Origin of the sequence: Rothia sp. HMSC066H02 (assembly GCF_001814995.1) — a bacterium.
Lineage (GTDB): Bacteria > Actinomycetota > Actinomycetes > Actinomycetales > Micrococcaceae > Rothia > Rothia mucilaginosa.
This window is the reverse complement of sequence record NZ_KV818672.1, coordinates 57672-114925: the sequence shown is the minus strand read 5'-3', so window position 1 is coordinate 114925 and position 57254 is coordinate 57672. Positions and strand designations below refer to the sequence as shown.

Annotated in this window: 50 protein-coding genes, 3 tRNA genes and 2 riboswitches (2 of these 55 cut by a window edge); of the genes, 34 read left to right on the top strand and 19 right to left on the bottom strand. The window is 58.9% G+C overall.

Features of this window, described 5'->3' with window-relative positions; all coding sequences use genetic code 11:
- The 7 genes from HMPREF2999_RS02575 to HMPREF2999_RS02545 all read left to right on the top strand — a co-directional run.
- Positions 1–579: the 3' portion of a hypothetical protein gene (locus tag HMPREF2999_RS02575; RefSeq protein ID WP_070675282.1), read on the top strand. The gene continues 48 nt to the left of window position 1, outside the view; the window shows 579 of its 627 coding nt (coding positions 49–627); its start codon lies beyond the left edge, outside the window; its stop codon occupies positions 577–579.
- The gene (locus tag HMPREF2999_RS02570) at positions 576–1415 is read left to right on the top strand and encodes a type VI secretion protein (RefSeq protein ID WP_070675285.1); all 840 of its coding nucleotides are present in this window, start codon (positions 576–578) and stop codon (positions 1413–1415) included. Before HMPREF2999_RS02575 ends, HMPREF2999_RS02570 begins: the two co-directional genes overlap by 4 nt.
- A gap of 116 nt (positions 1416–1531) precedes the next feature.
- Positions 1532–2503, top strand: coding sequence for a hypothetical protein (locus HMPREF2999_RS02565; protein ID WP_070675288.1), 972 nt, complete (start codon positions 1532–1534; stop codon positions 2501–2503).
- Between the two features lie 183 nt (positions 2504–2686).
- Positions 2687–3790 (top strand): pyruvate ferredoxin oxidoreductase, encoded by a 1104-nt coding sequence (locus HMPREF2999_RS02560; protein ID WP_070675291.1) that lies wholly within the window; start codon positions 2687–2689, stop codon positions 3788–3790.
- 282 nt (positions 3791–4072) lie between these two features.
- The gene (locus HMPREF2999_RS02555; RefSeq protein WP_070675294.1) at positions 4073–4543 is read left to right on the top strand and encodes a DUF4870 domain-containing protein; all 471 of its coding nucleotides are present in this window, start codon (positions 4073–4075) and stop codon (positions 4541–4543) included.
- Positions 4544–4778: 235 nt separating this feature from the next.
- Positions 4779–6071: an adenylosuccinate synthase gene (locus HMPREF2999_RS02550; RefSeq protein WP_049338292.1), complete on the top strand. Its 1293-nt coding sequence runs from the start codon at positions 4779–4781 to the stop codon at positions 6069–6071.
- A 374-nt stretch (positions 6072–6445) separates the two neighbouring features.
- Entirely contained in the window at positions 6446–8047 is a 1602-nt protein-coding gene (locus HMPREF2999_RS02545) for a pectate lyase family protein (protein WP_070675297.1), read from the top strand.
- A gap of 56 nt (positions 8048–8103) precedes the next feature.
- On the opposite strand, the gene HMPREF2999_RS02540 is transcribed toward HMPREF2999_RS02545, so the two are convergent.
- Positions 8104–8808, bottom strand: coding sequence for an S-layer homology domain-containing protein (locus HMPREF2999_RS02540; protein ID WP_070675301.1), 705 nt, complete (start codon positions 8806–8808; stop codon positions 8104–8106).
- Between the two features lie 261 nt (positions 8809–9069).
- Here HMPREF2999_RS02540 and HMPREF2999_RS02535 point away from each other — a divergent pair, with 261 nt between their 5' ends.
- Positions 9070–10107 carry a magnesium and cobalt transport protein CorA gene (locus HMPREF2999_RS02535; protein WP_070675304.1) on the top strand — a complete coding sequence of 346 codons (1038 nt, stop codon included), beginning with the start codon at positions 9070–9072 and terminating at the stop codon, positions 10105–10107.
- A 37-nt stretch (positions 10108–10144) separates the two neighbouring features.
- Here HMPREF2999_RS02535 and HMPREF2999_RS02530 read toward each other — a convergent pair whose 3' ends face one another.
- From HMPREF2999_RS02530 to HMPREF2999_RS02520, 3 genes are all read right to left on the bottom strand, one after another.
- Positions 10145–10828 carry an integrase gene (locus HMPREF2999_RS02530; protein WP_070675306.1) on the bottom strand — a complete coding sequence of 228 codons (684 nt, stop codon included), beginning with the start codon at positions 10826–10828 and terminating at the stop codon, positions 10145–10147.
- Positions 10829–11133: 305 nt separating this feature from the next.
- Positions 11134–12186, bottom strand: a complete 1053-nt coding sequence (locus HMPREF2999_RS02525) for a FecCD family ABC transporter permease (protein WP_070675309.1) — start codon at positions 12184–12186, stop codon at positions 11134–11136.
- A 25-nt stretch (positions 12187–12211) separates the two neighbouring features.
- Positions 12212–13501: a FecCD family ABC transporter permease gene (locus HMPREF2999_RS02520; protein ID WP_070675312.1), complete on the bottom strand. Its 1290-nt coding sequence runs from the start codon at positions 13499–13501 to the stop codon at positions 12212–12214.
- 123 nt (positions 13502–13624) lie between these two features.
- Here HMPREF2999_RS02520 and HMPREF2999_RS02515 point away from each other — a divergent pair, with 123 nt between their 5' ends.
- The 3 genes from HMPREF2999_RS02515 (at position 13625) to HMPREF2999_RS02505 (ending at position 16803) form a co-directional block, all read left to right on the top strand.
- Positions 13625–14644 (top strand): ABC transporter substrate-binding protein, encoded by a 1020-nt coding sequence (locus HMPREF2999_RS02515; protein ID WP_070675315.1) that lies wholly within the window; start codon positions 13625–13627, stop codon positions 14642–14644.
- 289 nt (positions 14645–14933) lie between these two features.
- Positions 14934–15833 carry a YwqG family protein gene (locus HMPREF2999_RS02510; RefSeq protein ID WP_070675318.1) on the top strand — a complete coding sequence of 300 codons (900 nt, stop codon included), beginning with the start codon at positions 14934–14936 and terminating at the stop codon, positions 15831–15833.
- Positions 15834–15882: 49 nt separating this feature from the next.
- Positions 15883–16803 (top strand): YwqG family protein, encoded by a 921-nt coding sequence (locus tag HMPREF2999_RS02505; protein WP_070675321.1) that lies wholly within the window; start codon positions 15883–15885, stop codon positions 16801–16803.
- A 93-nt stretch (positions 16804–16896) separates the two neighbouring features.
- On the opposite strand, the gene HMPREF2999_RS02500 is transcribed toward HMPREF2999_RS02505, so the two are convergent.
- Positions 16897–18498 carry an ATP-binding protein gene (locus HMPREF2999_RS02500; RefSeq protein ID WP_070675325.1) on the bottom strand — a complete coding sequence of 534 codons (1602 nt, stop codon included), beginning with the start codon at positions 18496–18498 and terminating at the stop codon, positions 16897–16899.
- Between the two features lie 376 nt (positions 18499–18874).
- On the opposite strand from HMPREF2999_RS02500, the gene HMPREF2999_RS02495 reads away from it, so the two are divergent.
- The 9 genes from HMPREF2999_RS02495 to HMPREF2999_RS02455 all read left to right on the top strand — a co-directional run bounded on the left by HMPREF2999_RS02495 (position 18875) and on the right by HMPREF2999_RS02455 (position 28727).
- The gene (locus HMPREF2999_RS02495) at positions 18875–20335 is read left to right on the top strand and encodes an O-acetylhomoserine aminocarboxypropyltransferase/cysteine synthase family protein (protein WP_070675328.1); all 1461 of its coding nucleotides are present in this window, start codon (positions 18875–18877) and stop codon (positions 20333–20335) included.
- Positions 20335–20841: a CoA-binding protein gene (locus tag HMPREF2999_RS02490; RefSeq protein ID WP_005509183.1), complete on the top strand. Its 507-nt coding sequence runs from the start codon at positions 20335–20337 to the stop codon at positions 20839–20841. Before HMPREF2999_RS02495 ends, HMPREF2999_RS02490 begins: the two co-directional genes overlap by 1 nt.
- Before the next feature lie 308 nt (positions 20842–21149).
- On the top strand, positions 21150–22148 hold the full coding sequence (locus HMPREF2999_RS02485) for an Abi family protein (protein ID WP_070675331.1): 999 nt from the start codon (positions 21150–21152) through the stop codon (positions 22146–22148).
- A gap of 464 nt (positions 22149–22612) precedes the next feature.
- Positions 22613–23764 carry a trans-sulfuration enzyme family protein gene (locus tag HMPREF2999_RS02480; protein WP_070675334.1) on the top strand — a complete coding sequence of 384 codons (1152 nt, stop codon included), beginning with the start codon at positions 22613–22615 and terminating at the stop codon, positions 23762–23764.
- A 311-nt stretch (positions 23765–24075) separates the two neighbouring features.
- A complete protein-coding gene (locus tag HMPREF2999_RS02475; protein WP_070675337.1) occupies positions 24076–25236 on the top strand; it encodes a trans-sulfuration enzyme family protein in 1161 nt (386 codons plus the stop codon).
- A gap of 116 nt (positions 25237–25352) precedes the next feature.
- A complete protein-coding gene (locus HMPREF2999_RS02470) occupies positions 25353–26198 on the top strand; it encodes a transporter substrate-binding domain-containing protein (RefSeq protein WP_070675340.1) in 846 nt (281 codons plus the stop codon).
- Positions 26199–26466: 268 nt separating this feature from the next.
- Complete coding sequence (locus HMPREF2999_RS02465) at positions 26467–27288, top strand: transporter substrate-binding domain-containing protein (RefSeq protein WP_070697698.1); 822 nt, start codon at positions 26467–26469, stop codon at positions 27286–27288.
- Positions 27289–27310: 22 nt separating this feature from the next.
- On the top strand, positions 27311–27985 hold the full coding sequence (locus HMPREF2999_RS02460; RefSeq protein WP_049338279.1) for an amino acid ABC transporter permease: 675 nt from the start codon (positions 27311–27313) through the stop codon (positions 27983–27985).
- On the top strand, positions 27978–28727 hold the full coding sequence (locus tag HMPREF2999_RS02455) for an amino acid ABC transporter ATP-binding protein (protein WP_070634271.1): 750 nt from the start codon (positions 27978–27980) through the stop codon (positions 28725–28727). Before HMPREF2999_RS02460 ends, HMPREF2999_RS02455 begins: the two co-directional genes overlap by 8 nt.
- 99 nt (positions 28728–28826) lie before the next feature.
- On the opposite strand, the gene HMPREF2999_RS02450 is transcribed toward HMPREF2999_RS02455, so the two are convergent.
- Complete coding sequence (locus HMPREF2999_RS02450) at positions 28827–29618, bottom strand: trimeric intracellular cation channel family protein (RefSeq protein WP_070675346.1); 792 nt, start codon at positions 29616–29618, stop codon at positions 28827–28829.
- A gap of 263 nt (positions 29619–29881) precedes the next feature.
- Here HMPREF2999_RS02450 and HMPREF2999_RS09470 point away from each other — a divergent pair, with 263 nt between their 5' ends.
- Both HMPREF2999_RS09470 and HMPREF2999_RS02445 read left to right on the top strand, forming a co-directional pair.
- A complete protein-coding gene (locus HMPREF2999_RS09470) occupies positions 29882–30055 on the top strand; it encodes a hypothetical protein (protein WP_168165991.1) in 174 nt (57 codons plus the stop codon).
- Positions 30056–30152: 97 nt separating this feature from the next.
- Positions 30153–30797 carry an L-alanine-DL-glutamate epimerase gene (locus tag HMPREF2999_RS02445; protein WP_070675349.1) on the top strand — a complete coding sequence of 215 codons (645 nt, stop codon included), beginning with the start codon at positions 30153–30155 and terminating at the stop codon, positions 30795–30797.
- A gap of 150 nt (positions 30798–30947) precedes the next feature.
- Here HMPREF2999_RS02445 and HMPREF2999_RS02440 read toward each other — a convergent pair whose 3' ends face one another.
- The 3 genes from HMPREF2999_RS02440 to HMPREF2999_RS02430 all read right to left on the bottom strand — a co-directional run bounded on the left by HMPREF2999_RS02440 (position 30948) and on the right by HMPREF2999_RS02430 (position 32650).
- Positions 30948–31271: a GNAT family N-acetyltransferase gene (locus HMPREF2999_RS02440; protein ID WP_246823060.1), complete on the bottom strand. Its 324-nt coding sequence runs from the start codon at positions 31269–31271 to the stop codon at positions 30948–30950.
- A 263-nt stretch (positions 31272–31534) separates the two neighbouring features.
- Positions 31535–32065, bottom strand: a complete 531-nt coding sequence (locus HMPREF2999_RS02435) for an alkylhydroperoxidase, AhpD family (RefSeq protein ID WP_070675355.1) — start codon at positions 32063–32065, stop codon at positions 31535–31537.
- 3 nt (positions 32066–32068) lie between these two features.
- The gene (locus HMPREF2999_RS02430) at positions 32069–32650 is read right to left on the bottom strand and encodes a peroxiredoxin (RefSeq protein WP_005507262.1); all 582 of its coding nucleotides are present in this window, start codon (positions 32648–32650) and stop codon (positions 32069–32071) included.
- A gap of 223 nt (positions 32651–32873) precedes the next feature.
- Here HMPREF2999_RS02430 and HMPREF2999_RS02425 point away from each other — a divergent pair, with 223 nt between their 5' ends.
- Positions 32874–33506 carry a GNAT family N-acetyltransferase gene (locus tag HMPREF2999_RS02425; RefSeq protein ID WP_070675358.1) on the top strand — a complete coding sequence of 211 codons (633 nt, stop codon included), beginning with the start codon at positions 32874–32876 and terminating at the stop codon, positions 33504–33506.
- 150 nt (positions 33507–33656) lie between these two features.
- Here the strand turns inward: HMPREF2999_RS02425 and HMPREF2999_RS02420 are convergent, their stop codons facing one another.
- Positions 33657–33974: an acylphosphatase gene (locus tag HMPREF2999_RS02420; RefSeq protein WP_070675361.1), complete on the bottom strand. Its 318-nt coding sequence runs from the start codon at positions 33972–33974 to the stop codon at positions 33657–33659.
- A 265-nt stretch (positions 33975–34239) separates the two neighbouring features.
- Here HMPREF2999_RS02420 and HMPREF2999_RS02415 point away from each other — a divergent pair, with 265 nt between their 5' ends.
- Together HMPREF2999_RS02415 and HMPREF2999_RS02410 are read left to right on the top strand one after the other, a co-directional pair.
- Entirely contained in the window at positions 34240–35823 is a 1584-nt protein-coding gene (locus tag HMPREF2999_RS02415; RefSeq protein ID WP_070675365.1) for a DHA2 family efflux MFS transporter permease subunit, read from the top strand.
- Between the two features lie 349 nt (positions 35824–36172).
- Positions 36173–37297, top strand: a complete 1125-nt coding sequence (locus tag HMPREF2999_RS02410; protein ID WP_070675368.1) for a zinc-dependent metalloprotease family protein — start codon at positions 36173–36175, stop codon at positions 37295–37297.
- A 102-nt stretch (positions 37298–37399) separates the two neighbouring features.
- On the opposite strand, the gene HMPREF2999_RS02405 is transcribed toward HMPREF2999_RS02410, so the two are convergent.
- Entirely contained in the window at positions 37400–38251 is an 852-nt protein-coding gene (locus HMPREF2999_RS02405) for a transcriptional initiation protein Tat (protein WP_070675371.1), read from the bottom strand.
- Between the two features lie 233 nt (positions 38252–38484).
- On the opposite strand from HMPREF2999_RS02405, the gene HMPREF2999_RS02400 reads away from it, so the two are divergent.
- Positions 38485–39570: a hypothetical protein gene (locus HMPREF2999_RS02400; RefSeq protein WP_005507254.1), complete on the top strand. Its 1086-nt coding sequence runs from the start codon at positions 38485–38487 to the stop codon at positions 39568–39570.
- A 153-nt stretch (positions 39571–39723) separates the two neighbouring features.
- Here HMPREF2999_RS02400 and HMPREF2999_RS02395 read toward each other — a convergent pair whose 3' ends face one another.
- The 4 genes from HMPREF2999_RS02395 to HMPREF2999_RS02380 all read right to left on the bottom strand — a co-directional run bounded on the left by HMPREF2999_RS02395 (position 39724) and on the right by HMPREF2999_RS02380 (position 45097).
- Positions 39724–41847: an AMP-binding protein gene (locus HMPREF2999_RS02395; RefSeq protein WP_070675395.1), complete on the bottom strand. Its 2124-nt coding sequence runs from the start codon at positions 41845–41847 to the stop codon at positions 39724–39726.
- Between the two features lie 442 nt (positions 41848–42289).
- Positions 42290–43132 (bottom strand): ABC transporter permease, encoded by an 843-nt coding sequence (locus HMPREF2999_RS02390; protein ID WP_049340216.1) that lies wholly within the window; start codon positions 43130–43132, stop codon positions 42290–42292.
- Positions 43132–44196, bottom strand: a complete 1065-nt coding sequence (locus tag HMPREF2999_RS02385) for an aliphatic sulfonate ABC transporter substrate-binding protein (protein ID WP_070675398.1) — start codon at positions 44194–44196, stop codon at positions 43132–43134. Before HMPREF2999_RS02385 ends, HMPREF2999_RS02390 begins: the two co-directional genes overlap by 1 nt.
- Positions 44197–44260: 64 nt before the next feature.
- Positions 44261–45097, bottom strand: a complete 837-nt coding sequence (locus HMPREF2999_RS02380; RefSeq protein WP_070675401.1) for an ABC transporter ATP-binding protein — start codon at positions 45095–45097, stop codon at positions 44261–44263.
- Between the two features lie 4 nt (positions 45098–45101).
- Positions 45102–45198, bottom strand: a riboswitch (SAM riboswitch).
- Positions 45199–45373: 175 nt separating this feature from the next.
- Positions 45374–45482: riboswitch (SAM riboswitch) on the top strand.
- 114 nt (positions 45483–45596) lie between these two features.
- Here HMPREF2999_RS02380 and HMPREF2999_RS02375 point away from each other — a divergent pair.
- Together HMPREF2999_RS02375 and HMPREF2999_RS02370 are read left to right on the top strand one after the other, a co-directional pair.
- Positions 45597–47024 (top strand): LLM class flavin-dependent oxidoreductase, encoded by a 1428-nt coding sequence (locus HMPREF2999_RS02375; RefSeq protein ID WP_070675403.1) that lies wholly within the window; start codon positions 45597–45599, stop codon positions 47022–47024.
- Positions 47025–47193: 169 nt separating this feature from the next.
- A complete protein-coding gene (locus tag HMPREF2999_RS02370) occupies positions 47194–47622 on the top strand; it encodes a YchJ family protein (RefSeq protein ID WP_070675405.1) in 429 nt (142 codons plus the stop codon).
- 216 nt (positions 47623–47838) lie between these two features.
- On the opposite strand, the gene HMPREF2999_RS02365 is transcribed toward HMPREF2999_RS02370, so the two are convergent.
- The 3 genes from HMPREF2999_RS02365 to HMPREF2999_RS02355 form a co-directional block, all read right to left on the bottom strand.
- Positions 47839–48522, bottom strand: coding sequence for a hypothetical protein (locus tag HMPREF2999_RS02365; RefSeq protein WP_070675408.1), 684 nt, complete (start codon positions 48520–48522; stop codon positions 47839–47841).
- 140 nt (positions 48523–48662) lie between these two features.
- Positions 48663–50111: an NCS2 family permease gene (locus HMPREF2999_RS02360; RefSeq protein ID WP_070675410.1), complete on the bottom strand. Its 1449-nt coding sequence runs from the start codon at positions 50109–50111 to the stop codon at positions 48663–48665.
- Positions 50112–50456: 345 nt separating this feature from the next.
- On the bottom strand, positions 50457–51923 hold the full coding sequence (locus HMPREF2999_RS02355) for an NCS2 family permease (protein ID WP_049327386.1): 1467 nt from the start codon (positions 51921–51923) through the stop codon (positions 50457–50459).
- Between the two features lie 348 nt (positions 51924–52271).
- Between HMPREF2999_RS02355 and HMPREF2999_RS02350 the strand changes: the two genes are divergently transcribed.
- Both HMPREF2999_RS02350 and HMPREF2999_RS02345 read left to right on the top strand, forming a co-directional pair.
- Entirely contained in the window at positions 52272–52646 is a 375-nt protein-coding gene (locus HMPREF2999_RS02350; protein ID WP_070675413.1) for a DUF2218 domain-containing protein, read from the top strand.
- A gap of 313 nt (positions 52647–52959) precedes the next feature.
- Entirely contained in the window at positions 52960–54363 is a 1404-nt protein-coding gene (locus HMPREF2999_RS02345; RefSeq protein WP_044150832.1) for an FAD-dependent oxidoreductase, read from the top strand.
- Positions 54364–54714: 351 nt separating this feature from the next.
- Here the strand turns inward: HMPREF2999_RS02345 and HMPREF2999_RS02340 are convergent, their stop codons facing one another.
- Positions 54715–55296 (bottom strand): hypothetical protein, encoded by a 582-nt coding sequence (locus HMPREF2999_RS02340; protein WP_005507238.1) that lies wholly within the window; start codon positions 55294–55296, stop codon positions 54715–54717.
- Between the two features lie 1041 nt (positions 55297–56337).
- Between HMPREF2999_RS02340 and HMPREF2999_RS02335 the strand changes: the two genes are divergently transcribed.
- The 4 genes from HMPREF2999_RS02335 to HMPREF2999_RS02320 all read left to right on the top strand — a co-directional run.
- A tRNA-Glu gene (locus tag HMPREF2999_RS02335) sits at positions 56338–56410 on the top strand.
- Positions 56411–56478: 68 nt separating this feature from the next.
- Positions 56479–56552 (top strand) — tRNA-Asp (locus HMPREF2999_RS02330).
- 73 nt (positions 56553–56625) lie between these two features.
- Positions 56626–56698, top strand: a tRNA-Phe gene (locus HMPREF2999_RS02325).
- Between the two features lie 189 nt (positions 56699–56887).
- Positions 56888–57254, top strand: the beginning of a protein-coding gene (locus tag HMPREF2999_RS02320; protein ID WP_070675415.1) for an ABC transporter ATP-binding protein. It continues 581 nt past the right edge of the window; the window shows 367 of its 948 coding nt (coding positions 1–367); it begins with the start codon at positions 56888–56890; the stop codon falls past the right edge of the window.

Below are 57254 nucleotides of genomic sequence, written 5' to 3'. Positions count from 1 at the left end.
CCCCAGGTTATTTACGGCCGCCCCGGCCCACGGATAGAACGCATCCATAGGGGAGAGGTGCAGGGCATCCTCACCGAGTACAGCTCATCGGTCTGGCAGATTGGCGAGGTGGTAGGCTACGCCCCCATGGAGAAACCACCCGAAACCCTGGATATGAAGAGCCTCTTCACCGACTGGAGCGGCTTCACCTGGTATGTCCTGGGGCCGCTGCTTCGGATGGTGTTCTGGTCATCTTTCTTTATCGTGCTGATGAGCCCGATACTTTTCAGCCTGGGTTTCAGGGGAGTGGGCGAGGAAATGGCGATGATACTTGTCATTTTTTTGATTCCGCTCTTTTATTTCCCTCCGCTGATTTTGCTTGTGGGCTTTGTCGGCCTCGTCGCAGAAATCTGGTTGCTGCTCCTCTGCGTAGGAAAGTTTCTGAATGCTGTTGGGGATGCTGTCGAATCGACGCGCCTGCTCGTTAGACAGCACAAGATTCAGCAGGATTTTCAGTTCCGGCTGGTGTACGAGTGCACCCCGACCACTGTTAGTTCACCCGCGGTATCACCGCATCACACTGCTGAGGAGGAATCATGACCACCGATAACAACCAGCCCATCGACGACCAACCTGTTTCCCCTCATCAGCGTGTTTTGAAGGTGGCGCCGCAGGTGCATTACGGTCGCCCCAACCCGCAGCTGATGCGCATCCACGCGGATGATGTTCAGGGAACTCTCCCCCAAGGAGAATTGCCGGAGGAACACGGCGGCGAGCTGGTCGGATACAGCCCCGTGCCGGTTCCTTACCGTAAGCCTGGCACTGGTAGACGTGTGGTGGAGGCGTTGGCATATCTGGCGTTGGCTATTGTGGCGGACCCTTTCGCCTATCTCCTGGGTGGTTCTATCCTGGGCGAAGAAACCCTGACAAATCTTTTTGTGGCATCCCTAGGATTTTCGTTGCTGAGTGTCGGTATTCTTCCGTTGGTGCTGTTCCTCTTCTCCCTGGGCGCTGTCATCAATTTTCTTGCTGTGATGGTGAGCTCCATCTGGAGGCGTGGAGCTGAGGAGAGGTTCACGTTCCGGTTGGTGTATGACTGCACCCCGTCCGAGAGCCTGGATTCTGAGGCGCATCAGGGGCGTGACGAATCACCTCATCAGCTCATTGACCAGCCGGTGCTTGACGCTGGTACCCCGCCCACTTCGTTCCAGAAGAAGGAGGCGCGGTTTCTGTTCTTTGCCGTTTCCGTGCTGAACCCCTATATTGCGGCGGGGATTCTCTCCATTACGGGCCTGTTCGGGGCGGGGCCACTCGTCGCAGCTCTCTTTGTGACGGTGAATCAGGTGAGCGTAGGGCTCATGGGGATTCCCTGCATTATCTGGTGCATGGCGTGGATTCTGAGCCTTATGCGGCTTGCCGAAGCGGACGAGGCTTAAGCAGATTAGCCACTTGCTCAAAGAACAGCTGCGGGATTGAGCCCCCGCGCATCGAACACACATTGTAGACAACACAACAGACACATAACAGCAGACAAGCATTGGAGGAGGTTGCCGTGGCGGAGCATAGCGAAGCACCGAAAAACCCGCAGAACCCGACCGAGAAGAGCGATGGTAAGTATCAGCCCCTGTGGGATACGGATCAGCCCGCCCCCGATTACTCGGCTTTGCTGCTTCATGGAACGCCGGTTGCCGCGCCGACCGGGGAGATTCCCGAGCCGGTGAAGGAGGTCCTGGCGATACAGAAGGTTCGTTCTGCATCCGCGCCTGCCGATACGGTTACACCCGCCCTGACAGCGCCCAGTCCCGCTGTGCCCGATTCTGCAGCGCCCGCTCTGTCGGTTTCTGCTCCCGCACCCTCTGCGCAGGCTGCAAACTTTTTCCCGTCGGCGACAGGGCACCCGGTGCTGAACCGACCGCTGTACGGTCGCCCGGGCCCTACGATGCGCCGCATGTCCCCCATGGGCACGGATGCTGGCGCATCTGCACACCGGCAGGTGCCGACCGCTTTTCCTGCCTGGATGGATGAGAAAGTAGTCGGTACTCCGCGACCTATCGGGTATATCTCAGCAACCCCACTTGCGGGCAAGGTGCGCGGATCAGACCTGTGGAAGAAGGACTGGACTGAGCTCATTGCCCTCTTCTTCGTGGGTGTGGTGTTTAATCCCCTGACTTATCTTCTGTTGGCTACCGTTACAGGGGACCCTCAGATCGGTGGGTATGTCTTCTACTACTTCTTGATGCTTTCTCTGCTGACGATGGGTCTTCCCATGTTCTTGTGGGGTGGGGCACTGTTTTTTGCGCTAGTCCGAGTTAGCCGAAAGTACCGGGCACTGAAGTGGGAGGCTATGCCGCTTGGGTCGTTCTGGTTCTATCTGGTGTATGACCGCTTGCCCATGAACGCCGAGGAGATGCAGTGGATCCTGGGTGCGGCGTCTTCGATGTCTTCGGTGGCGCCAGCCCCTCAGCCGCCGAGTGCCCCGAGCCCTACCTCAAGCCCTGTTCCAAACTCAGCGGATGCATCGTAGTCGACTTCCCGTGGGTCCCTGGGCTCCAGTGGTGCTGAACCCCCGGCAGTGTTAACACGTGCGTGTTGGCGCTTGTCGGGGGCTCTTTCTCAGCTTTTATCAGGCAGGTTTCAAGGGACTGCCCAGCGCACGCTGGTACGGTGGTGCCACTAGGAGTATGTCTGGTGAGCGAAGGAGACGACCATGGCAGACCGACCCACTGAAAAGAAAGAAGCTGCAAAGAAGGACGAGGCGTACCAGCCCCTCTGGGACACCGACCAGTCCGTCCCGGAATACATGGCGCTACTCATGGACCAGCAGACCTCAGAACAAGAAGGCGCTGAGTTGCACGAAGCCTCCGACAGCGAAGACTCCGACGGTAGCAACGAACCGGAAGACACCTCAGAAGATACTCACGAAAACGAAGTAGAAAACCACCCGGTAGCGCTCGCCTCCGCCCAGCCCACTCAGTCCGCTGGGTCCGCTGGGTCCGCCCAGCCTGTGCTCTCTGCCCGTGAGCGGGCGCAAGCAATGCAGACTCAGGCAACGCAGACTCAAACGATGCACGCCTACGGTGAATATGTTCGGCTGGAATCCCTCGGTTTGAGCCCGGGCGCTATCCTGCCGGTCATCCCCGACCCGCTCTTCGGCACCCCCGACTCAAAACTCATCGAAATGCGCCTGCTCGACCGCTCCCAGGATGAGTCCGCACCCATGCAGGCGTGCGCCGCCCACCTGAACCCGGTCAAGAATGAGGAGAACCCCACCTCGCGGGCGGCAATGATCCAGCCGGTAGGCTACGTTCCCATCAATAATCCGTTGGCTGGCTCCAACATTGAAGAGATCGAGAGTCAGCGCACATTCTGGAAGACCGTGCTTATTGTCCTACTGATACTGAACCCGTTTGTGCTGGTTCCTTTGGTGAGCATGTTCGATAGTAGTGCCGGCATGTCGATGCTGTTCTTCTTCATCATTATCGGTCTGGGCTCATTTTTAGTGGTGCCGATCCTGTGGATTGTGGGTATTGTTCAGGCGGTGAAGCATAAGAACCGGCTGAGGGAACTCATCCAGAAAACAAAGACGACACATGCCGAGTTCTGGTACTACCTGGTGTACAACCGCCTGCCGGACGACTACACGGGCATCAACGGATACACGAAGAAAGAAGAGGACTCTTTCTCGGTGTACGAGTTTTTGAAAAATCAGGAACGCGCAAAGCTACACGAGGCTGTAGTACCGCGCGAGGCCTCCGCACTACAGAAGCGCGCCGCGCATCCTGCGCTCGCCGATGAAGAGAAACAGGGCTAGCGACCAAACCACACAGCCCCGAACTGTATAACGCCCTGCCCCTCCACGTACGTAACACCGCGTGGAGGGGCAGAGCGTCCTTTCTTGTCATATTCGGGTTTCTTCGTCTATTGTCCGGCGAGGGTTAATATTCCATTTACTTTGCCTTGATAGGGTGAAACCATCACGAGCGTTGCGACCGAGCAGAGCGAGGCGGGCACCCTCCGAGAACGGCGAGTTAGCCCGCCGCCGCACCTCAATGATTAGCTGTATCCACTTATCAATAGATTAAGGAAAAGAAAGATGTCCCAGAACCCGAACCCTGAACAGTACAACCAGTACTCCCAGCAGGCACCCTCCTACTCGCAGGCGCCGGGTCAGCAGCCCAACGGTTACGTAGTCTCTTCCAAGGACGACCAGAACATGGCGATGCTCGCGCACCTGGCTTCTGCAATTCTGTCTCTGCTGTCCTTCGCATCCGCAAGTATTCTCGCGCCGCTGGTCATGTGGTTCATCTACAAGGACAAGCCCGGCTACGGTTTCACTAAGGAATCGGCACGCCGCGCGTTCAACTTCAACTTCTCCCTGTGGCTCGTCAGCATGGCTTCCTGGCTGCTGATTATTCTGACCTTCGGCATCCTGGGCATCATCCTGTGGGTTGTCCCGATGGTTGTGGCTATCCTGATGGTTATCTTCCACAGCCTGGCTGCTATGGCTGCAAATCGCGGTGAGCAGTACACCTACCCGATGACTTTCATCGAGATCATCAAGTAGTCTTCATCAGCTCATACCGGTAGCGCCCCCGTCCGAATATCGGATGGGGGCGTTGCCGCGCCCGGTGAGGCTCACCGGCACCGGATCCGGCACGCCTACCGACTTGTCACACGGGACTTAAAGGGGCGGGCACGGTATCATTAGAAGAGGTGTGCCTACCCGGTTCATGAGGCAGTAGGTCGCCGCCGCGCCGTGAAATCCGGTGCGTATCTTCAAGGCTTTCAAGGAGCACAAAATGTCAGCTGTCGTGATTGTGGGCGCCCAGTGGGGCGATGAGGGTAAGGGTAAGGCAACCGACCTGCTCGGCCCCCGCGTAGACTACGTGGTCAAGCCCAACGGCGGTAACAACGCCGGTCACACTGTGGTGGTGAACGGCCAGAAGTTTGAGCTGAAGCTGCTGCCCGCGGGTATTCTGAGTGATAACGCCGTCCCCGTGATTGGTAACGGCGTGGTTGTTAACCCCGAGGCTCTTTTCGCTGAGATTGACGGCCTTGAAGCCCGCGGTGCTGACACCTCCCGCCTGAAGATTTCCGCTAACGCACACCTGGTCGCACCCTACCACCAGACCATGGACAAGGTGACCGAGCGTTTCCTCGGTAAGCGCGCTATCGGCACCACCGGCCGCGGTATCGGCCCCGCCTACATGGATAAGGTTGGCCGCCTCGGCGTGCGTGTTCAGGACATCCTGGACGAGTCGATCCTGCGTCAGAAGGTTGAAGGCGCACTGCGTCAGAAGAACGAACTGCTGGTGAAGGTCTACAACCGCCGCCACGTTGAGGTTGACGAGATCGTCGAGTACTTCATGTCTTACGCTGAGCGTCTGAAGCCGATGATTGTGGACACCACCCAGCTGCTGAACAAGGCACTGGACGAGGGTAAGACCCTGCTGATGGAGGGCGGCCAGGCAACCTTCCTGGACGTTGACCACGGCACCTACCCGTTCGTGACCTCCTCCAACCCGACCTCCGGCGGCGCGTGCGTCGGTTCGGGTGTGGGCCCGACCCGCATCTCCCGCGTGATCGGTATTCAGAAGGCGTACACCACCCGCGTGGGTGCTGGCCCCTTCCCGACCGAGCTGTTCGATGAGATGGGCGAGTTCCTGCGCACCACCGGTGGCGAGTTCGGCGTGAACACTGGCCGCCCGCGTCGTTGCGGCTGGTACGACGCCGTGCTGGCGCGTCAGGCTGTGCGCATCAACGGTTTCACCGACCTGTTCATCACCAAGCTGGACGTGCTGACCGGCCTGGATAAGATCCCGGTCTGCGTGGCTTACGACGTTGACGGTGTGCGCCACGACGAGATGCCGATGACTCAGACCGAGTTCCACCACGCTAAGCCGATTTTCGAGTACTACGACGGCTGGACCGAGAACATTTCGGATGCGAAGAGCCTGGATGAGCTGCCCGAGAACGCCCGCAAGTACGTGCTGAAGCTGGAAGAGATTTCCGGCTGCCGTATCTCCGCGATTGGTGTGGGCCCGGACCGCGACCAGACCATTGTGGTTCGCGACCTCATCAACGAAGACTAAAAACTGACGAGAAGGACCCCTGGCGAGGCTTTGAATGCCTCATCGGGGGCCCTTTTAGCTACGATAATTTGTAACATACTGTCTTATTTAGGGCACTATTTTGAATTAGTGTCATTCTGACGTTGATAAATGCTTATAGTAATGAGTAGACTTTTCTGGAGTCAGGGTTAAATAATTATCTAATATGAGGTTTATCTTTAAATGAATAAATCCAAAAACCATAAATATGGATAAAATTTATTTCGCGTGAGTGATAAGATTAAATCATCCAAGATATACCGCATCGGTATACAGGATTTAAGTGCTAATGCGTCATAAAATACTTATGTGCTGGATGCATTTAATATTCTCACTCAACACGATTGGAGACAGCGATGTCTGCATTATCGCGCCGCTCAATGATTGCTGGCGCCGCATTGTCAGTTCCGTTTGCCTCAGCAATGGTATATGCTGATGCGCATGCTGATGAAGTTCAAGGTGGAATTACTCCGCAAAATCACACGAAAAACTACATTAATCTCCTGAGTAATCCGCAGGTGAAAGCTGATGGGTCTCAAGATTGTACTCAGGCCATTAATGATGCAGTAAGGACTTTGGCTTCAGCTGGAGGTGGAGCTCTAGAAATTCCTGCTGGAAAGTACAGGGTCAGTGCTCCTTTTATTCAGCTACTTGACCGGGTTGAAATCTTTGGGCATGGTAAGGCCACACAGATTATTGCTCATCCTGGCGGTGGCCTAGTGCAGAAGGACGAAGACGAAGCGGAGTGTGTTGGTGTTTTCCACGTTGGATCTTACCTTGTTGCTGGACCGGAAAAGCCAAAGCCAGGTGATAAGGGGGCCAATCAGTGGTTCTCTGAGGCCCCTATGCGTTTTGGGGTTCGTGATTTAGTTATTCGTACGAATGCTGATAATGTCCGTCTAAATCGGGATGACCCTTATAGTCGGGCTCGGCACACTCCCATTATGAAGGGTGTGGCGGGAGTTATTTTGCATACGTACTATGCAAATAAAAACTATCGGCCTGAGCCTGAAGCAGTTGCAACACTAGAGAACCTTGAAATCTGGGATACAGATATGGGAGTTGCTATTTTGGGTCTCCATGACCGTGCGATGAAGGTCCATGACATTCGCGTGCGTATGACATGGAGGCAGGGATTCCTTGTGGGTAAACCTATTGGTCATAAGGCAATTAATGTGGATGGTATCGGTGCAGCTGATAATAAGTTCAGTATGTTGGATGTATCCGATGCCAACAAGTGTGGCAGGAATTATGCCGGCATTGAGGTCTACGCTTCGCAGTGTAAGTTTTCACAGTCAACGAGTTGGTATAACCACCGGTATTCGTCTGGAGAATCGCTGTATCAGTCGCGCCAGGAGGGGAAGCCACATTACGCATATGCAGGTAAGGCTGGTGCAGGCTGGTATGTTGCGGCAAGCCGTAATATGTTTATCGGATGCACTGCTCAAGAAAATGGGGGTCATGGCTGGGTAAGTGATTTTGAGCGTAATATCTTTGATGGTTGCATTGGCGAATCGTCCAGCTACTTCGATACAGTTCATGGTCAAGCTCAAAATAATCAAGCAGCCAATTGGTACATTAGCAATTGGTCGCATGAATGTAAGTTCATCGCTCCACGTTCCGATAATCCTCATAAGGTAGGTGATGGTGCTGTAAAAGCGGAGAAAGATGTACGTGCTGCACGGTGGGGCTTCTACTTTGAGCAAAATTGTAGGGATATTGTGGTAGCTGGTGGTGATGTCTATGATGAGCATCGTAAGAAGCATCCAGATAATTACCCATGGAAATTTCACTTTGGCCCGTGGCGTGCAGGGTATATGGATGTCACAATTAATAACTTTGTCATGCGGTATGGAATGCATGACATTGAAGAAGAATCCAAGAAAAACCGGAAATATTTTGACAAAAATTCTAATTACAGTCGCGGTATTTATGAATCTAATTCTGTGGAATTTTAAATAAACATTTGGGGCTCTATATCAATATCATTATTGATATAGAGCCCCAAAATATTCTATAAGATTCCCATCAAATCCAATCTGTAGAGGGTATATAGAATATCTGAAAAAGTAACTTCATCATTATCGATATACCCACAGCTCATGTTTGGTGAACCATACCAGCTACGTGCCTTGTGCATGTCGCTATTTTCTTTAACGCAATGTGCGTATTCTTCGGGGATGGGGGTAAGGTTGACCGTCGGCTTACCGTGCATTCGATAAAGGAAAATGAGCGCAGTATCAATGTACGCGGTGGCGTCGTAATGGAACTTTCCGTCTCCCCATCCGCTGCTGATGCCTTCACGAGTAGCCCAGATAGCAATAGGGTAGTGCGGGTCATTGACCGAGATATCACTGTACGGCGACGTAGCAGGAAGATCCTTAACCACGGGCCTGCCCTTCACATGGTACAGAAACTCAAGAAGCTGCCCACGAGTCATCGCAGGCTGGGGAGCATTCTTATTCTTCTGAAGATAAAGACGGCGACCGTGAGTAATAAGCCCAGTGCACTCCGCCCAAGCAATCACCTTATCCTGATAATCACCCGGGGTATTGTACTCAGACTCATTAATGCAGGTGACTTCCAGTTCATCACCTGGAAAAGGAGAAAAAGTCTTAGGGTGTAATTGCGCCGCAGAAGCAGGCGCCACCGCAGACAACAAGAGAGAGGCAGCGGCAAAAGTACACGCCGCCCCCTTCACAAACGGTTTCAACAGCATCGTTGACTCCTCAAAAGAAAATAGTGGTTGGTTCTAAGACAATCACAGTCTTATTAACTAGAAGTTTAGACTTTATTAGTTCTCAAGGGAAGGTTGAAACTCTACAACCCCCAGATATCTTAAAAAGAAAACCCAAGACTCACCCCAACACCCCAGCCCCAACACCACAGAGCCTGCGCATGTGACCGGGCGGGGCGTGTGCCGTATGCTGGAAAGAGCGCCCCGCACACGTGGCGCCACAGCGTACAGAGGAGGACAACGATGACCTACATTACCGGAGCCATCTACCCCAGCGGCGACCGCATCCGCATAGGCGCACCCGAAGAAGAAACCCTCAACGCCTACCAGCAGCCCAACACCGCCGTAGCCCTCGGATACGCCAACCCCGATATCCACGAACTACACGCCCTGCAAGAAACCTTCAACCTGCACGAACTCGCCATCGAAGACGCCGGACGAGGCCACCAGCGCGCCAAACTAGAACGATACGGCGACTCCCTCTTCACCGTCATCCGCCCCGCCATCTACCTCGACAAAGAAGAAGAAGTGCGCCTGAGCGAACTGCACCTCTTCACCGGCCCCCGCTACACCCTCGCACTCGTCCGCGACGAACAACGCAGCAACCAGCGCATCAACGACCAGTTCAACCTGCTCTACGCCACCCCCGATGCATCCCCCGCCCGACTGCTGCACCGCATCCTCGACAGCACCGTCGACGGGTACGCACCCGTGCTCGATGGCCTCGAAAACGACAGCGACGAAATCGAAGACATCCTCTTCTCCCACAGCGAGCGACGAGACGCCAACTCCCTCGCACAGCGCATCTACGAACTGCTCAACCAGGTCATCGACTTCCAGCGTGCCTGCCGACCCCTCGAATCCATGATCGGCCGCATCATCGAAGGGATGCGCACCGGCGCGCTCGACCCCTCACCCTACCCGGGCGTATCCGACGAAGAAAAGAACGAAGAAGCGGTCGAGCTTGCCCGGCAATTCCGCAACGTGCTCGACCACGTAACCCAAACAAAAGAACGCCTCGAAGACCTTCGCAGCTCCCTCGAAAACGCCCTGCGCGTACACGACACCCTGCTCGGTCAGCAGCAGAACGACGACACCAAGAAAATCTCCGCCTACGCGGCGCTGCTCATGGTGCCCACCATCGTTGGCTCCGTGTACGGCATGAACTTTGAGGTCATGCCCGAGCTCAAGTGGGAGTTCGGCTACCCCGCCGCGCTGCTACTCATGGTGGGTTCATGCCTGCTTCTCTACTGGTTCTTCAAGAAGAACAAATGGCTCTGATATGCGCGTATGCCGCATAAGGCATACACGATATACCTTATGCGGCACGGTCGTACTGGGCACGCATTGCGCGGCGGCAATCACGACGCTCACGCTTGAACTTCTTACACACAGCCTCCGAATCGGCAAACATGTAGAAGTCCTCCGGCTCAGCCGACAGACCCAAAGTCGACAGCTCAACCAGCGACAGCATCGCGTAGAACATCTCGCGGCGCAGCTCAAAATTGCAGGCACCCGGAGCGGACTCCACCGCAAACACGCCGCCGGTGCACTCCAGCGCGCGCATCGCCCAGTGCTGAGTCCACAGGTCACCATTGACCGGGCTCACGCCCAGGCGAGTTAGCGCCAGGCCGGTACCCTGCACACGCTCAAAGCGCAGGCACATCTCCAGGTCCTTTTCCAGGGGGAACACGAACAGCAGAGCGTTCTGTGCCGCTGCACGCAGCTCAGCCAGGTTCACCTCGTAACCGGAAGCACCCTGAGTCAGGTGACGCATCACGCGGCCCATGGTCGAAGAGGCCGGCGCGGTGCGGAAGCACGAACCGTCAGCCACCAGCTGCTCCAGAACGCCGCGGAGCTCCTCCACGTTGAAACGCTCCATACGGACGATGGTGCCCGCCTGCATCAGCAGGTTGAACTCTGCATCACGGCACAGCTGCTCATCGGCGGTGCAGGAAATCTCTGCGTTTGCGTACTGGCTCTCGTGAATGGTGTTTTCCATGACCGTTCCTTCCATAGATGCTGAATCAACCTAGCGGCAACACCGCAGGAGACGGCGTGCCCGGTCGGAAGGATCGTCCCTTCCAACACCTACACTCTATGAGCGACCCCTGACACGATAAGCAGTTTTTAATCTACCCCGGGGTAAAACTGGGAAAATTCTGAAAAATTCTGAAACCACCCGTGAAACCCGGTGAAACCGCCCGTGAAACCTAGCGAACCCCAGTGAACTCCGTGAAACACAGAAAACCGGGTGCCCCCACAGCTGGGAACACCCGGTCACTCATACGGAGTAAGACGGCGCAACTAGCGCTGACGGTACAGCAACCACAGCATATACACGCCACCCAACGCACCCGTCACCAGACCCACCGGAATCTGGAACGGCGCCAACGCACGAGCCGACACAAAATCAGCCAGCACCAAAATCACCGAACCCAGCAGCGCCGAATGCCTCATCGCCATACCCGGAGTGTTCCACAGGCGGCGCGCAATCTGCGGGGCAACCAGCGCCAAAAAACCGATCGGGCCCGCAACAGAAATCGCTACAGCCACCAGAAGTACGGCGGCCGCCACCAGCAGGTTCACGGTCCTCTTCACCGGCAGACCCAAACCCGCCGCCAAATCGTCGCCGAGCTCCAAGACGCGCAGGCGGCGCGTCAACAACAGAACCAGAGGAATAGCCACCAGCAGCAGCACTGCCTGCACCGACATCTGGTTCCACGACAGCGCATTCAGCGAACCGTGTTGCCAGGTCTTCGCCGCCTCCGCCTTCTCCAAATCACCGCGCGTAATCAGGTAATCGTTTACGGAACTGAGCATCGCACTCACCGCAATACCAATCAGCACCATCTTCTGACCCATTGTCGCGCCACCGCGCGCACCCGCCAGAAGCATCACCACAGCCGCCGTCGCAAAACCACCAATAATAGCGCCCATGCCCATACCCACGCCGGTAGAACTCAACGACCCAATCAGCACCACAGACAGGGCACCGGTCGCCGAACCCACCGTGAAACCGATAATGTCCGGCGAACCCAGAGCATTACGGGAAACCGACTGAAAAATAGCGCCCGACAAGCCCAAAGCTGCACCCACCACCACGGCGGCAAGCATACGCGGCAGGCGCTGATTCAACACCAGCTGCCGCTCAATCTCCGTGCCCTCACCCTGAAAAATCAGGCGAAACACCTGATCAGGGCTCATCTGATAACTACCAAACACCAGGGAGGCGACCGCCGCCACCACAAGCACCGCCACCACCAGCAGGGTACGCGGAATAGGGGTGCGGTAACGCCCTGGGATACGCACAGAATCGGCCACAACAGACCCGGCTACAGAACGAGACACAACGCTCACAATAAAACCTCTCAGAAACCGGGGCCTACAAACCAGATACGCCAGTCGAACCAGACGAACCACGCGCAACAGGGCGCTGAGCACGATGCGGACCGTGCTCCGACACATGAGCCGGACCCGACTCATCGCGCGCCTGCGCCTTCTCACCCATGCGGCCCTTCTTCGCACCGCGCGCACCCGTACTCAACCGCAGCACCAGAACCATCAGCACCGGGGCACCAATAAAGGCGGTCACAATACCCACCTCAAGCTCACTCGGCATCACCAGAACGCGGCCCAGAATATCGGAGGCAAGTACCAACACCGGGCCGTACACCAGCGACAGCGGCAGAACGCGCGCAATATCGGAACCCACCAGCAGACGCACCACATGCGGCACGACCAGACCCACAAAACCAATCGGGCCCGCAACCGCAGTCGCCGCACCACACAGCGCCATAATCGCAATAATCGTCGCGCCACGGACCAATGTCACCGGCACACCCAGGCCAGCTGCCGCATCCTCACCGAGTGCCAGGGCACGCAGAGGACCAATCAGCATGAAAGAGAGCACCAAACCCAATGCCACAAAGGGCAGCGCAGACAGCACCTGCTCAAAGGTGCGGTTCTCCAGCGAACCCACCACCCAGAAACGGTGCGAATCAAAAGCCTTCGAATTAAACATCGTGATAATGCCGGTAATCGTGCCCAGGCAAGCGTTCACCGCCACACCAGTCAGCACCAGACGCGCCGTCGAATCCAGGTTCGGTTTAGAATCCACCAGGCCCATGACGAACACCAGCGCCGCTGCCAGACCCGAACCCAGTAGAGCCAGCCACAGCTGAACGAACGGGGAGGACACCCCAAAAACGCCCACACCCACCACCACGGAGGCGGCAGCACCCGAGTTCACACCCAGCAGACCCGGCTCAGCCAGCGGGTTACGGCTCAACGCCTGCATGAGCACACCCGACACCGCCAACGCGGCACCCACCAGCAACGCCGCGGCGGTACGCGGGGCACGCTTCGCCCAAATCAGCTTCGACTCGATGGTGTTCGCCTCCGGGTGGAGGAAACCGTCAATGGAGCGGTCCAGGGCGAACATGCGCGAACCCACCGCAAACGACAGGGCGCAAAGCAACACCAGCAGAACGCCGCCAATAATGAGCGCAACCGCCAGACGCGAGATAGACTTGCCGCCCTGACCGCCCGAGGAGGCGCCAGATACGGCATCCGAAGAAGCGGAGAGGGCACGAATTTTCGCCAGGGAAGCAGTACTGACAGTGGGGCCTTCGCTGACGGCGGGTCCGGAAGAGGGGGAGGTCTGTGGTGTCATAGGCTTTGGATGTGGTGGGGGAGCGGTGCGCTCCCGTGCGGACGGAGGATGCTTAACGTATCAATAGATGAGTATTAAGTATCGCATATGCATATATGAGGTTATCCTAATAAAATGGCAAATATGACGAACAAGATCACCCGCCGCTCCTTCGGCGCACTCGCACTCGGTTCCTTCGGTGCCCTCGCCCTGGTGGCATGCGGCTCCTCCAATACTTCCGGCTCTTCCTCCGTGTCTGCTTCTGCGACCGGTAAGAAGGTGGCACCCTCCGCCCTGCCCTCCGGGATGGGTACCACCACCGTTGACGGCGAATTCCCCCGCACCGTCAAGCACTTCCGCGGTGAAACCACCATCAAATCCGCACCCTCCAAGGTCGTGATTCTCTCCACCGGTCAGCTCGACGGCGTGCTTTCCCTGGGCATCGTACCCGTCGGCGCGGCAACCGCCGGTGACGCCGACCTGGTCCCCACCTACCTGAAGACCAAGTTCTCCAATAAGTCCGCAGAGCTCGACAAGATTGCCAAGGTCGGCAAGCGCACCGACCCGGACGTTGAGGCCATCGCAAACCTCAAGCCCGACCTGATCCTCATTAACAACACCAACAAGAAGGACGAGCTGTACGAGTCCCTCGCTAAGATCGCACCGACCGTGGTCACCGAGGGCACCGGCGTCAACTGGAAGCAGGACTTCCTGCTGATTGCTGCCGCGCTGGGCACCACCGAGAAGGCTGAGAAGCTCATGGAGGAGTACAACACCAAGGCGAAGTCTGTCGGTCAGAAGGCTGGCAGCGAGAAGACCTTCTCCTTCCTGTACACTTCCGCTGACCGCACCCGCATCTTCGCGAAGTCCTCGTTCGTGGGCTCCATCTGCGCGGATGCATCCCTGGCACGTCCCGCAGCTGCGCAGGTTGAGAAGACCTCCATCGACTTGAGCTCCGAGCAGCTCGACCAGGCTGACGGCGACTACCTGTTCTACGGTGTGCAGGGCGGCGACGAGTCCAAGCTGACCGGTGAGGCACTGTGGAGCACCCTCAAGGCTGTCACCGAGAAGCACGCGCACAGCGTGGATGCCGATATGTTCTTCCTGAACGCTGGCCCGGCTGCCGCGCTTGGTGTTCTGGAGACCATCGAGAAGGCTCTCTAAAGGTTCTAGCCTCTCGTAGAGATTCGTAGAGAATCACTGAGAATTACTCGGAAGCCCCGCATTCTTACCTCTCATGCCCGCGCATGAGGGTGAGGAGGCGGGGCTTTCTGCACGCTTGGCACCTGCTTTCGCACCTGATTGTCGCCGCCGGATGCACTCGTGACCGGAATTGGTGCGCGCCTGCCTGAAATAGGGTCTAATGGGGGTAGAAGGCGCAGCGGTACCGTAGCCCGCGCCTGACACACCGAATCTTCTACACCGATTAATTCACCGACGAAACGAGCACACAATGCCGAAGAACAAGCCCTCCGAAGAGACCCTGGCGCAGGCACGCCGCGTCATCGACGCACTCAACGAGCGTGGCGCCCGCAAGCAGGCAATCCGCCTGAAGGTAACCCTCCCCGACGCCCCGCTGCCGCAGACTGCATCCAAGTTTGGTGGCCGACCGTACCTGCCCGCAGGTGAGTCTGCGCCGACCAATGAGAAGGGTGAGCCGCTGGGCATGATTGCGCAGATTAACTGCGCCGACCTGCCCGAAAACGACATTTACCCGGCGACCGGTATGCTGCAGTTCTGGATTAACCCCAACGACGAAGAGTGCATGTGGGGTTACGACTACGAGAACCCGCTCTCGCAGAAGAATCACCGCGTTGTCTACTACGAAACGCTGGGTGAGCCGAACCCGGATGCCCCGTTCCCGACCGTGAACTGGGACGACTACGGCTGGCCCTTTGGCCGTGACGGCAAGGGTACTGCCGAGGAGGTCGTCGAGTACGCGCTCACCTTCGAGCCCTGGGAGCAGGGCTTCCTGGATGGTGGCTACGAAATCTACGACCGGTTCGCTGACGCCTGGGACGAGATGTACCCGGACCAGAAGCTGCCCGAGGAACCGAACGCACGCGATGACGCCTCCTACAACCTGCTGGAGCCCTTCGAATCGGAGGAGAGGGATTACTCGCATATTGGCGGCTACCCCTCGTTCGTGCAGGAGGACCCGCGCGATGAGTTCGAGGAGCTGCGCGGCCACACGGTGAACCTGCTGACTATCGAATCGGAGTGGGGTGAGGACGCCGAGGAGGGCGTGTATGTGATGTGGGGTGATGCCGGTGCGGCGAACTGGCTGATTACTCCGGAGGCGCTTGCCGCCCGCGACTTCTCGCAGGTCGTCTTTGAGTGGGCTTGCGGCTAGACACCGTACTACTTTCACACCGCCACATCATCAATGAGGAGACCCTAAAATGTTTGACAACAAGCCGTTCGATGACATCGAAAAGCAGGCGAAGCACGTTATTGACCTGCTCAACCAGGAGGGCGCCCGTAAGAAGGCTATCGCCTTGAAGCCCTTCGTTCCCGCCGAGCCCTTGCCGCAGACCGCGTCCAAGTTTGGTGGCCGTCCGTACCTGCCTGCCGGGGAGTCTGCGCCGACCAATGAGAAGGGTGAGCCGCTGGGCATGATTGCGCAGATTAACTGCGCCGACCTGCCCGAGAATGACATTTACCCGGCAACCGGTATGTTGCAGTTCTGGATTAACCCGAACGACGAAGAGTGCTTGTGGGGTTACGACTATGAGAACCCTCTTTCGCAGAAGAATCACCGCGTCGTCTACTACGAGAAGCTGGGTGAGCCGAACCCTGATGCCCCGTTCCCGACCGTGGACTGGGACGAGGGCGGTTGGCCCATCGGCGGTTTCGACTGTGAGAGCGGCCCGCTCGAAATTGAGTACGGCATGACCTTTGAGGTGCGTGAGCAGGGTGTGACCGCCTCCGGCTACGACTACTACGACGTTTTTGGTGCGAAGTGGGATGAAACCTACCCGGATGAGTTGCTGCCCGAAGCGCACGAGAACCCGTATAAGAACCAGCCTCGCCGCGAAGCTCTCTACGAGCTGACGGAGCCTTTCGAATCGGAGGAAGAGTACTCCCACATGGGCGGATACCCGTTCTTCGTGCAGAATGACCCGCGTGACGAGTTCAAGGAGCTGCGCGGCCACACGGTGAACCTGCTGACTATCGTCTCTGAGTCGGAGAACGAGGAGAACGAAGACGAGGAGATTGAGATCATGTGGGGTGACGCCGGTGCGGCGAACTGGCTGATTACTCCGGAGGCGCTTGCCGCCCGCGACTTCTCGCAGGTCGTCTTTGAGTGGGCTTGCGGCTAAACGTGGTTTTGGCTGAATAGTCGAATGGGGAGGGAAATAGAGAATAACCGCTCTATTTCCCTCCCCTTTTTGTGTACCTTTTATCGGGCACGTCTAAGCAGCGCGATACTTACGGTTCTTACTACGCGGTGGAGCCGTAGGAACAATCAGCTTCGCCTCCACAAGATGGCGCAAATCATTCGTAATGGAGGTACGTGAAGCGCCCCGACCCCAATGCTCTTGGATATATGTCGTGGAAACAGCCTCGCCCTGTGCACGCAGGCCACGCACAATACCAGCCTGGCGTTCGCTGAGGCCGTCAAGCGACGCATCGGCGCCCGCCGGTTCGACGGCGTCGGCTGAATGTTTGCCCGTGGAATGGGTTGCTTGCTGAGTCTTATCCTCAGGCGCGGTCTTCTGTTCCGTAGAAGACGCACCCTGCGGGGGCTGCATCAGAGTGACCTGCACATAGAGTAGACGGTCAGCAAACTGGGGAGCGGGCAGACCCGCCTCCTTCAGCGCGCGCAGAACCGTGGGAATACCGGAAGCCCTATTCTCTGCAATCAAACGCCCCGTACCCGGATCGGGCAGATCAGTCAGAATGCTTGCCAAGTAGCTGTTGCGGGTTGAAGAAACACCGGGCTGACCGAAATCTCGGATAGTCACAGCACCGTAGATACCACCCGGGCTACGCACCACCAGGCGGTTGGTGTAGAGCTCAACCTGCACCTGCGAGCCGCACGCACCCGGCGAGTAGTCGCGGTGCATGAGGGCGTTAACCAAGAGCTCGCGGATAGCCTCCAGCGGATACTCGTAGCGCTCAACCCGCCCGATACCGCTACTGTTGAGGCCCTCCATCGTGGACGTTTTGCGCATATTGCGAACCAAAACGCCCATAGCTTCATCCAACATGGAGGGGATAGGCCCGGTACAGCTGTGATTGTCCAGAAAACGTCGACCGTCCTCAGTGACCTCACCAAGCTCTTCACCGGGAAGAACAACAACGCTCATCATCAGCTGCGGGAAGAACGCCTGCGGGTAGGATCCCATGGCGAGAAGCGCCCCAAGAGTGGGCACTTCTCGGCCCTCAGAATCGATGCGTAGAATGCGTGCCTGCAGAAGAACCTCACGGTCAGAAAGCGCCGCAAAAACGCGCGGCTGCTCCTCGCGGAGGCGAGCGACATAGGCACTCACAAGGGTGGGAGAGAGGTCCTTGAAGCTTGCCTCGCTGACCAGCTCCTCGTCGTAGCGGGGCTGACTGCGGTTCTCTAGGAAGCGGTCAATCTCGTACTTGGTGAGGCGAATATCGGCCTCGCCGACGCGTTGGTAGGAGCCGTTATACATGCCGTTTGCTTCGATGTAGTAGGGCTTCTGCGTCGGGTCGCCGGGGAGCACATCGATGCGCACGATACGGTGCTGCTCGTCTGCCGCCTCAATCTGAATATCTACCGGGGGTCGAGGTGTGATCTTGGAACGGATTGCCTCAACGGATGCGTCGTGGACTGCCTGTGCGTTGAAACCTTCAACTGGCTGTAGACCTTCTGCCGGGTCGGTCAGGCCAAGAAGAATGGTGCCACCGTCTCCATTGGCGAAGGCACTAACGGTTTCAAGAACGGACTTGGGGAACCCGCCAGCTGCAGCTTTGACTTCTACTCGCCCGTTTTCAGCCTGGCTACGGCGTAGGTTTTCGATGAGTTCGGTGGTGTTTGTTTCCATGCATGCTCCCGATGGCTACTTCTTGGTGAACGTCATAGCAACGTCATAACAGCATCATAACAATTTCTGCGATGATATTGTTATGATCCTGTGATGATGTTGATATGATGCGCTGTTTTCCTTGCGCCTAGAATCTTGAAAACCCCGGAATTGCAGGCAAAAACCGGGTATTCCTGTCGGTTTCATTGACCGCGCATCATAACAACCGTCATAACAACTTCTGTTATGACGGCTGATATGATGCCCCGTCATAATCCGCAATAAACGACATATAGGTACCCGCACTTGGTGGACCCCGCCGCCGGTGGCACAGTATAAAGTCGAGCCACTATCGACTCCCCGCACACAGGCGGGCAGATACACCAGGAGCAAACCAATGGCTGAACACACTTTCGGCTTCCGCACCCGCGCACTACACGCGGGCGGCACCCCCGACGCTGAACACGGTGCCCGCGCGGTCCCTATCTACCAGACTTCCTCCTTCGTCTTCAAAGACGCTGACGATGCCGCGAACCTCTTCTCCCTGCAGAAGTACGGCAACATCTACTCGCGCCTGTCCAACCCGACCGTCGCCGCGCTGGAGGAGCGCATCGCCTCCCTCGAAGGCGGCATCGGTGCGGTAGCGACCGCCTCCGGCATGGCTGCCGAGTTCATCACCTTCGCGGCTCTGTGCCAGCAGGGCGACCACATTGTTGCTTCTTCGCAGCTGTACGGCGGCACCGTCACCCAGCTGGACGTGTCCCTGCGCCGCTTCGGCATTGAGACCACCTTCGTGCCCGGCACCGACCCCGCCGACTACAAGGCGGCACTGACCGAGAACACCAAAGCAATCTACACCGAGATCGTGGCGAACCCCTCCGGTGAGGTTGCCGACCTGGAAGGCCTCGCAGAGGTCGCACACGAGGCGGGTATTCCCCTGGTTGTGGACGCAACCCTGTCCACCCCGTACCTGATTCGCCCCCTCGAGCACGGTGCCGACATTGTCATTCACTCGGTCACCAAGTTCCTGGGCGGCCACGGCACCACCCTCGGCGGTATTGTCGTCGAGTCCGGCCGCTTCAACTGGGGTAACGGCAACTTCCCGTCCATGACCGAGCCGGTTCCCTCCTACAACGGCGTGTCCTGGTGGGGTAACTTCGGCGAGTACGGCTTCCTGACCAAGCTGCGTTCCGAGCAGCTGCGTGATTTCGGCCCGTCGCTGAGCCCGCAGGCCGCGTTCAACCTGCTGCAGGGTGTTGAGACCCTGCCGCAGCGCATGGACGCGCACCTCGCCAACGCTAAGCAGGTCGTGAACTGGCTGGTTGAGGATGAGCGTATCGCCTACGTGAACTACGCCGGCCTGGAAGACCACCCGCACCACGAGCGCGCGAAGAAGTTGCTGCCGCTGGGTGTCGGTTCCGTGTTCTCCTTTGGTGTGAAGGCGACTGAGAAGGCTTCCGGCCGTCTGGTCGGTGGCGAGTTCATTGGTGCCCTGCAGCTGGCAAGCCACCTGGCGAACATTGGTGACGCCCGCACCCTGGTTCTGCACCCGGGTTCGACCACGCACCAGCAGCTGACCGCTGAGCAGCTGAAGGCTGGCGGTGTCGGTGAGGACCTGATCCGTATTTCGGTGGGTCTGGAAGACGTTGAAGACATCATCTGGGACCTGGACCAGGCGCTGACCTACGCGACCGGCCTGAACCACGCCGGTGAGCGTGTGGGCGAGTCCAGCGCAGACAAGATTGTGGAGGCTGAGGAGGCGGTTGCCGCCGCTAAGGCCGCCGAGGACGCCGCCGCCGCTGAGGCTGCTGCTGGCGCATCCTGCTCCCTGCCTACTACCACTCAGGAGGAGAAGTAATGACTGAGAAGCGAACCTGGGTGGGTCCTTCCGCCCCTGAGCGTCTGAACATTCTGCGTAATACCCGCACGATTGCGATTGTGGGTATGAGCGATAAGATTTCGCGTGCCTCCTACTTCGTGGCGACGTACCTGCAGTCGGCGTCGCCGTACAAGCTGTACTTCGTGAACCCGATTCTGGCGGCGAAGGGCAAGCTTGTGCTGGGTCAGCCGGTGTACCCGTCGCTGCAGGACCTGCCGGAGGTCCCGGATCTGGTGGAGATTTTCCGTCGTAATGAGGACCTGCCGGGCGTGGTGCAGGAGGCTGTTGACCTGGGCGCTAAGACCGTCTGGATGCAGCTGGGCTCCTGGAGCGAGGAGGCTGCCGCGATTGGTGAGGCTGCCGGCCTGAACGTGGTGATGGATAAGTGCGTGAAGATTGAGCATGCGCGTTTCCACGGTGGTCTGCACTTGGCTGGTTTCAATACGGGGGTGATTTCTTCGAAGCGTCAGGTGCTGTCGAAGTAGCCTGTGCTGTGTAAGCCGCGGCTATGGCTTGTAATTACAAAAATTAGGCGCTTGTCAGCGTCTGAATGGAGGGGGCGTACCCGGGGTGATTCCCGGGCACGCCCCTCCTTCATTGAGGACGATGCAGTGATATAAGCAACCAGAAGATAACCATGGAAAACGTCCAGATTCCTTGAGAGCGTGTAGCTCCAATGCTATTGTTGTACTAACAGTCCCCCCTCCGCCTCTGGGTTTACCTAAGCGCATCTCGAGGGGGTCCTTTTGTATGTTCGGTTCTACGGCGAACCGAAGTAAGGAGAGCAACGGCATTGCCCAAGGAATCGTGCGTATTTCTACCTTCAATAGAGGATCAGAAGGAATACCTTGTTGCTAAGAGGTATTTTCCTCAGGGAATAACCCTGAGCGACGATGACCGAGACATGCTTGCATGCTCTAATTTCCACTACCTTCTGGGATATTTTCGTAATTACAACAAATACAAGAACGAGGGGCTTCTGCCTGAGAATCCAGACATCTCGGACGTTTTAGATATTGTGCGTATGGATGTTGCGGTCTCTTCCCTCTTGTACGGGTACATGAGGCAGAGCGAACAGGCGATTCGAGCTGCATGGGTGGACGTATTTTGCACTTACCGTAGTCCCCATGAGTACCTCAACCCGGATGCGTATATCTGCATGAATCAGGACAGGCCAGTAGATGCGCTCATCAAAGATATGATGCGGCACATCCTGCGATACCGTGAACCGTATGTTCGCGAGCGAATCGAGGCTTGGTGGAAATCCTGCGGAAAAGGTTCCTCTAAAACCCCCTCTGAAAACTTGGACGATTGGGAGGACATTGAGGAGCTTCGAAAGATGATGCAAAAGGAACTTCCTCTGTGGTCTGTTGTTGATTCGTTTTCCTTGGGGCTTCTCTCCCATGCGGTGGTCCAAAGTTATGCTTCAGAAACCTCCACCGAGTCTGGAGATGCTGAAAAGCTGCTGCTTTACAAAAAGACCGCAGAGTATATGGGCGTAAACCATAAGCACTTTGAAGGTCGTCTTAAGTCTCTGACCACTTTACGAAACCGTGTAGCTCACGGTTCTCGTCTCTGGATGATGCCGACTACTGACACTTCGGCAAAGCCAAAAATTTTTGCTAAGGACCTTCGCGAAGCGGACCCGAAAGGTATGTTGGTCAGCTTCGCTAACGTCGCCCTTTTGCAAGGAAACACCCGTCGTCAGCGAGAGGCATGGAAAGCGATAAAAGCTCTAGTGGAGCAGAACGAGAGCTACTGCGTTGGCGTAGGTTCGCAGAAAATCTTCTAAAAAACGGCGTCGGCCCTGCAGTTACCTCGCATTATGACGCTGACATACTCATGAGAGTAAGCGGAGGGGCGTACCCGGGGTGATTCCCGGGCACGCCCCTCCTGCTATGCCCAGCAGAGCATCCGGCACGTTCTGAGTGAGAATGAGGGCGTAGCATCGCCCCTTGTGGAGGGCGGTTCAGCTTTAAGGTAAACCTACCCTTACGCTTTCGCACCGTAAGCCGGTATCCTAGTGTGGAGCCCGGCGGCCGGTACTCAGCACACACGTGTACCGACCGCCGGGTCTTTTCACGCCCGAAATATGACGAAATATATGTCTAAAATGTCGAAATATAACGCTATTTTTCAGTCATAAAAAGTCACTCGGTCACAGAAAAGAAAAAACTAGTCAGCCACTAAAAAGAGCCATAAGCTAGCAATATATTTATCCCCCGCATTTTATGCCCAACCTTAGCCGAGGACAGCATGACCGGATTTACCACGAAGGCAATTCACACTACGGACCGCGACAACCCGTACGGCTCCATCCTGCCTCCGATCTACACGACCACCACCTACGCCCAGCCCTGTGACGGCACCGAAGGCCCCTACGACTACCAGCGCGGCGGCAACCCCACCCGCGCGGCCCTCGAAACCACGCTCGCAACCCTCGAAGGCGCCAAGCACGCCTTCGCCTACCCCTCCGGAATGGGCGCCACCGCTGCCGCCCTCGGCATCCTCAAGGAAGGCGAAACCCTGCTGCTGGGTATGCCCTCCTACGGCGGCACCTACCGCTTCGCAACCATCGAACTGCCCGCCCGCGGCGTCAAGACCCGCTTCATCGGCGATTTCACGGCCCTCACCGACGAGGACTTCGCCGACAACGTGACCATGGTATTCCTGGAGAGCCCCTCCAACCCGCTACTGCGCGTGAGCGATATTGCCGCCATCGCCGAAATTGCCCACCGTAACGGCGCAATCGTGGTCGTCGACAACACCTTCATGACCCCGCTGTTGCAGAAGCCCCTCGACCTGGGCGCGGACATCAGCGTGCAGTCCGCCACCAAGTACCTGGGCGGCCACGCGGACCTGCTCGGAGGCGTCGCCGCAACCAACGATGACGCGCTCGCTGAGCGCCTCTGGCACCTGCAGATGATTACCGGCGCAATGCTTTCGCCCACCGACTCCTACCGCCTGCTGCAGGAGGTCAAGACCCTCAAGCTGCGCCTGACTCAGCAGCAGAAGAACACCATCGAGGTCATCAACTACCTGGAGGCGCGCCCCGCCGTGAAGCGCGTGCTCTACGCGGGTTCGCACAGCGAGTACGAGGCGCAGGTGCACGCCCGCCAGGCGAACGGCCTGGGTGCGCTCATCTCCATGGAACTGGTGGACGGCGCCGATCTGCCCGCCTTCCTTGAAGCTCTGAAGATTTTCACCCACGCGGTGAGCCTGGGCGGTATCGAGTCCCTGGTGGTTCGCCCCGCGCTCATGGTGCAGGCCGCCTACACGCAGGCGCACCGCGACGAGTACGGCGTGAGTGACAACCTCATCCGCCTGGCGATTGGTATCGAGGAGATTGAGGACATCATCGAGGACCTGGAGCGCGGCCTGACCGCAGCCCTGGCGCATCAGGCATAGTCCCTGAACATGAGGCACCGCACGACCGTATCGCGTGATTCGAGGTGCCCTAAATACGCGGTGTAATGTCACCCATAATAATTACTCAAAATACCCGGATTATTGTATTTCTTTCAATGTAAAAGAATGTTTTTAATGCGGGTATTTTGTGTACCCTCACCGCATTTTTATATGACGTTGCGTGAACATATTAACCCCCGTGACTCGGGGCTAGAACGGCATAAAAAATGCGGGTAGGGTAAATCCCGGATACACGACGACACACACAGCTACACCCGCGTTCGGGGTAGCCCGGACGAAAGAGAACTACCATGAGTCAGCAGAATCAGCTCGAACCGACCGGTTTCACGACCCGCACCATCCACGCCGTGCACGATGCCCGCTACGATGCGTCCGTGCCGCCGGTCTACCTGGCTAGCACCTTCGGTACCGCAGGTGAGGACACCACCTACATGTACCAGCGCGGCGCGAACCCCACCCGCGATAACCTGCAGGCGACCCTCGCCGCCCTCGAGGGTGCGGAGCACGCTTACGCGTACCCCTCCGGCATGGCGGCCACCGCGGCGGCCCTCGGCGTTCTGGAGGCGGGCGACACCCTGCTGCTGGGCATGCCGACCTACGGCGGCACCTACCGCTTCGCGACCACCGAGCTGACTAAACGCGCTGTGAAGACCCGCTTCATCAGCGACTTCACGACCCTGAGCGATGAGGACTTTACCCCGGACGTGAAGGTCGTCTTCCTTGAGACCCCCACGAACCCCACCCTGCAGGTCACCGACATTGCCGCGGTTGCGGAGCTGGCGCACCGCCACGGAGCCCTGCTGATTGTGGACAACACCTTCATGACCCCGTACCTGCAGCGTCCCCTGGAGCTTGGCGCGGACATCACCGTGCAGTCCGCCACCAAGTTCCTTGCAGGTCACGCCGACCTGCTCGCCGGTGTTGCGGCGACGAACGACCCCGACCTGGCGGTTCTGCTGCACCGCGGTCAGCTCGTCAGCGGCGCGCTGCTGCCCCCGATTGACTCCTACCGCCTGCTGCAGGACGTGAAGACTCTGGCCCTGCGCCTGGATCGTCAGCAGCAGAACGCCCGCGAGCTCATCGAGTTCCTCTCCGAGCGCCCCGAGGTGGAGAAGATTTTCTACGCCGGTAGCTCCTCCGAGGAACAGGCGGAGGTGCAGTCCCGCCAGGCACGCGGTATCGGCTCCGTCTTCTCGCTGCTACTCAAGGACGGCGGCGATGCGCAGGCCTTCGCCCGCGCCCTGCCAATCTTCGTGAATGCTGTGAGCCTGGGCGGTATCGAATCGCTCGTGAGCCTGCCCGCGCACACCACGCACGGCGCCTACGCCCAGGAGCACCGCGATGAGTTCGGCGTGGACGACCGCCTCGTGCGCCTGGCGATCGGCATCGAGGATGTTCAGGACCTCATCGCTGCCCTGGAGATTGGTCTGAAGGCCGCCTTCGCCGGCTAGGTTCGTGCCGCCGGTTCATACCGCTGGCGAACGTCGCTGGCTAGACATGTGTCGCCGGTCCATACCGCAGATTTCAACTTTCACACCACGCATCAACGTAGATTAAGGAACCAAGAATGACCGTTCTCAACACTTCCACCGTGCTGAACCGACGCTCCCTGCTACTGGGCGCGGCCCTTGCTGGAACCACCGGCCTGCTCGCCGCCTGCTCCGGCGGTAACGGCTCCAGCGCAGGCTCCGCACAGAGCTCCTCCAACCTGCTGGAGTCCATCAAGTCCGCGGGCAAAATCCGCATCGGCGTGGAGGGTACCTACCGCCCCTACACCTACCACGACGCCTCCGGTAAGCTCGCCGGCTTCGAGTACGACATCGCCGAGACCCTCGCCAAGGACCTGGGCGTGACCGCCGAGTACATCGAAACCCCCTGGGACTCGCTTATCGCCGGCGTGGACGCGGGCCGCTACGACATCGTGCTCAATAACGTGGCACCCACCGAGGAACGTAAGAAGAAGTACGATTTCTCCGTGCCCTACGCGCACTCCCGTGCCCGCGTGGGCGTGAAGAAGGACTCGAGCCTGAAGAACGCTTCTGAGATTTCCGGCCACAGCGCCGCCCAGAGTGCCACCAGCAACTACCGCAAACTCGTGGAGGAACGCGGTGCCACCATCATCGAGGTCACCGGCTTCGATGAAGCAATCGAGCAGGTGCTCACCGGCCGCGCTGAGCTGACCGCCAACGACTCCGTGTCCTTCGCCGAGTACTTCAAGGAGCACCCGGACGCCAACCTGCGCCTGCTGGATGGTGAGGTCGGCCCCGGCACCAACGTCGCCGTTCTGCTGCCTAAGAACCAGACCGCGCTGAAGGATGCGATTGACGCCTCCATCAAGAAGCACCTGGGCAACGGTGACTTCAAAGCAATTTTCGAGAAGCATGTGAGCGAGGACTTGAGCCCCGCCTCCTAAGCTTTCGTGAAAGGCTCGGAAGGGGCCCGGAAAGGGCTCACCCGCCAGGACTTCCGACACCGCGTCGTGGTTGATGTCTCAGCCGCTTTTCCCGTATTGACGAGAGAATATGACGGAATGTTACGTTGAATTCTTTCCCACCGGGAATAGCTGTAGGATAGCCAGCGTTGCACCCGCAGAGAGGGGCACACCGCATGATGCCCCCGGGTTACCTCAGGGTGACAGCCCGCAACTACAAGAGCATCAACTACGACGCAAAGGAAGAACCATGTCCGCAATGATTAACCGCCGCACCGTCCTCGCAGGCACCGCCTTCACCGGCCTGGCTGCACTGCTCGCAGCGTGCGGCTCGTCCAGCAGCAGCACCTCCGCATCCAGCGCCAACAAGCTGGAGGCCATCAAGTCCGCCGGCAAGATTCGCGTGGGTTTGGAGGGCACCTACCGTCCCTTCTCCTTCCACGAGTCCAACGGCACCCTGGTCGGCTTCGAGAAGGAAATCGCCGACCTGATCGCCAAGGACCTGGGCGTGACCGCCGAATTCGTCGAGACCCCCTGGGATTCGCTGATTGCCGGTGTGGACGCCGACCGCTACGACATCGTCATCAACAATGTCTCCGCAACCGACGAGCGCAAGCAGAAGTACGACTTCTCCGTACCCTACCTGTACTCGGAGCCGAAGGTTGCCGTGAAGAAGGACTCCTCCCTGCAGAACGTGAGCGAGATTTCCGGCCACTCCTCGGCACAGTCCGAAACCTCGAACTTCCGCAAGATGGTGGAGGCGAAGGGCGCCTCGATTGTGGTCGTATCCGGCTTCGATGAGGCCATCGAGCAGGTCCTGTCGGGCCGCGCCGAGATGACCGCGAACGACTCCGTGTCCTTCGCCGAGTACTTCAAGGAGCACCCGGACGCTAACCTGCGCCTGCTCTCCGGTGACCTGGGCACCGGCAGCAACTCCTCCATCCTGCTGCCTAAGGGCCAGGACGCCCTGCGTAACGCTATCGACGAGTCGCTGAAGAAGCACCTACAGAACGGTGACATCAAGGCGATTTACGAGAAGTACGTGGGCGAAGACCTCTCCCCGAAGAACTAATTAAAGGAGCTGAGTTCCGTTCATGGAACGCTACCTGAATCTTTGGGCTGAGTCCCTGCCTCAGCTGCTGGGCTCGACCCTGGCAGTGACTATTCCGCTGTCGCTGATTTCTTTCGCGGTGGCACTGCTGGTGGGCATCATCTCCGCCGGCGCGCGCACGAGCCGCTTCGCCCCGGTGAACTGGCTGGCCTGGCTGTATATCTGGGTCTTCCGCGGCACCCCGCTGCTGGTGCAGCTGTTCATCGTCTTCTACGGCCTGCCGAAGGTCGGTATTGCCCTGGACGTGTGGAGTGCCGCGATCATCACGATGAGCCTGCACACCGGCGCGTACGTGGCGGAAACCTTCCGCTCGGCGGTGGCGGCTATTCCGCGCGGCCAGTTTGAGGCGGCGGCAACCCTGAACTTCACCCGCATGCAGACCCTGCGCCACGTGGTCATTCCGCAGGCGGTGCGTATTGCTCTGCCGAACCTGGGCAACAACTTCATCGACCTGATTAAGGGCACCTCGCTGGTGTCGGTTATTTCGATGGTTGACCTGTTCCAGACCGGTAAGCAGATCGCGTCGCGTACTTTCGAGCCGCTGGCAATGTACTCCGAGGTCGCCATCATTTACCTGGTGATTTTCACTCTGCTGACCGCCGCACAGTCGGCCCTGGAGAAGTACAGCAACCGTTACGTGAGGAGCAACAATGCTTAGCGTTGATTCCCTGTCGAAGAGCTTTGGCGATACGCAGGTGCTCAAGAACATCAGCCTGGACATCCCCGACGGTGAGACCACGGTGATTCTGGGCCCGTCCGGTAGCGGTAAGTCCACTCTGCTACGCTGCCTGAACCTGCTGGAAACCCCGCAGTCCGGCACGCTCACCATTGACGACGCGCAGGTGGACTACAGCCAGAAGCTCACCGACGCGCAGGTGCGTGATATTCGCTCCCGTTCGGCGATGGTGTTCCAGCAGTTCAACCTGTTCCCGAACTACACGGCGCTGAAGAACGTGGCGCTCGCCCCGACCCTCAACGGCACCCTGAGCGCTCAGCAGGCGCAGGAGCGTGCCCGCGAGCTGCTGGCGAAGGTGGGTCTTGCCGACAAGGTAGATTCCTACCCGGACGCTCTCTCTGGTGGTCAGCAGCAGCGTGTGGCGATTGCCCGCGCCTTGGCGTTGGAACCCTCCTACCTGCTCTTTGATGAGCCGACGAGTGCGCTGGATCCCGAGCTGGAGGCGGAGGTGATCCGCGTGCTCATGCAGCTGGCGAAGGAGGGCCGCTCCCTGGTCATCGTGACGCACAATATGGCGTTTGCGAAGAAGGTTGCGGATCGTATCGTGTTCCTGGAGAACGGTACCCTGCGCTATAACGGTGAGCCGGCCGGTTTCTTTGCTTCGGATGATGAGCGTATCCGTAAGTTCTTGACCGTGTACGACAGCACCGAGTACACGATTTAGCCGTACTGTACATAGCGAATATGGGCTGGTTTCTGCCGGTCAGATAATCATCTGACGTGCGGAAACCAGCCCATATTCTATATTCAACATATATAGCTTTTACTCCGAAAGCCCCTTAGAGCGGCGGTACTCCTCCAGCTGCTCAGCATTAATCACCTCAAGCTGCTCAGTGAGCGGAGCACCAGGGGCCCAGCCCTCATTAGCAACGGCACGGTCCTCCTGCTTACCAAAAGTGAAGAGACGCGGGCGAGGCACACGCAGCTCAGCCGGGGTAGTCGGCAGCTGCCAATTCTTCATATGGGAGAGCACACCAAACACCAGACACAAGAAAATAGACAGTGCCATCGCCAGGTTAGGGCGGTGGAACAAGCCGGTTACCAGAGCGGTTTCAGAAGCACCCACAAACGCGACCGTTGCGTACAGGGAGTTACCGCCAAAGATCGCCGGGATGCGATTGACCATAATGTCACGGATAACGCCGCCACCGACCGCGGTGGTCACACCCAGTGCAATAGCGGGCAGCCAGTGCAGGCCCAAGTTCAGGGACTTAATGGTGCCGGTTGCCGCCCACGCACCCATACCGATGAAGTCAATGATGAGCATGGTTCGGGTCGCCCAGCGGGCACTCAAGTCGATGCTGTACGCCAGAATCGAGGAGCCGATAGCACCCACCCAGTAGCCGCCGTCAGTGAGTGCCACGGGCAGTCCGGAGTTCAGTAGGATGTCACGGATCATACCGCCGCCCATGCCGCAGGCGACCGCGAGCAGCAGGAAGCCCACAATGTCGAATCGGAAGGCGCGCGCCACAGCACCGCCGAGCAGGCCGTTAGCGACAACGGCGGCAATGTCGACGATGCGGAATACCTGATCCGGGTCAAAGAGCTCGTGCATGGGCGTTCTCCTGCGTACGTGATGCGTGTGCCGGTAGGGGAAGTGCGCGCAACGGGGGGGTCGGGTGACGACGTTATCACCGCATCCGGCTCTGTTTGCCTGTGCGCGTACCTGAATTGGCACCGATTTATTGTAGACCCGCTGCTGCCTCTGCTCCTAGTTGAAAGGTGCTCATGACGAGCTCTGAGACGTAACGGAGAAGCTTGTGGGCGCGCTAAAAGGTGGGCGTAGAATGAGTGAATCTCCACCCCCAATGCTCTGTCATGATTGTTTCTGCGCTGGGTTCTTTCCAGTACGGTAGCGGCATCATTTCTTCGCTACTGTTAGCATTGAGCCCCCTGAATGCGGTGGAGTCTATGGCAATCATGATGTTTGCCGGTGCGGCGCTGTCGGCGCTCATGGTGTGGCTACCCTCCCGTAAGCGGAGCGCTCGCTAAGCTGGGTCTAGACGAATACTAGAGGCATGTGGCCCGGTCGTTTGATAGACCGGGCCACATTGCAAATCGTTATCTGCGTAAGGTGAAAGGAGCCGCCGTGACGGTATCGCGTGACGAAGTTTTCGAAATCCTGCGGGGCGTGGTGCCCCGCCTGGAGGAGGCGCTTCCCGGCTGGTCGGTGCGCCCCAACATCACGGGTACCGGCGCGGTGGGGCTCTACCTGGACGGCCCCGCAATCTACCGGGACGGCGAGCCCCTGGCCGGCGTGAACGCCGAGGGTGAGCCGGTCGTTCGGCACCTGTGCGGTACGATTCAGACCGCCGACCGCGGCCTGCCGCAGGAGCTCGGGCAGGTGCGCTACCAGTACATCCTAGGCGTGAGCGTGGCGGAGCACGAGAGCGAGTATCCCGAACTGGCCGACCTGGCGAGCGTGGGGGAACCGAGCTGGGTTCCTGCGCTGAGGGCACTGGAGGCGCTAGTGGAGTCCGAGGGCCGCGAGGCGCTGTTCATCAGCCGCGGCGGGTACGTGCCGGGTCGCCGCGCCTTAGGTAAGCGCCGTGTGGCGCTGCGGCGCGAGTTCTTCCCCGGTAAGCCCTGGCTGGGTTTGGGAACGATTGACTGGTGTGCGGGCGTGCGCTCGACCCCGGTGTACGCCGAGGATCTGGTGGCTCTGGTGGCCGCGGCGACGCGCCTGGCGAGCGGCTGGGATGCCGCCCTGCGAGCGGACTCGACGACCAGCTGAAACAAATGTAGCTAAAACAAAGCGGCGCATCCGACCCGTAAAGGGGTGGACGCGCCGCTTCTGTGTAATCTCTAACGTTTAGTGGGTTTAGCCCAGTGCCTCAGCCAGCTTGAACGAGTTAAGCCGTATCAAGCCGCATGCGATATTGCCTTATCGATAGCATGCAAGGGTGATGCATCCTGCCGCCTCTACGGGGGCGTAGCCGTAGCGTTTGTAGAGCGCAACGGCGTGTTCAGTACCGACGTCGGTAGTAATGAGTCGCTGTCGAATGTCTTCTCGGTCAAAGTCCTCAATGACACGCTTTAGAAGCGCAGAACCAATGCCCTGTCGTTGGGCGTGCGGATGCACTAGGAGGTCCTGAATGTAGGCGATAGAGTGTCCATCCCCGACGGCGCGGACTAGCCCGACGAGCCGTCCCGTTCCGTCCGTGGTTGCCTCTCGTGCGGTGTAGAGATACCGCGACCCCTCCACCATCGGGACGAGACGTTCGGGTGTTTTGGTATAGGCACTCCAGCCCACAGAATCGTAAAGCTCAGTAAGTTCTTCCACGCTGGGAAGGGGGCTGGTGGAGTCCAAAATACAGTACCGCATACAGGCATTGTATAGCGCCAAATCGGGGGAATTTAGAAACTGCTGCCCAACACGTTGCTGGGCTTGAGGACATAAAGGAAGCGGCGCATCCGACCCGTAAAGGGGTGGATGCGCCGCTTCTGTGTAAGCTCTAACGCTTAGTGGGTTTAGCCCAGTGCCTCAGCCAGCTGAATGCCCTGTGCCACGCCACCGAGGGTTGCAGCAATACGGATCAGGTCGTTGACCTGCTCCTTGGTTGCGCCCTCTTCACGCAGGGTGTGCTCGTGAGCCTCAACGCAGTGGGAGCAGCCGTTGACTGCGGACACTGCCAGAGCGAACATCTCGAAGTCCAGCTTCTCAATGCCACCGTTCTTGCCGATGATCTGCATACGCAGGTTTGCGCGCTGGTCATCGTATGCACCGTTCAGGAAGCCACGGGTGCGGTAGAAGATGTTGTTCATGCCCATGATGGATGCAGCACCCAGAGCAGCCTCGTAAGCGGTGTCGCTCAGGTGATCCTTAGCCTCTGCAGCAATCTCAACAACGACAGAGTCAACCTTGGTTGCTGCTGCGGTTGCGAGGATTGCGCCCCAGAGCTGCTGCTCGGACAGGGAGGTGATGCGGGGCAGGGAGGACAGGTTGAGGTTCATGTCCTTCGCGTAGGAAGGCAGAGCCGAACGCAGGTTATCGATGCTCATGGATTACTTCATCTCCTTGAATGCGTCGATGGTTGCTGCACCCTTCTTCCAGTTGCATGCGCACAGCTCGTCGGACTGCAGTGCGTCCAGCTGGCGGAGCACCTCGTCGGTGTTACGGCCGACGGAGTCAGCGGTAATGGAGACCGACTGGATGGTGTTGTGGGGGTCGATGATGAAGGTTGCGCGGTCTGCAACGCCGTCCTTGTTCAGGATGCCCAGTGCGCTAACCAGCTCACGCTTGAGGTCGGATGCCATGACGATGGGCAGGTCCACGAGCTCTTCGTGGGAGCGGCGCCATGCGTAGTGGGTGTACTCGTTGTCAACGGAAACACCGATCACCTGGGTGTCGCGTGCCTCGAACTCGTCAGCGAGCTTGCCGAATGCTGCAATCTCGGTGGGGCAAACGAAGGTGAAGTCCTTCGGCCAGAAGAAGACGACGCGCCAGGTGTCTTCGTCCAGACCCTCGGAGGAGACGGTGGTGAAGTAGTCTTCGGGCTTGGTTGCTTCGATGTCAGCCAGCTTACCGGGGACAACGCCGGTGAGCTCGTATGCGGGGAACTGGTCGCCGATGGTCAGAACTGCCATAGTGTTCTTCTTTCTGCTTCGTGCCGCGCGGATTCGTTGCGCGGCGCTTATTCTTACTGCCCAGTGGGCGGGCTCGATAACTATTTTATTATGAATAATTCATAATAATCAAGTGATGACGCATTAAAACAGAAGTGTTTAACTATGATTTGCATCACCGAGCATTCTAGGATGCTCACAAAAGCTTTTCCGGCGCACAAACCTGAGGGTTTAAGCTCGAATCATGACCCCCGAACACAGTAACTTCTCAGAACACAGCGAACATGCAGAGCCCAGCCAGCCCGAACTCATTACCGAACGCCTCACCCTGCGCCACCTGCGCGAGGCGGATATCCCCGACATCGTAGAAGCCTGCCGCGACCCGCAAATGATTCGCTACACCCGCGTACCGCTGAACTACATGCGCGCCGATGCCGAGGACTCCCTACTCACCACCGCCCGCCAGATTGCCGCCGGGCAAATCCAGCGCTGGGCGATTGACGTCTCCGGCGTGTTCGCGGGGAGTATCGAGCTGCGCCTACCTGACGGCACCCCCGAAAACCCCGGAACCCGCGCCGAACTGGGCTATTACACCGCCCCGAAGGCGCGCGGAAAAGGCTATATGACCGAAGCGCTGCGAGCCGTCCTCGGCTACGCTTTCGACCCGCTCGGGCTGGGCCTTGATACCGTCCGCTGGACCGCCCTGGCGGGTAACGAGGCATCCGAACGAGTGGCGGTTAAAGCGGGTTTCACCGGCATCTACGACGATATTGACCCGAACTCCGGCCGCCCCGACGAGAACGGTCACCCGGTGCAGCATCGGGTGCGCCGCGCCGATATGACCCGCGCGCAATTCGCGGCGCTCTGGGCTCACTAGGCTCTGGGGTTAACTAAGGCTTTAGGGCAAACTGGCGCAGTGTTCTGTGGAGAACCGAGAAACTAACCCGCGCATAGCAAAGGGCGCGTCGGGCGTCTCCTCACAGCAAGGATGACACCCGGCGCGCCCTACATAAAGAACGGGGGACTACTACCGAATGCCGAAGCCGCGGAACGAGCCGCTCGGCTCCTCCCACTCGACGAGCACCTCATCCACGCGCCCGGCGGTGTCGCCGCCGCGCAGAATATCCACCAGGCGAGCGCAGGAGGCGGCGGTACCCTCCGCAACGACCTTCACGCGCCCGTCGTCGAGGTTCTCGGCGTAGCCGGTCAGGCCCATGGGCTTGGCGGTTCCGGCGCACCACCAGCGGAAGCCCACACCCTGCACCTTGCCGCGCACGAAAGCGACGAGGCGGATTTCGGCGGGTTCTGCCGGGGTGCGGTCGGTGAAGAAATCAAAGAAACCCATGGGTCCTCCCGGGGTCGTCTCATTGAGGGTGGTCTGATGGGGGTGAGCGCCAGTGGTGGCGCCCGGATTAGCTTCTATAGCTTCAGTCTAGAGGGTGCGGGGTGCCTGTTGCCTGGTTGCCGCGCGTACGCGCCGTGAAGAGTTGAATAAGGGTAAAGCAACCGAAGCCGCCCCCTGAAAAGGAGTAACATTAGGGGCATTCACTCAGCGGCAATGCTGAACACACGGACATCTACCCGCATACAACCCATCCCCTGGAGGATCATTGAGTTCACGCCCTAAAAAAGCGCCTCTCGTCGGTAACCCGGCGAAGACACCCTACAAGCCCTGGCCTGCTCTCTGGTCCCTGGTTGTTGGTTTCTTCATGATCCTGGTGGATGGCAATATTGTCACCATCGCCCTGCCGCATATGCTGCAGGATTTGGAGGCGTCCCTGTCTGAGGGCATGTGGGTGACGAGCGCCTACCTGCTGGCGTATGCGGTGCCGCTGCTCATTACCGGTCGTATGGGTGACCGCTTCGGTCAGAAGAACCTGTACATGATCGGTATGGGTATTTTTACGCTTGCCTCCCTGTGGTGTGGTCTGGCGCCGAATGTTGAGTCGTTGATTACTGCCCGCGTGGTGCAGGGCCTAGGCGCGTCGCTGATGACCCCGCAGACCATGTCTCTGATTACGCTCATGTTCCCGCCGAATGCGCGCGGTGTCGCCATGAGCATTTGGGGTGCGACTGCGGGTGTCGCCTCGCTGGTCGGCCCGATTCTGGGCGGCGTGCTGGTGGATACCCTCGGCTGGGGCTGGATCTTCTTCATCAACATTCCGGTTGGCCTGGTCGGCCTGTTCTTGGCGTGGCGTAATGTGCCGGTGTTCGAGCAGAAGAAGCACAGCTTCGACTGGTTGGGCGTGGTGCTTTCGGCGGTCGGTCTGTTCCTGCTGGTTTTCGGTATTCAGGAAGGCGCTACCTACGACTGGGGCACCATCACTGACTCGTTCATGGGCACCGGTGTTCCGGTGAGCGTGTGGGGCCTGATTATTGCCGGCATTCTGGTGCTGGGCCTGTTCATCGGGTGGCAGGCGATTAACCCGCGTGAGCCGCTGGTTCCGCTGAGCCTTTTCAGTGACCGTAACTTCTCCGTGTCGAATGTGGCTATCTCCGCTATGGGTGTGGTCGCTATCAGCATGGCGTTCCCGCTGACCCTGTATCTGCAGCAGGTGGAGGGTCTGGATCCGACCCAGGCTGCGCTGATGACTGCCCCGATGGCGTTGTTCTCGGGTGCGTTGGCGCCGGTGGTGGGTGCGCGTCTGAACCGTAACGACCCGAAGTGGATTGCCGTGATTGGTTTTACGCTGCTGGTTGTGGGCTTTGCCCTGCTCCGCCCGACGATGGTTGCGGACGGCAACCTGTGGCTGATGGTTGGCCCGATGATTATTCTGGGTGCGGCGAACGCCTGCATTTGGGGTCCGCTGTCGGTGTCTGCGACCCGCAACCTGCCGCCGCAGCGTGCCGGTGCTGGTTCGGGCGTGTACAACGAGACCCGCCAGATGGCGTCGGTGCTCGGGTCGGCTGCGATTACCACGATTATGGCTTCTGCAATTACCTCGCAGCTGTCCGCGTTGGGTCCTGCCGCTACGGCGGGCGGTAGCTCTCACAGCGGTGCTGGAGGCGGCGTACTTCCGCAGATTCTACGTGAACCCTACGCTGCGGCAATGGCTGATTCCATGATGCTACCCCTGGTCGCCGCGGCGGTGGGTGCCGTCGTGTGTCTGTTCTACGCTTCCAAGAAGACCTCCGAGGCGAAGGGTGCCGCACAGAACGCTGAGGCAGAGCCTGAGTCAGAAAACACTAAATAGAAGGCTTATCAAAACGTTTTACGTCATAAACGGTGCATAACCTGAGATACGGTGCGAATACTGGGACAAACTAGATGCACTCTGTGTATGATGAGGCGGGTCACCGTCGAACAGAAGAGAACCAAGAACGGCTCTTTTGCCTCCATCGGAGGGTTCGGCAGTGACCCGCTGTCTTTTAAATGCCGCGCTCACTCGCGGCACGCCGACTGCATATCGGCGGCAGCGACACACATGACCACCGCACCGCGTGGCTTGGCTACCATTTGATACTTCTACTCACCAGAGATGCACTGTACGCAACGTCAGATGGAGCAATCTAACGCGCGGTCAAGACACGAAGAGAGATCCCATGTCTTTTCTGACCTCAACTCGCGTAGTGCGTACCGCGCTCGCTTCGGCGGCACTGCTTGTGCTCAGCTCGGTTGCTGCCCCCGCAGCGCAGGCGTACAACCCCGATATTGACGGCGACGGCATCCCCAACACCTGGGAAATGAAGGGCTACGACGCCGACGGCGACGGCAAAATCGACGTGGACTACCCCGGCATGGGTGCCAACCCGCTGAAAAAGGACATCTTCGTGGAGATGGACTACATGCCCGGCCTGCTCGCTTCCGAAGAAGAGCTCGACCGCATCACCGAATCCTTCGCGCAGCTTCCCGTGCGCAACCCGAACGGCACCACCGGCATCAACATTCACCTGGACGCAGGTAGCGCCCGTAGCGCCAAGTACAACCTCGGCGGCGGCAACGAAGTGGCGCACGAACAGCTCGACAACACCATGACCAAGTGGGCCGAAATCCGCTCCAAGAACATGGACCCCAACCGTGAAAGCGTCTTCCACTACATGATCTGGGGTGACGCCTACGACGAGTACGGTTCCTCCGGTCTGGGCTACGTGGGCGGCCGCGGCTTCGTGGTGACCGTCGGCCCGCGCTTCTGGGGCAAGTCCGCAACCTCCGACGTGCGCGTGGGCACCTTCATCCACGAGCTGGGCCACAACCTCGGTCTGGGTCACGGCGGCACCGATGACGTGAACGACAAGCCGAACTACCTGAGCGTCATGAACTACATGTACCAGATTTATGGTGTGCGCCGCGCCAGCGGTGAGCTGAAGTTCAGCTACTCGACCCGCGCCTACAAGACCCTGGACGAGAACAAGCTGGACGAACGTGCCGGCTTTGGCCGTAACGCCTACGGCTGGCTGTACTTCCGTAAGCCTGCCTGGGAGGGTATCGACTTCAACGGCAACGGCAAGATTGATGACGAGCCGGTGTCGGTTGACCTGAACGGTGACGGTCAGCTGACCGAACTGACCGCCCCGAACGATATGGCGACCTTGAAGCTGCAGGCTGAGGGTACCGAGGCGCAGGGCGGCGTGTACCGTTCCGAGAAGCACCTTTCGGCTGAGATTGACCACAATGAAATGACCGCTGACCTGGCTCGCTCCAAGGGCATGGTCCCCGCGAAGGACTAGCCTCTAGCGGCTGTCGGCGGTAACCGATACGCTGAGCCTTAAACAGGGCGAGGGGCCCGGCATCCATAACGGATTCCGGGCCCCTCGCTGATGTTCGGTACTTTAGCGGCTGATGGTTGCCGAAGCGCGCAAACCAGCCAGGTCCTGGAAGGTGTACTCGCCACCCTCGGTCAGCTGCATTGCGACGTTACCGCTGGTGATCTGAGCGGTGGTGGTCAGAGTGTAGCTGGAGGTCACCTCGGTGAAGTACACCGGAACCAGCGAAGCCAGAACCTGCGCGTAGCTCACGCCGTCCTTCGCGGTGGCTTCCAGGTAGTCGGAGGTGCGGATGTCCAGTACGCCGGTCCAGACGTTGTCTTCGATGACCGGCTCGTAGAACTTCGCAATGTATGCGATGCCGTTGAACGCCGCCACGGCGGGGTTGTTGGTCTTTGCGCCGCCCGCACTCTTGGCGAGTGCCGGGATCTCAACGTCGTTCTCGGTGTCCCACAGCAGCGGGTCGGTGACGTCCTCGGCGGTGGGGAAGGTGAATTCGAAGGTCACCTGCAGGTGCGCCTGAGGGTACAGCCAGGAGCTACCCTGGAACTCGCCCTTGGAGTTAACGGGTGCAGAAATCCACAGACCCGCGCCACCGTACAGGCCAGCACCCACGCTACCGCCGGGGGTGAAAGTGCCGCCGCCGCGGCTCTGCGGGGTGGTGGAGGTTGCGGTGATGTTCGGTACCTGCACGGTGTAGGAATCCAGGCCGTAGCGGGTATCAAAGTCGTTGGCGGGGTTCGAGTTGAACGCCTGAGTGAAGACACCGAACCTCATGGTCGGGGTCTCCTGCGCATCGGTGGACGCCGCGTAGGCGGGTACCGCCGCTGCGGTTGCGATGACGGGGGTGCTCCATGCGGCACCCTTGATGAGTGCGCGGCGGTTCAGGCCATTAGTGGTGTTCGAGGAAGAAGTCATGGGATCTCTCTTGTCATTAAGAATGTGGTGATGCATGTGATTTGAATTACTGATACTCTAATGTAATTCAGCTCATCTTCAAAATTATCTCAACTTTTACCTCAATGTATGAACATTACGGCACCCAGCTCACCTAGCGCGTGAAACGGGAGCATCATGGAAACCGTGGAGAACGCCCTCCCGGAAAACTCCACAGAAACACCACCGGTCACCACACACTTAAGGAACACAACATGGCATTTATGAAGAGTGCACGCGTCACGCTTGCCTCCCTTGCAGTGCTCTGCCTGGGCACTATCGCAGCCCCCGCGGCAAACGCCTACAGCCCCGACATCGACGGCGACGGCATCCCCAACACCTGGGAGATGAAGGGCTACGACGCCGACGGCGACGGCAAAATCGACGTCGACTTCCCCGCAATGGGTGCAAACCCCAAGCACAAGGACATCTTCGTAGAGATGGACTACATGGCAGGCCTGCTGCCCAGCGAAGACGAACTGGACCGCATCACCAAGATTTACGCCGACCTGCCCATGCGCAACCCCGACGGCACCACCGGTGTGAACATCCACCTGGACGCCGGTAGCGCCCGCAGCGCCAAGTACAACCTCGGCGGCGGCAACGAAATCAGCTACCAGGCACTCGACAGCGAATTCAAGGCGCTCCACCGAATCAAGGCGACCGAAGGTAAGTTCAACCCCGCCCGCGAAGGCACCTTCCACTACATGATCTGGGGCGACTACTACGACAACAGCTACTCCTCCGGTATCGCTAACTTCGGCGGTCGTAACTTTATGGTCACCGTCGGCCCGCACTTCTGGGGCAAGGCAAGCAGCAACATCCGCGTGGCAGTGTTCGTGCACGAGCTCGGCCACAACCTCGCACTGAGCCACGGCGGCTGGGACGAAATCAACTACAAGCCCAACTACTACAGCGTCATGAACTACCAGTACACCCTCACCGGCGTGCCCATGGCTGACGGTAGCCGCTACTTCGGCTACTCCACCGCCGAGTACCGCATGCTCAACGAGGCGAAGCTGTACGAGGCGCGCGGCTTCGGCCCCCGCGCGGCTGGCTTCCTGTACAAGGGCAAGCCCGCCAACCAGCCGATTGACTTCAACGGCAACGGCAAGATCGACACCGAGCCGGTGTCCGTGGACCTGAACGGTGACGGCATGATCACGAACCTGGGTGCGGCAAGCGATGTGAAGATGATCCGCTTCCAGGCGACCGAGCACCCCGAGAAGGACAAGGGCCCCGAGCACATTGAGCCGAGCGGCATTACCGCTGAACACGCTCGTTCGCTGGGTCTGATTTAAGCGGCGCAACGCCGATAAAGAGCCTTGTTGGCTCTATAAAACAGTAAAGGTGCGGATACCGAATCATCATTCGGTATCCGCACCTTTACTCTATGTAGCTTTTAGCTCAGCGCAGCTTTCAGCTCAGCCTAGCGTTCAGGCCAGCAACAGCGCTTAGACAGCCTCGCTCACGCGGCCAGTATCCACCAGCACCTGCGCAATGTGGCCCAGCGCCTCCTCATTCTGCAGCGAAGAAACATCGCCCAAAGAACGGCCCTGGTACAGCTCACCGAGCAGACGGCGAGTAATCTTACCCGAACGGGTCTTCGGGATATCGGCAACCGCCACAACGTCCTTCGGCTTAGCAATCGGGCCAATGTGCTCACGCACGTGCGCGGTCAGCGCCGCCTTCAGCTCATCCTCAGTCAGGTCCCTACCCTCATCGGTGAGCGTCACGTAGGCGACCGCCTGGTGACCGGTCAGCTCATCCTCCACGGGGCAGACACCAGCCTCAACCACAGCCGGGTGAGTCACCAGAGCCGACTCAATCTCAATCGTGGACAGACGGTGACCCGAAATGTTAATCACGTCATCAATACGGCCGAGGATGTACACGTTACCCTCTTCGTCTTCCTTCGCGCCGTCGCCAGCGAGGAACCAGCCGCGCTCGCCGTAGTGACGCCAGTAGGAATCCAGGTAACGCTGCGGGTTCTGCCACACGGTACGAGCCATCGAGGGACCAATCTTATCGACCACGATGAAGCCCTGCTTGCCGGGTTCGACCGGGTCGCCGTGCTCATCCACCACGCGGGTGGATACGCCGGGAACGGCGCGGGTAGCGCAACCGGGCAGGGGAGTGCAGTGCGGGGTACCCTCCGGGTAGGTGCCCTCGGGTGCGAACGCCGGGTCGTGCGGGCGCGGGGAGCACACGGTCGAACCGGTCTCCGACTGCCACCAGGTGTCGATGAACGCCGCGGTGCCGCCGCCCACGTGCTGACGCAGCCAACGCCACGCCTCCGGGTTAATGGATTCACCCACAGAACCGAGCAGACGCACGGTCGAGAAGTCGTACTTGCCGGGCTCCGGACCGTTCGGGAACGCACCCATGAGCGAACGAATCAGGGTCGGCGCGGTGTAGTAGTTGGTCACGCCGTAGCGTTCGATAACCTCAAAGTGGCGACCGAAGTGCGGGGTGTTCGGGGTACCCTCGTAAATCACCTCGGAAACACCGTTAACCAGCGGGCCGTAAATTTCGTAGGTGTGCGCGGTCACCCAGGCGAGGTCGGCGGTGCACCAGTGAACGGTGGACTCAACCTTCTCCGGGTCGTTGACCGCGGACAGCTCGTCCGGGCGCAGCACACCGTTCTCGTCCACGTAATCCGGCAGCAGATCGTACAGCAGCGCGTGAGTGTACGCGGTCTGCACCAGGTATCCAGCCATGGTGTGCACCAGACCCTTGGGCTTACCGGTCGTGCCGGAGGTGTAAATAATGAACAGCGGATCCTCGGCGTCGTGCAGTTCGTAGGCGTGGGTGTCCGGCTGGTCGTCCACCAGGTCGTGGTACCAGACGTCGCGGCCCTCAGTCCACGGCACAGCGGCGTGCGCTACCGGGTCGGAGGCGCTGGTGCGGTCCACCACGATGACGTGTTCGATGTTGTTCTTACCGGAGCATGCTTCGTCGGCGTTCACCTTCACGGGAACGACCTTGCCGCGGCGGTTCTGGCCGTCGGTGGTGATGAGGACCTTCGCGCCGGTGTCTTCCACACGGAACTTCAGCGCCTCAGCGGAGAAACCACCGAACACGAGGGAGTGGATCGCGCCAATACGCGCGCAGGCGAGGGTGAAAATAATGGTTTCGGGGATGACGGGCAGGTAGATGACCACACGGTCACCCTTGCGCACGCCCAGGGACAGCAGGCCGTTTGCTGCTTTCGCGATGCGGCGCTGCAGTTCTGCGTAGGTGATGGCTTCGCGGTCGCCGGGTTCACCTTCAAAGTAGAGGGCTACCTTGTCGCCGCGGCCCGCCTCCACGTGGCGGTCTACGCAGTTGTAGGCGACGTTCAGCTTGCCGCCCTCGAACCACTTAATTTCGGGGATGCTGAACTGTTCGATGCCGTCCTCGTCGAAGCCGAGGGACTTCGGCTTCTCGAAGCGGTGCGCGGTGTGCCAGGGCTCAGCCCAGGTGAGGCGCTGCGCCTGCTTCTCCCAGAACGCGACGCGTGCCTCGTCAGATTCGAGGGCGGGGTTCGGGGTGGGGTTCAGCGGGTCGGTGAACGAGTAGGGGGTGGGCAGTCCCATTATTCTCCCATCGGTTGCTGGCATTAGCACCCTTGCTCGCCGTGCCGCTGTCTGTGTGACCGTGGGGTCTGTGTGTGCGTTGGCGAGGGGGTTGCTGCGACGTCACGGAGCCAGGTCTCTCGGTCGCTCTGGATGGTTTGCCTTCTTAGTAAAGCGCGCTCCGGGCCAGGAAGCAAAGGAGCCCGTCATATTCGGCATGCTGTGTGTCGGTTCGTAATATTCCGAAATATTTAAAGACCCCGCCCCGCGCTCACTGCTGTGGGGCGCGGGGCGGGGCACATCATCATCATTCAGTAGGCGACAGGTTTCCCCGCCGACTTCTTTCTCCGGCGCGTAGCGATGATTTGCTCACTGTCGGGAGCAACCACGCGGCGGACATCTCTCCTAAAACTCAGCGCGTGCTGAGTGTTGCGTTTAGCTGTGGTGCTAATTGCTGGTGGCGTTAGTTGCTGGGGTACTTCGCCTTCACCCAGCGCTCGAAAACACCCACCAGGGCGTCGGTAATCTTACCGAGCACCGCCAGCGCCACAATAGCCAGCAGCAGGCGGTCGGTGCGGCCGTTGTTCTGCGAGTCGGTCAGCAGGTAACCCAGGCCCATGGACGCACCCAGCAGCTCGGCGGCGACCAGGAACAGCCACGCCTGAGCCAGCGCCAGACGCAGACCCGAAACGACCGACGGCAGAACCGCGGGAAGCTGAACCGTGGTGAACAGGCGCAGACCCTTCAGACCGAAGGCGCGTGCCGCCTCCACAAGCTTGGGGTCAACGTGCGCCAGAGCCGCAGAAACCGTGGTGTATACCGGGAAGAACGCACCAATAGCAACCAGGGTCACCTTGGAATTCTCGCCGATACCGATCCACAGCAGAAGCAGCGGAACCCACGCCAGGGATGGCACGGCACGCAGCGCACCAATGGTCGGTGCGGCAATCAGACGCACCGGCGCAGACAGGCCAATCAGCGCACCCAGCACCAGGCCGAGCACGGCACCAATACCGAAACCAATCAGCACACGCTGAGTAGAAATCGCCACGTGGCGGCCCAGTTCGCCGCGCTGTGCCAGTTCAACACCGGCGCTGACCACACGGTCGGGGGAGGGCAGCTGAACCTGGGTGAACACGCCGTTCGTGCTCAGAATGTACCAGAGGGCAATCAGCGCCAGGGGAAGAATCAGGCCCAGGTACTGCTTACCGGCGAACGGGTTCGAGGGCAGCTTCACGGAAGAGACACGCTTCTCGGCACGCTCAGCGCGAGCGCTGGATGCGGCGGTAACCGTTGCGGCGGTCATTACTTCTCAACCACCTTTGCGATCTTCTCGACGGCTGCGCTGTCAGCCTTCTTTGCGAACTGATCGTCCACAATGCTGTTCAGTGCCTTGTCCACGTCGGACTGGGAGGGAACGTCGCCGGACTCGACCAGAATCGGGCCGACACCCTTGAGAACCTCAACCTGCTTAGCGCCCGGAACCGGGTCGATATCCAGGTGGGTGCGCTCCATGACGACCTGGGCGGTCTCGTGCTTAATGCCGGACTCCTCCTCGACAATCTTCACAGCCTCTTCGGGGTTCTTCTTAGCCCAGGCGCGAGCGTACTCGTACACGTCCACGATGGTCTGTGCGGCGGTCGGGTTGGACTGAATGAACTTCTCGGTCGCGTTCAGGAATCCGTAGGTGTTGAAGTTCAGGTTGCGGTAGAAGAGCACGTCGCCGCTTTCCACCTCGGCGGCAGCCATGATCGGGTCCAGGCCGCTCCACGCGTTGACCTGACCGTTATCCAGGGCGGTGCGGCCGTCGGCGTGCTGCAGGTTCTGAATGGTCAGATCCGATGCGGAAATGCCCTCCTGCTTGAGTGCCTGCAACAGCAGGAAGTACGGGTCGGTACCCTTGGTCACGGCAACGGTCTTACCCTTCAGGTCCGCGACCTTGGTGATACCCGAATCCTTGCGGGTCACCAGAGCCGACCACTCCGGCTGCGAGTACAGGCTGATGACCTTGATGGGGGAGCCGTTAGCGCGTGCCAGCAGCGCCGCCGAACCGGCGGTCGAGCCGACATCAATGTTGCCGCTACGCAGCGCCTCATTCGCCTTGTTAGAGCCAGCCGACTTGACCCACTCAACCTTCTTACCCTCGGCGGCAAGGGCGGTCTCAAGCCAACCCTTCTTGCGGATAATCAGGGACAGCGGGTTGTAGGTCGCGTAGTCGATGGTCACGGTGTTCTTGTCGCCACCACCGGCAGCACCGGAGGCGCTAGCGGAACCGGAACCTTCACCGGCGCAAGCGCTGAGCAGAGTAGCAAAAGCGGCGGCTGCGGCAAGGGACTTGAGGGCGGTACGGCGAGACGGGGAGTAAGTCATGATGAAATCTTTTCGCTTCTGAAGATGATGATGTGATGTGTAAGAAATGCGTTTCGTGGCGGCTTTAGGCGTTATCTTCCACGCCGAGCTCAGCCAGCAGTTCGCTGCGCAGCGCCGTGATCTCTGCATCGGCGCGGTCACGCGGGTGAGAACGGTCAACGGTCACAATGCGCTGGATGGTGGCGGGCGCCTCCGGGGTGTCCTTACCGAGGACAATCACCCGGTCAGAGAGGTACAGCGCCTCTTCCACATCGTGGGTGACCAGCAGAATCGTGGTCGGGTCTTGACGGTGCACGTCCAACAGCAAATCCTGCATGTTGATGCGGGTCAGCGCGTCCAGAGCACCGAAGGGCTCGTCGAGCAGCAGCACGCCGGGGTTGCGTGCGAGCGCTCGCGCCAGGGACACGCGCTGAGCCATACCGCCTGAAATTTCCTTGGGACGGTGGGTTGCGTATTCGCCCAGGCCGACCAGGTCGAGCAGGCGCGCTACGGATGCTGTGCCTTCAGATTTTTTGGTGCCCTGCGGCAGTCCGAGCGCCACGTTGTCGGCGACGGTGCGCCAGGGGAGCAGACGCGGTTCCTGAAAGCCGATAGCTACGCGGGGGTCGAGGCCGGTCACTGCCTTCTCGCCGATACGTACGGTACCTGCGGTGATGCGGTTCAGGCCTGCTGCTGCACGCAGGAGGGTGGATTTGCCGCATCCGGAGGATCCGATGACGGAGATAATCTCGCCGGGGGCTGCGGTGAAGGAGACTCCGCGAAGAACTTCGTGGGTTCCGCCGGGCACGGGGAAAGACTGTCCGACGCCTTCAAAGCTCAAGGGGACGGCGGCGGTGGATACGGCACGGCGGCCGTTCTTTTCACTGGTGGGTACGTCAGTTACTGCACTGTTGAGTGTCATGTCACTTCCATCGTTCCTGGCGTTAGCACCGGGGGCGGAAGAATCCGTGCCGGTTGCTGCGACGTCGTGGAGCCAGGTCTCTCAGTCGCTCTGGATGGTTTGCTTCTCCCACCCTATGGGCTGTGGCGTGCCTCAATCAACCCGGCGGGCGCGTATGAATTTCTATGACCGTATATTTCGCATTTATCACGAAATATTTCGGTTCCACGTCACAAAAAGATTTTTTCGTCACAAACGTGACCTCCCTCCCGCGCGCCCCGTACACTCAAACCACGAGATCATGAGTCCCGGCGCTAAGCTCTGGCTGGCCGGGCGGCAACCCTCTCCCGTAGCGGGGTGCCCCAGATGATGATCTGGCCTCAATGAAAAGAGGCAAGTACGGCGCGAACGCGCCACCTGCACGAAGGCCACCACCGAACGCAGAAGGCAAGAAGGAGGCGGCGCGCGGGGTGCAGGGCACTAACCCGATCGTCCCCGATCATTCGCGAAAGGAAAATCGATGGCTGAGCAGAAGAAGCGCATCGTAGTTAACGCATTCGAAATGACCTGCATTGGTCACCAGAGCTTCGACCTCTGGCGTCACCCGCGCTCCCGCGCAACCGAGTACAACACCATCAAGTACTGGACTGACCTGGCTAAGACTCTTGAGCGCGGCCTGTTTGACGCCGTGTTCATCGCTGACGTTGTTGGTATCTACGACGTGTACAAGAACTCTGCCGCTCCCGCCATTGAGGGTGCCGCTCAGGTTCCCGTGAATGACCCCGCAACCCAGATTTCTGCAATGGCTGCAGTGACCGAGCACCTCGGCTTCGGCGTGACTGCTGCCGCTACTTTCGAGCAGCCCTACACCCTGGCTCGCCGCTACGCCTCCCTCGACCACCTCACCGAGGGCCGCGTCGGCTTCAACGTGGTGACTTCTTACCTGCCGTCGGCTGCTGAGAACCAGGGCCTGCCCACCCAGATTCCGCACGATGAGCGCTACGATATCGCTGACGAGTTCCTGGACGTCTGCTACAAGCTGTGGGAAGGCTCCTGGGAAGACGGCGCAGTCATCAAGGACCGCGAGCGCGGCGTCTACGCTGACCCCTCCAAGGTCCACCCGATTGGTCACAAGGGTAAGTACTTCTCCGTGCCCGGCATCTCCCTGACCGAGCCGAGCCCGCAGCGCACCCCCGTGATTTTCCAGGCTGGCGCATCCAGCCGCGGTCAGAAGTTCTCCGGTAAGCACGCTGAGGCTGTGTTCATCAGCGCCCTGCGCCCGGACCTGACCCGCGTTGTGACCGACCGTATTCGCACCGCTGCCGAGGAGCAGGGCCGTAGCCGCGACGACGTCAAGATCCTCGCAATGCTCTCCGTCATCGTGGATGAGACCGAAGAGAAGGCAAAGGCAAAGTACGAGGAGTACAAGAAGTACATCAACCTCGACTCTGCACAGGCTATCATCGGCGGCTGGTCCGGTGTTGACCTGTCCCAGTTCGACGAGGACGAGGTCCTGAACTACGTGCAGACCGAGTCGATTCAGTCCTTCCTGACCCCCTTCACCCTGCAGGCGAAGGACAAGAAGTGGACCCGCAAGGCCATCGCTGAGCACACCACCCTTGGCGGCATGGGCGATGTCATTGTTGGTGACCCGGTTCAGGTTGCTGACGAGCTGGAGCGTTGGATCGACGAGGGTGGCCTGGACGGCATCAACCTGGCATACCACGTCTCCCCGGGCTCCTTCGAGGACTTCATTGAGTACGTTGTTCCCGAGCTGCAGAAGCGCGGCCGCTACCGCACCGAGTACGAGGGCAACACCCTGCGTGAGAACATCTTCGGTAAGGGCCACACCAAGGTTGCTGACTCCCACCCGGCGGCTAAGTACCGCGGCGCATACGTGGGCAAGCCTTCCGCGGCTGACACCCCGGCTCGCGCAATCGCTGAATAAGCGTTGCCGCTGATGCGTACCGTGTAGGTTCGCTCAAACTTAACGATTGAAAACAAGAACGCCCGTTCTGCTGGAGGATTTGTATCCCCGGCAGAGCGGGCGTTTCTTTGCGCTGTGCTTTCTTGATGCGGCACTTTCTTGACGTGGCGCGTTCTTTATACTGGGTGGCATGACTGAACTAAACCATGATGACCGCTGCCCCTGCTCGAGCGGCGAGGTGTACGGCGCCTGCTGCGGCAGGTTCCTGGGCGAGTTTGCCGCCTCCGGCACGTTGACTGCTCCCGCGCCGGAGCAGCTGATGTGCTCGCGTTTTACCGCGTTTGCGACAGGGGATGCGGCGTACTTGCTGGCGAGCTGGCATCCGAGTACTCGCCCGGCGACGCTGGAGTTGGAGGATGATATCCGCTGGTATCGCCTGGATATTCTGGGTGCTTCGGGTGGCCCGTTTGATGCATCCGGTACGGTGGAGTTCGTTGCGTATTACCGTTCGGTGCCGGGTATTCCTGCGGAGGAGCGGGTGAAGGGTAGCATGCATGAGCTGTCGCGCTTTGAGAAGGTGGGCGGCGCCTGGTTCTATGTGGATGGAGACGTCCGCTAAATCTCGTCACTTTCCCTGCCTCTCGTACATGCTGAGTGCGGGCATAGAAGAAATGGCAGAATCATTCCGAAACCGGAACGATTCTGCCATTCCTTGTTTTAGTTAGCTTCTGTCTTTTAGAAGATTTTCAAAGTTAGCCTGAGATATCAGCCAGACCAAGCCAAGAGGCACGCTCTGCCCCAATAGCAGGAATCAAAATAGGGGATGCGGTCATGACTAAGAGGCTTTCTTCAAAACAGAATCTTGAAGAATGCGCTCTGCCTCAGCGGAGCTTCTCGGATCCCCCAAATCTAGAAGATCTACCGCCACATGCAAGGGCAGAATATGGGGCGGCTCATCGCATTCACGCAAGATAATGTTCGCCGAATCTACAGACGCCGGAAGCAGGTTGTACAGAAAAATGATGTTCTCTAAATCCTGGCTTGAAACATATGCATCAACCATTGAGCCGTACACCTGAGAAATATCGCTACTAATGCCGGTAAGCGACAATGCAGGGTCTTCCAAAATTGCAGGAATTTCAGCGGGAGGAGCCTGCAGATGATGCACTTTCAGACCGCGGCGGGCTCGGTATCGCTCAACAGACGCAGGTCCTTGCACCTGAATTGCTGAGGCGCGTTCTTTTGCCCTGCGGCGTTCCTCAACCGATAGGACAGATGACTGACCATCGCAGTAACGCGCCAAAGCGTTGAATGCATCGAAGGAAATAGGACGGCCAGCATTACTGCGGTGCGCAGCGGGAAGAGCGTCGACAACCCAGCGGCTTCCCAATTTACGACCTTGGAGCATCCCACGTTCTAAGCGGGCGCGCACGCTTCGCTCTGAAACCTTAGCTTCTTGAGCATACTCTTGAACGGACATCATGGCAGAATCATACCGGAAACGGAATGATTCTGCCATGATTTTCTCGCACCTGGGAGCGATAAGGAACATGTAAGAGCGAACCAGATACGCCAAAGGCAGGCCCTTCGGCAGCTTGAAAACTTACATTTTCAACTGCATCAGGAACCTGCCTTCAGCAAATATGTAGACTGTCGGACTTAGTGGGTCCAGCCGTTAATGATGCCCATGCCGAAGTAGATGACGAACACGGCGGAGACCAGGTACATCAGCCAGTGCACGTCCTTACCACGGCCCTGCACCAGGCGAATGAAAGTGTACGCCACGAAGCCGGCACCAATACCGTTCGCAATCGAGTACGACAGCGGCATGAAAATAATGGTCAGGAACGCCGGAATACCCAGACCCCAGTCGGTCCAGTCAATATTCACGGCCTGGCGAATCATCAGGAAGCCGACCACGACCAGCGCCGGAGCAACCGCCTCGAAAGGAACGATGGTGACCAGCGGCGAAATGAAAATCGCCAGCAGGAACAGCACACCGGTCACAATGTTCGCAAAGCCGGTGCGTGCACCCGCACCAATACCGGTAGCGGACTCAACGAAAATCTGGTTCGCGGAACCGGATGCGCCACCACCAACAACGGAACCGAAAGCGTCCACGAGCAGGACCTTGTCGATGTCCTCAACCTTGCCGTCCTTCATGGTGCCAGCCTCGGCGGCAAGACCCACCGAAACGCCCATCGCGTCGAAGAACACGGACAGCAGAATGGTGAACACCAGCAGCGAAGCAGCCAGCGGACCGATGTGGGTGAATGCGCCGAACAGGTCAGCGGAACCGATGAGGGAGAAGTTCGGGGTGGTGAACTTCATGTCCGCCAGGGAAGGCACGTTCAGGGACCAACCGGTTGCCGCCTCCTTCACGGAACCGGAGGGGACAAGCGCCTCCAGAATCAGGGACAGTGCGGTGGAGGCGAGCACGCCCCACAGGATCGCCCCCTTCACGTTACGGATGAACAGGGCGATGGTGAAGAACAAGCCGAAGAGGAAGACGAGGGTGGGCCAGCCGAGCAGGTGACCGCCCGCGCCGAGGCTCACCGGAACGGTGGTGCCAGCTGCGTCAGGCATGCGGCGGATAATGCCGGAGTCGACCAGACCGATAAAGGAAATGAAGAAGCCGATACCAACCACAATCGCGGTCTTGAGCGACTCGGGGACCGCCTCAAACACCGCGGTACGGAAGCCGGTGAGCACCAGAACGGTCATAATCAGACCGGCAAGAACGACCAGGCCCATGATGTCTGCCCAGGTCAGGTTCGGGGTGGTGGCAATGGTGGAGGCGAGCAGCGCGTTCACGCCCAGGCCAGCCGCCATGGCGAAGGGCTGCTTGGCGATAACACCCATGAGGATGGTCATCACGCCGGCAACCAGTGCGGTCACAGCTGCGACGGGTGCGATACCGAGGGTGCGTTCGGATGCGTCCTTGCCGAGGCCGATGACGAGAGGGTTCAGCACCACGATGTAGCTCATGGCGAAGAATGCGGCGAGGCCACCGCGGAATTCTGCGGCGATGGAGGAGCCGCGTTCGGAAATCTTGAAGTAGCGGTCAAGTGCGCTGGTGGGCGCTGCCGCCTTCTGGGGTTCAGACATGTGAGGATCCGTTGATGTTGTTCGGTGTGTACTGTTGCGCCGCCGGTTTCGCGGGTGAAGCTCGCGGGTAAATTTCACGGGCTAGGCTCGCGGGTAAGTCCCGGGTTGGGCGCCACAATGGTTCAACTATTGTAGGCGCCGCCGCTTAGCTTGTGCCGTTGAAACGCGTTGTGTGCGGCGGTTCAGTCGGTGATGTGGTGTTTCCCCGACCCCTGCAACCAGAATTGGGTAGCTGGGGTAGAGGGAAGAATAGCGCAGGGCGGGGTACCGGCACCCCAAAGGTGCCGATACCCCGCCCTGATGGTGCCAGCGCCTCCACATGGGAGGGTGGGGCACCCGATGTATTTAGTGCATCCAGCCGGTAATCAGGCCGTTAGCGAAGAAGATGAGGAACACTGCGGAAACCACGTACATGAGCCAGTGAACTTCCTTGCCGCGACCCTGCACCAAGCGGATGAAGACGTAGGACAGGAAGCCTGCGCCGATACCGTCCGCGATGGAGTATGCCAGCGGCATGAAGATGATGGTCATGAACGCGGGGATACCCAGACCCCAGTCGTTCCAGTCGATGTTCACTGCCTGGCGGATCATCAGGAAGCCAACGAACACCATTGCGGGTGCAACAGCTTCGAAGGGCACGATGGTGACCAGCGGGGACAGGAAGATTGCGACGAGGAACAGTGCGCCGGTGACGACGTTCGCGAAGCCGGTGCGTGCGCCCGCGCCGATACCGGTTGCGGACTCCACGAAGATCTGGCTTGCGGAGGAGGAGGTACCACCGCCGGCTACGGAGCCGAGGGCGTCCACGAGCAGGACCTTGTCGACGTTCTCGATCTGGCCGTCCTTGATGGTGCCTGCTTCGGTTGCGAGACCGACGGAGGTGCCCATTGCGTCGAAGAACGCGGAGATGAGGATGGTGAAGATCAGCAGAACAGCTGCCATGCCGCCGAGGGTGCCGAAGGCAGCGAACAGGTCAGCGGAGCCGAACAGGGAGAAGTTGGGCAGCTTGCTGGTGTTGGAGTCCCAGACGGGGACGTTCAGGGACCAGCCGGTGGGGGACTTAACCGAGCTGCCGGAGGGCACGACCTTCTCCAGGATGATGGAGAGGGCGGTGGAGGCGAGCACGCCGTAGAGGATTGCACCCTTCACGTTGCGGATGAACAGCGCAATGGTGAGGAACAGGCCGAAGAGGAAGACCAGGGTGGGCCAGCCGAGCAGGTGGCCGCTCACGCCGAAGGAGACGGGCACGGTGGTGCCTGCTGCGTCAGGCATGCGGCGGATGATACCTGCGTTGACGAGGCCGATGAAGGCAATGAAGAAGCCGATACCGACGACGATTGCGACCTTGAGCGATTCGGGGACCGCGTTGAACACTGCGGTGCGGAAGCCGGTCAGCACGAGGATGGTCATCAGCACACCAGCCCATACGACGAGGCCCATGATGGCGGGCCAGGTCAGTCCGGGGGTGGAGGCGATGGTGGTTGCCAGCAGCGCGTTCACGCCGAGGCCTGCCGCCATGGCGAAGGGCTGCTTGGCGACGACGCCCATGAGGATGGTCATGACGCCTGCGACCAGTGCGGTCATTGCTGCGACCTGCGGTACACCGAGGGCGTTGCCGGATGCGTCCTTGCCGAGGCCGATGATGAGGGGGTTCAGCACGACGATGTAGCTCATCGCGAAGAAGGTGGCGAGGCCGCCGCGGAATTCTGCGGCGATGGTGGAGCCTCGCTCAGTGATCTTGAAGTAACGGTCCAGTGCGCCCTTGGCTTCTGCCTTGGGGCTCTGGGGAGCCGCGGTGTTCTCAGAAGACATTCGTGAAAATCCGTAGATACTCATAGTCGGGGCGTGACTCGGGGTTCCGAGCCCGCATAAAAATAGTGTCACTTCCCGGTGTGTTGGGGAGGTGACACTGTTGTTACCGAAATATTCTACGGTTAAAGTTTCTCTAAGCGTTAATCCAGGAAATTCCCAGCTTTCGTTCAGAGATTTCTTGTGGGAGGCGTAATAGCGGTAACTATCTCTCGCCTCTGCGCGAACAACGATAGTTTGTTAGGTTAGTAGACCCTAAGTTACTGCTATATTCGAGGTGAAACAATGCGTCGCCGGATGCCAGGTTCTGTGTGGTGAGCCTTTTTCGGCATGAATAAGAAGGAGTCCGCCGTGACTGAAACCCCGCAGGAAAACACCGCCATTCCCGCCGAAAGCTACCCCGCCGCAGAATCCCTGCCGGTACGCCAGCGCGCCATCGTAGCAACCGACCGCCCCGCCCGATACATCAAGCAGCTCGGCTCGCACATGGGCCGCAAGCTCGGCACCGCAGAACTGCCCGACGGACTGCGCCTCACCTTCAACCGCGACGGTATTTTCCGCGGCTACGGTGACCTGCGCGAAGCCGAGGGCGCCCTCATTATGGAGGTGCGCGCCGAAAGCGACGAGTTGGCTGCTGGTCTGGCGGATGTGCTGGACCGCCACCTGGTCCGCTTCGGTGAACGCGAGGAACTGGTCGTGACCTTTGAGGCGGTACCCGCCTCCTAGCAACCGACCCCTTAGTCTTCGTTACCCTGCCCCGCCCTCCTGTACCTCGGAGGGCGGGGCAGTTCTATGCCCGCTGGTGTGGAAGCACCCAGGGGGGATGCGCCGCCCTGCCCGGATTAGGTGACCCCTCCTGAATTAAGCGACCCCCGCCCGGATTAGGTGACAGAAAATTGTCCTATTTAGTGGGCGAAGACATATAAGCCCCCGAACACCCGTCAATCCCCGGTAAAATAGGCAAGAAGTGAACACTAAGCTCACCGCCTGTTCGCGCCGCACCGGGCGCCGGACGGTGAACTTCGAAAGGAAGATTTTCGTGTCTGAAGCAGCACGCCCCCTGCGCGTCGCCGTTATTGGTGCAGGTCCCGCCGGTATTTACACCGCCGACATCCTCACCAAGTCTGAAGAGGTCCGCACCGGCGCCGTCGAGGTCGCCATCGACATCTTCGATCGCTACCCCGCCCCCTTCGGCCTGATCCGCTACGGTGTGGCACCGGATCACCCCCGCATCAAGGGCATCATCACCGCGCTGCACAAGGTCCTGGACCGCGGCGACATCCGTTTCTTCGGCAACGTCGAATACGGCAAGGACCTGACCCTCGCAGACCTGCGCGAACACTACGACGCCATCATCTTCGCAACCGGCGCGATTTTTGATGCACCCCTGAACATTAAGGGCATCGATCTGGACGGCTCCTACGGCGCAGCAGACTTCGTCTCCTGGTACGACGGCCACCCCGACTACCCCCGCACCTGGCCGCTCGAAGCTGAGCAGGTTGCAGTGCTCGGTAACGGCAACGTTGCCCTGGACGTCTCCCGAATTCTCTCCAAGCACGCTGACGACCTGCTCGTCACCGAAATCCCCGACAACGTCTACGAGGGTCTGAAGGCTTCCCCCGTGACCGACGTGCACGTCTTCGGTCGCCGCGGCCCCGCACAGATGAAGTTCACCCCGCTCGAGCTGCGCGAACTCGCACACTCCCGCGATGTGGACATCGTCCTGTACGAAGAGGACTTCCAGTTCGACGCTGCTTCTGAGGAAGCAATGGAGAAGAACGCGCAGACCAAGGTCATGATGAAGACCCTGCGCGGCTGGCTGGAAGACCAGAAGACCAACGAGCAGACCGCATCCCGCCGCCTGCACCTGCACTTCCTGCAGTCCCCGCACGAGATCCTCGGCGAAGACGGCAAGGTCGTGGGCCTGCGCATGGAACGCAACAAGCTCGACGGCAACGGCGGCATCATCGGCACCGGCGAGTACGTGGACTACCCCGTACAGGCTGTCTACCGCGCAATCGGCTACTTCGGTTCCGAACTGCCCGAAATCGGTTACGATGACAAGCGCGGCGTCATCACCAACGTTGAGGGTCGCGTCGTGGACGAGAACGGCGAGGTCGTTCCCGGCCTGTACGCATCCGGTTGGATCAAGCGCGGCCCCGTCGGCCTGATCGGCTCCACCAAGTCTGACGCGCTCGAAACCATCACCCACCTGCTCGAGGACCGCGAGAACCTCTACACCGCACCCGAGCCGGAGGCAGAGGCATTCAGTGCCTACCTGGACTCCAAGGGCATCAAGTACACCACCTGGGAAGGCTGGCACCGCCTGGACGACCACGAGAAGGCACTGGGCGCCGCATCCAAGGATGCAGCCGGTGAGCCTCGCGCCCGCGTGAAGGTTGTGGACCGCGACGAGATGGTCAACATCTCCCGCGGCGAGTAATCCTTACGTTGAGTACGTAGAGCATAGAAATCGACCCCGTACCGTGAACCGGTGCGGGGTCGATTTTTGTCTATATATAAGGAAGCGGGGGAGTAGGGGGCTCTCGGAAAGTGCTCGCCCGAAAGAGCTATCGAAAGAGCGGTTAAAGAAACCCACCCCGCACCATGAGGTCATGCGGGGTGGGCTGGGTAGGTGCCGAAGACACTCGAGGACATACCCTCCGGCTACCCGGACGCGCAGCGAGCCCATGCAGTGACTCCACGTGCGGCGCATCCCTTAACGGGGTCTAGAAAGCTAAAGAAACACCAAGATTAGCTCTCTAAACAAGCGCATAGCCGTACGGTGTGTAGACTATGCACACTTTTTGAGGACGTCTTCAATGCCCAAAATGGCCTTGAGTACGGTTTCAGTTTCAGTACCCAGCTTCTTGCGGGCTTCACCAGAAATGACGGCCTTCACGATGTTCTTGAAGGTCTTCCACTGCTTGAAGGCGTTAACGAGTGCCTTAATAAGCTTGTAAATGGCGATGCCCAGCTGAATGACAAACTTTGCAATACTGACAACGCAGGCAATAACACCAACGGGGGAGAGCGCTGCGTGGGCGCGTCCATCAGACTTACGAACAGCGGCCTTAGCGCTTGCAATCTGACGGCCTGCGTCAGTGCCCTGGACGGTGGTCAGGTTGCCCAGTGCGCTCTCAATGCCGCTATTAACGCGGTTGGAGGATCCAGGCTTCGCATACTTCAAACGGGCAGGTACCTGCTCTAGGCGGCGCAGAATCAGCTTGAGCTGCTGGTCGGCAGTCATTGCCTTCTGCGGGTGCGCCATCTGCTGTGCCTGCGCTGCGGGTGCAGCTGCACAACCGAGAGCGATGGTTGCGGTGCCTACGCCGAGTGCACGGAATGCCGTGCGGCGATTCATCGTTGCGGACACTGGATCCCCCTTTGGATCTCTATGCGGTTTATCGGTGCTGTAATGTGCGGTGACTTTACGTCTGGGGCTCCGGAAGTGGCCCCGTGCAAGGTCCGGAAGTGACCTCACGCCCTCTATAGTACGGTGCTCAAAGAGGGGGCTTCAAGCTATTTCAGGGGGTATTTTCAGCTGGTTTTCATCTCTCCTTGTCAATCGCTAGAGGTTTATCAAATCTTTATATTTCTGCGTCGTCATAATTGCGTAGATATCTGCACTGAGAGAAAAATAAGCGCCTGACAAGCCGGTTTATTGTATTCCCAAGAGTGAATATTTGCATCTACGTGCATTCTGGCCTGTAGTTGCTTTGCGCGGCAGATTTTTGTGGGTCGCTTGAAGGTTGAGGCGAGTCTTGCTGAAGGGAGACGCCACCAGATTCACCGAAGATGCACCACGGAATCCATTGCAGGATCCGCCGCAGGATTCACTGCAGAATTCGCCGTGCACTCTCTTGCGGTTTTGTGGCTCGGCTTGTGCTTGCTTGTGCACCTTATGCTTGTGCCCCTTATATAGGGGCAGATACAGGGGCGCCAGATAGTACTGAAATTTTTAGAGATATTGTGGGGCTTTTAGGGCTGCCGTGAGCTGAGTGAGGGAGCGTAAAACAGATTTTCGGAACTCTGCTGAAAGGCCATTCAAAGGTCTTTGACTCTCTTCGGAGCATTTCCGGAACAAAATTTTGAAAGATTCTGAAGAAAATTTGTAGAAATCAGAGTAGAAAATAGGGCTTCCTCGAGGCCTCCGCGGGTTCCCAAAAGCAGCTAAAACCCCTCCAAAAGCCCCTGATGTGGGGTGTTGTGAAGAAATTTTAAAATTTTTTGAAGTTTTCCTGAATCCTCATTGACAAGCTTAAACACATATGTGCCAGGCTATAAATGGTCGAAAATGGGGGTCAAAATCGGGCAGAATCGAACAAAACGGTTTGCGCGCCTCCGCAAACCTGTCATAGACTAGTGGAGGTTCGAACGACGGGATGAAGAAAACGGAACCTGTTCGATCGACTAGGCCCCCATCGTCTAGCGGCCTAGGACGCCGCCCTTTCACGGCGGTAGCACGGGTTCAAATCCCGTTGGGGGTACTTGCAAATCTCACGATTTGCAAAGCCAAGTTAGATGATATAGAATTTACTTCTGTTGATTCCAACAAGGCCCCGTAGCGCAGTTGGTTAGCGCGCCGCCCTGTCACGGCGGAGGTCGCGGGTTCAAGTCCCGTCGGGGTCGCTCTGGCCGCGTAAGTTCAGATGATTATTCATCCGAAGACGCGGTCATTGCGTATCTAAAAGTAAATACGCAAGGCTCTGTAGCTCAGTTGGTAGAGCGTACGACTGAAAATCGTAAGGTCACCGGATCGACGCCGGTCGGAGCCACGAAATCCGCCTCCAGGCTTCTACAGTGGGGCGGGTTTTGTTTTTAAAAAACTTTGCGGTTCCAGATATTGCAAAACCGTCGAAAAGGCGGCATCTTGGGAATAAAACCCTGAGATGCCGCCTTTTTGTATATAGATTGTATACAGAGTCACCTGCCCTATAGCCACTGCAGAAAGCACCAACGCACCCATGACTGCCCAAAATTCAGCCGCACAAAATTCAACTCACCAACGCCTGGAGGACTCACCCCAGATTCCGTGGGCAAAAAATGCTGCTGTCGATAGTGCTCAGGCGGGCGGAATCCGCTTCGAGAACATCACCAAAAGCTACCCGAGCCGAACCGGTGAACCCACCACGGTACTGCAGAACCTGAATCTGCACATTCCCGCCGGTCAGATTACCGTGTTCGTCGGCCCCTCCGGATGCGGTAAAACCACTAGTCTACGCATGATTAACCGCATGGTTGAACCCAATAGTGGCACCATCACCATTGACGGCGTGAACGTGCACGAGAAGAACCCCTACGAGCTGCGCCGCGGCATTGGCTACGTGATGC

Bases quoted from the DNA above. Each gene is read 5' to 3' on its own strand.
- HMPREF2999_RS02390 (WP_049340216.1), bottom strand. From the start codon at position 43,132: ATGACCGCCGCAACGGTTACCGCCGCATCCAGCGCTCGCGCTGAGCGT.
- HMPREF2999_RS02465 (WP_070697698.1), top strand. From the start codon at position 26,467: ATGTCCGCAATGATTAACCGCCGCACCGTCCTCGCAGGCACCGCCTTC.
- HMPREF2999_RS02440 (WP_246823060.1), bottom strand. From the start codon at position 31,271: ATGGTGGAGGGGTCGCGGTATCTCTACACCGCACGAGAGGCAACCACG.
- HMPREF2999_RS02475 (WP_070675337.1), top strand. From the start codon at position 24,076: ATGAGTCAGCAGAATCAGCTCGAACCGACCGGTTTCACGACCCGCACC.
- HMPREF2999_RS02490 (WP_005509183.1), top strand. From the start codon at position 20,335: ATGACTGAGAAGCGAACCTGGGTGGGTCCTTCCGCCCCTGAGCGTCTG.
- HMPREF2999_RS02400 (WP_005507254.1), top strand. From the start codon at position 38,485: ATGGCATTTATGAAGAGTGCACGCGTCACGCTTGCCTCCCTTGCAGTG.
- HMPREF2999_RS02430 (WP_005507262.1), bottom strand. From the start codon at position 32,650: ATGGCAGTTCTGACCATCGGCGACCAGTTCCCCGCATACGAGCTCACC.
- HMPREF2999_RS02370 (WP_070675405.1), top strand. From the start codon at position 47,194: ATGACTGAACTAAACCATGATGACCGCTGCCCCTGCTCGAGCGGCGAG.
- HMPREF2999_RS02530 (WP_070675306.1), bottom strand. From the start codon at position 10,828: ATGGAAAACACCATTCACGAGAGCCAGTACGCAAACGCAGAGATTTCC.
- HMPREF2999_RS02570 (WP_070675285.1), top strand. From the start codon at position 576: ATGACCACCGATAACAACCAGCCCATCGACGACCAACCTGTTTCCCCT.
- HMPREF2999_RS02495 (WP_070675328.1), top strand. From the start codon at position 18,875: ATGGCTGAACACACTTTCGGCTTCCGCACCCGCGCACTACACGCGGGC.
- HMPREF2999_RS02555 (WP_070675294.1), top strand. From the start codon at position 4,073: ATGTCCCAGAACCCGAACCCTGAACAGTACAACCAGTACTCCCAGCAG.
- HMPREF2999_RS02545 (WP_070675297.1), top strand. From the start codon at position 6,446: ATGTCTGCATTATCGCGCCGCTCAATGATTGCTGGCGCCGCATTGTCA.
- HMPREF2999_RS02470 (WP_070675340.1), top strand. From the start codon at position 25,353: ATGACCGTTCTCAACACTTCCACCGTGCTGAACCGACGCTCCCTGCTA.
- HMPREF2999_RS02515 (WP_070675315.1), top strand. From the start codon at position 13,625: ATGACGAACAAGATCACCCGCCGCTCCTTCGGCGCACTCGCACTCGGT.
- HMPREF2999_RS02380 (WP_070675401.1), bottom strand. From the start codon at position 45,097: ATGACACTCAACAGTGCAGTAACTGACGTACCCACCAGTGAAAAGAAC.
- HMPREF2999_RS02535 (WP_070675304.1), top strand. From the start codon at position 9,070: ATGACCTACATTACCGGAGCCATCTACCCCAGCGGCGACCGCATCCGC.
- HMPREF2999_RS02480 (WP_070675334.1), top strand. From the start codon at position 22,613: ATGACCGGATTTACCACGAAGGCAATTCACACTACGGACCGCGACAAC.
- HMPREF2999_RS09470 (WP_168165991.1), top strand. From the start codon at position 29,882: ATGATTGTTTCTGCGCTGGGTTCTTTCCAGTACGGTAGCGGCATCATT.
- HMPREF2999_RS02460 (WP_049338279.1), top strand. From the start codon at position 27,311: ATGGAACGCTACCTGAATCTTTGGGCTGAGTCCCTGCCTCAGCTGCTG.
- HMPREF2999_RS02395 (WP_070675395.1), bottom strand. From the start codon at position 41,847: ATGGGACTGCCCACCCCCTACTCGTTCACCGACCCGCTGAACCCCACC.
- HMPREF2999_RS02375 (WP_070675403.1), top strand. From the start codon at position 45,597: ATGGCTGAGCAGAAGAAGCGCATCGTAGTTAACGCATTCGAAATGACC.
- HMPREF2999_RS02540 (WP_070675301.1), bottom strand. From the start codon at position 8,808: ATGCTGTTGAAACCGTTTGTGAAGGGGGCGGCGTGTACTTTTGCCGCT.
- HMPREF2999_RS02550 (WP_049338292.1), top strand. From the start codon at position 4,779: ATGTCAGCTGTCGTGATTGTGGGCGCCCAGTGGGGCGATGAGGGTAAG.
- HMPREF2999_RS02360 (WP_070675410.1), bottom strand. From the start codon at position 50,111: ATGTCTGAACCCCAGAAGGCGGCAGCGCCCACCAGCGCACTTGACCGC.
- HMPREF2999_RS02520 (WP_070675312.1), bottom strand. From the start codon at position 13,501: ATGACACCACAGACCTCCCCCTCTTCCGGACCCGCCGTCAGCGAAGGC.
- HMPREF2999_RS02500 (WP_070675325.1), bottom strand. From the start codon at position 18,498: ATGGAAACAAACACCACCGAACTCATCGAAAACCTACGCCGTAGCCAG.
- HMPREF2999_RS02505 (WP_070675321.1), top strand. From the start codon at position 15,883: ATGTTTGACAACAAGCCGTTCGATGACATCGAAAAGCAGGCGAAGCAC.
- HMPREF2999_RS02455 (WP_070634271.1), top strand. From the start codon at position 27,978: ATGCTTAGCGTTGATTCCCTGTCGAAGAGCTTTGGCGATACGCAGGTG.
- HMPREF2999_RS02425 (WP_070675358.1), top strand. From the start codon at position 32,874: ATGACCCCCGAACACAGTAACTTCTCAGAACACAGCGAACATGCAGAG.
- HMPREF2999_RS02405 (WP_070675371.1), bottom strand. From the start codon at position 38,251: ATGACTTCTTCCTCGAACACCACTAATGGCCTGAACCGCCGCGCACTC.
- HMPREF2999_RS02410 (WP_070675368.1), top strand. From the start codon at position 36,173: ATGTCTTTTCTGACCTCAACTCGCGTAGTGCGTACCGCGCTCGCTTCG.
- HMPREF2999_RS02385 (WP_070675398.1), bottom strand. From the start codon at position 44,196: ATGACTTACTCCCCGTCTCGCCGTACCGCCCTCAAGTCCCTTGCCGCA.
- HMPREF2999_RS02420 (WP_070675361.1), bottom strand. From the start codon at position 33,974: ATGGGTTTCTTTGATTTCTTCACCGACCGCACCCCGGCAGAACCCGCC.
- HMPREF2999_RS02450 (WP_070675346.1), bottom strand. From the start codon at position 29,618: ATGCACGAGCTCTTTGACCCGGATCAGGTATTCCGCATCGTCGACATT.
- HMPREF2999_RS02560 (WP_070675291.1), top strand. From the start codon at position 2,687: ATGGCAGACCGACCCACTGAAAAGAAAGAAGCTGCAAAGAAGGACGAG.
- HMPREF2999_RS02510 (WP_070675318.1), top strand. From the start codon at position 14,934: ATGCCGAAGAACAAGCCCTCCGAAGAGACCCTGGCGCAGGCACGCCGC.
- HMPREF2999_RS02355 (WP_049327386.1), bottom strand. From the start codon at position 51,923: ATGTCTTCTGAGAACACCGCGGCTCCCCAGAGCCCCAAGGCAGAAGCC.
- HMPREF2999_RS02435 (WP_070675355.1), bottom strand. From the start codon at position 32,065: ATGAGCATCGATAACCTGCGTTCGGCTCTGCCTTCCTACGCGAAGGAC.
- HMPREF2999_RS02365 (WP_070675408.1), bottom strand. From the start codon at position 48,522: ATGGCAGAATCATTCCGTTTCCGGTATGATTCTGCCATGATGTCCGTT.